This is a genomic window from Yinghuangia aomiensis (genome assembly GCF_039542225.1).
GTDB classification, from domain to species: domain Bacteria; phylum Actinomycetota; class Actinomycetes; order Streptomycetales; family Streptomycetaceae; genus Yinghuangia; species Yinghuangia aomiensis.
Genome location: NZ_BAABHS010000020.1, coordinates 115344 through 172539, shown reverse-complemented (window position 1 = coordinate 172539; position 57196 = coordinate 115344). Strand labels below are relative to the sequence as shown.

The 57196-nt window shown below is 67.9% G+C and carries 46 protein-coding genes (1 of these 46 running past the window's edge); 17 read left to right on the top strand and 29 right to left on the bottom strand.

The annotated features are described in order from the left end of the window. Window positions 1-114: 114 nt before the first annotated feature. Both ABEA93_RS26570 and ABEA93_RS26565 read left to right on the top strand, forming a co-directional pair. Entirely contained in the window at window positions 115-342 is a 228-nt protein-coding gene (locus ABEA93_RS26570; RefSeq protein ID WP_345678306.1) for an arabinofuranosyltransferase AftB family protein, read from the top strand. A gap of 179 nt (window positions 343-521) precedes the next feature. Next, complete coding sequence (locus tag ABEA93_RS26565; RefSeq protein WP_345678305.1) at window positions 522-1055, top strand: hypothetical protein; 534 nt, start codon at window positions 522-524, stop codon at window positions 1053-1055. 128 nt (window positions 1056-1183) lie between these two features. On the opposite strand, the gene ABEA93_RS26560 is transcribed toward ABEA93_RS26565, so the two are convergent. Continuing rightward, window positions 1184-1642 (bottom strand): hypothetical protein, encoded by a 459-nt coding sequence (locus ABEA93_RS26560; protein WP_345678304.1) that lies wholly within the window; start codon window positions 1640-1642, stop codon window positions 1184-1186. 49 nt (window positions 1643-1691) lie between these two features. Between ABEA93_RS26560 and ABEA93_RS26555 the strand changes: the two genes are divergently transcribed. Continuing rightward, window positions 1692-1952, top strand: a complete 261-nt coding sequence (locus ABEA93_RS26555; protein WP_345678303.1) for a hypothetical protein — start codon at window positions 1692-1694, stop codon at window positions 1950-1952. 366 nt (window positions 1953-2318) lie between these two features. Here the strand turns inward: ABEA93_RS26555 and ABEA93_RS26550 are convergent, their stop codons facing one another. Continuing rightward, a complete protein-coding gene (locus ABEA93_RS26550; protein WP_345678302.1) occupies window positions 2319-3131 on the bottom strand; it encodes a glycosyltransferase family 2 protein in 813 nt (270 codons plus the stop codon). 1911 nt (window positions 3132-5042) lie between these two features. Between ABEA93_RS26550 and ABEA93_RS26545 the strand changes: the two genes are divergently transcribed. From ABEA93_RS26545 to ABEA93_RS26535, 3 genes are all read left to right on the top strand, one after another. Further along, on the top strand, window positions 5043-5699 hold the full coding sequence (locus ABEA93_RS26545; protein ID WP_345678301.1) for a DUF8175 domain-containg protein: 657 nt from the start codon (window positions 5043-5045) through the stop codon (window positions 5697-5699). A 552-nt stretch (window positions 5700-6251) separates the two neighbouring features. Continuing rightward, on the top strand, window positions 6252-7580 hold the full coding sequence (locus ABEA93_RS26540; RefSeq protein ID WP_345678300.1) for a hypothetical protein: 1329 nt from the start codon (window positions 6252-6254) through the stop codon (window positions 7578-7580). A 439-nt stretch (window positions 7581-8019) separates the two neighbouring features. Further along, window positions 8020-8955, top strand: a complete 936-nt coding sequence (locus tag ABEA93_RS26535; protein ID WP_345678299.1) for an SCO6880 family protein — start codon at window positions 8020-8022, stop codon at window positions 8953-8955. 182 nt (window positions 8956-9137) lie between these two features. Here ABEA93_RS26535 and cas6e read toward each other — a convergent pair whose 3' ends face one another. From cas6e to casA, 5 genes are all read right to left on the bottom strand, one after another. Further along, window positions 9138-9902, bottom strand: a complete 765-nt coding sequence (gene cas6e, locus ABEA93_RS26530; protein ID WP_345678298.1) for a type I-E CRISPR-associated protein Cas6/Cse3/CasE — start codon at window positions 9900-9902, stop codon at window positions 9138-9140. A 6-nt stretch (window positions 9903-9908) separates the two neighbouring features. After that, window positions 9909-10718: a type I-E CRISPR-associated protein Cas5/CasD gene (gene cas5e / locus ABEA93_RS26525; protein ID WP_345678297.1), complete on the bottom strand. Its 810-nt coding sequence runs from the start codon at window positions 10716-10718 to the stop codon at window positions 9909-9911. Continuing rightward, window positions 10715-11863: a type I-E CRISPR-associated protein Cas7/Cse4/CasC gene (gene cas7e / locus ABEA93_RS26520; protein WP_345678296.1), complete on the bottom strand. Its 1149-nt coding sequence runs from the start codon at window positions 11861-11863 to the stop codon at window positions 10715-10717. The genes cas5e and cas7e overlap by 4 nt, the downstream gene beginning before the upstream one ends. Before the next feature lie 101 nt (window positions 11864-11964). Next, window positions 11965-12561 (bottom strand): type I-E CRISPR-associated protein Cse2/CasB, encoded by a 597-nt coding sequence (gene casB / locus ABEA93_RS26515; RefSeq protein ID WP_345678295.1) that lies wholly within the window; start codon window positions 12559-12561, stop codon window positions 11965-11967. Next, on the bottom strand, window positions 12554-14275 hold the full coding sequence (gene casA / locus ABEA93_RS26510; RefSeq protein ID WP_345678294.1) for a type I-E CRISPR-associated protein Cse1/CasA: 1722 nt from the start codon (window positions 14273-14275) through the stop codon (window positions 12554-12556). Before casA ends, casB begins: the two co-directional genes overlap by 8 nt. 453 nt (window positions 14276-14728) lie before the next feature. Between casA and ABEA93_RS26505 the strand changes: the two genes are divergently transcribed. Further along, a complete protein-coding gene (locus tag ABEA93_RS26505) occupies window positions 14729-16246 on the top strand; it encodes a hypothetical protein (RefSeq protein WP_345678293.1) in 1518 nt (505 codons plus the stop codon). Window positions 16247-16553: 307 nt separating this feature from the next. Here the strand turns inward: ABEA93_RS26505 and ABEA93_RS26500 are convergent, their stop codons facing one another. The 3 genes from ABEA93_RS26500 to ABEA93_RS26490 all read right to left on the bottom strand — a co-directional run bounded on the left by ABEA93_RS26500 (window position 16554) and on the right by ABEA93_RS26490 (window position 21944). Beyond that, the gene (locus tag ABEA93_RS26500; RefSeq protein WP_345678292.1) at window positions 16554-17171 is read right to left on the bottom strand and encodes a hypothetical protein; all 618 of its coding nucleotides are present in this window, start codon (window positions 17169-17171) and stop codon (window positions 16554-16556) included. A gap of 142 nt (window positions 17172-17313) precedes the next feature. Next, a complete protein-coding gene (locus ABEA93_RS26495) occupies window positions 17314-20094 on the bottom strand; it encodes a SpoIIE family protein phosphatase (protein WP_425585103.1) in 2781 nt (926 codons plus the stop codon). A 137-nt stretch (window positions 20095-20231) separates the two neighbouring features. Continuing rightward, on the bottom strand, window positions 20232-21944 hold the full coding sequence (locus tag ABEA93_RS26490) for an ankyrin repeat domain-containing protein (protein ID WP_345678290.1): 1713 nt from the start codon (window positions 21942-21944) through the stop codon (window positions 20232-20234). Between the two features lie 121 nt (window positions 21945-22065). Between ABEA93_RS26490 and ABEA93_RS26485 the strand changes: the two genes are divergently transcribed. Continuing rightward, complete coding sequence (locus tag ABEA93_RS26485; RefSeq protein ID WP_345678289.1) at window positions 22066-22389, top strand: hypothetical protein; 324 nt, start codon at window positions 22066-22068, stop codon at window positions 22387-22389. A gap of 68 nt (window positions 22390-22457) precedes the next feature. On the opposite strand, the gene ABEA93_RS26480 is transcribed toward ABEA93_RS26485, so the two are convergent. The 5 genes from ABEA93_RS26480 to ABEA93_RS26460 form a co-directional block, all read right to left on the bottom strand. Continuing rightward, window positions 22458-24047, bottom strand: coding sequence for a multicopper oxidase family protein (locus ABEA93_RS26480; RefSeq protein ID WP_345678288.1), 1590 nt, complete (start codon window positions 24045-24047; stop codon window positions 22458-22460). Next, window positions 24044-24469, bottom strand: a complete 426-nt coding sequence (locus ABEA93_RS26475; RefSeq protein WP_345678287.1) for a hypothetical protein — start codon at window positions 24467-24469, stop codon at window positions 24044-24046. Before ABEA93_RS26475 ends, ABEA93_RS26480 begins: the two co-directional genes overlap by 4 nt. A gap of 185 nt (window positions 24470-24654) precedes the next feature. After that, a complete protein-coding gene (locus ABEA93_RS26470) occupies window positions 24655-26904 on the bottom strand; it encodes an MMPL family transporter (RefSeq protein ID WP_345678286.1) in 2250 nt (749 codons plus the stop codon). Between the two features lie 313 nt (window positions 26905-27217). Next, complete coding sequence (locus tag ABEA93_RS26465) at window positions 27218-28528, bottom strand: sugar ABC transporter substrate-binding protein (protein ID WP_345678285.1); 1311 nt, start codon at window positions 28526-28528, stop codon at window positions 27218-27220. Beyond that, entirely contained in the window at window positions 28486-30006 is a 1521-nt protein-coding gene (locus ABEA93_RS26460) for a GMC family oxidoreductase (RefSeq protein WP_345678284.1), read from the bottom strand. Before ABEA93_RS26460 ends, ABEA93_RS26465 begins: the two co-directional genes overlap by 43 nt. A 114-nt stretch (window positions 30007-30120) precedes the next feature. Here ABEA93_RS26460 and ABEA93_RS26455 point away from each other — a divergent pair, with 114 nt between their 5' ends. Further along, complete coding sequence (locus ABEA93_RS26455; protein ID WP_345678283.1) at window positions 30121-30570, top strand: nitroreductase family deazaflavin-dependent oxidoreductase; 450 nt, start codon at window positions 30121-30123, stop codon at window positions 30568-30570. Window positions 30571-30624: 54 nt separating this feature from the next. On the opposite strand, the gene ABEA93_RS26450 is transcribed toward ABEA93_RS26455, so the two are convergent. The 10 genes from ABEA93_RS26450 to ABEA93_RS26405 all read right to left on the bottom strand — a co-directional run bounded on the left by ABEA93_RS26450 (window position 30625) and on the right by ABEA93_RS26405 (window position 42392). Then, window positions 30625-31812: a lipid-transfer protein gene (locus ABEA93_RS26450; protein ID WP_345678282.1), complete on the bottom strand. Its 1188-nt coding sequence runs from the start codon at window positions 31810-31812 to the stop codon at window positions 30625-30627. Between the two features lie 25 nt (window positions 31813-31837). Continuing rightward, window positions 31838-32965: a CaiB/BaiF CoA transferase family protein gene (locus tag ABEA93_RS26445; protein ID WP_345678281.1), complete on the bottom strand. Its 1128-nt coding sequence runs from the start codon at window positions 32963-32965 to the stop codon at window positions 31838-31840. Window positions 32966-33018: 53 nt separating this feature from the next. Then, window positions 33019-34569: an AMP-binding protein gene (locus tag ABEA93_RS26440; protein ID WP_345678280.1), complete on the bottom strand. Its 1551-nt coding sequence runs from the start codon at window positions 34567-34569 to the stop codon at window positions 33019-33021. Window positions 34570-34572: 3 nt separating this feature from the next. Continuing rightward, window positions 34573-35421, bottom strand: a complete 849-nt coding sequence (locus ABEA93_RS26435; RefSeq protein WP_345678279.1) for a fumarylacetoacetate hydrolase family protein — start codon at window positions 35419-35421, stop codon at window positions 34573-34575. A gap of 99 nt (window positions 35422-35520) precedes the next feature. Further along, complete coding sequence (locus tag ABEA93_RS26430; protein ID WP_345678278.1) at window positions 35521-36558, bottom strand: ABC transporter permease; 1038 nt, start codon at window positions 36556-36558, stop codon at window positions 35521-35523. After that, window positions 36555-38288, bottom strand: coding sequence for a sugar ABC transporter ATP-binding protein (locus ABEA93_RS26425; RefSeq protein ID WP_345678277.1), 1734 nt, complete (start codon window positions 38286-38288; stop codon window positions 36555-36557). The genes ABEA93_RS26430 and ABEA93_RS26425 overlap by 4 nt, the downstream gene beginning before the upstream one ends. Before the next feature lie 88 nt (window positions 38289-38376). Continuing rightward, window positions 38377-39204 carry an alpha/beta fold hydrolase gene (locus tag ABEA93_RS26420; RefSeq protein ID WP_345678276.1) on the bottom strand — a complete coding sequence of 276 codons (828 nt, stop codon included), beginning with the start codon at window positions 39202-39204 and terminating at the stop codon, window positions 38377-38379. Window positions 39205-39291: 87 nt separating this feature from the next. Then, window positions 39292-39846 (bottom strand): peroxiredoxin-like family protein, encoded by a 555-nt coding sequence (locus tag ABEA93_RS26415; RefSeq protein ID WP_345678275.1) that lies wholly within the window; start codon window positions 39844-39846, stop codon window positions 39292-39294. 99 nt (window positions 39847-39945) lie between these two features. Next, the gene (locus ABEA93_RS26410) at window positions 39946-41091 is read right to left on the bottom strand and encodes an acyl-CoA dehydrogenase family protein (protein ID WP_345678274.1); all 1146 of its coding nucleotides are present in this window, start codon (window positions 41089-41091) and stop codon (window positions 39946-39948) included. A gap of 317 nt (window positions 41092-41408) precedes the next feature. After that, a complete protein-coding gene (locus ABEA93_RS26405) occupies window positions 41409-42392 on the bottom strand; it encodes an NADP-dependent oxidoreductase (RefSeq protein ID WP_345678273.1) in 984 nt (327 codons plus the stop codon). A gap of 147 nt (window positions 42393-42539) precedes the next feature. Here ABEA93_RS26405 and ABEA93_RS26400 point away from each other — a divergent pair, with 147 nt between their 5' ends. Next, window positions 42540-43169, top strand: a complete 630-nt coding sequence (locus tag ABEA93_RS26400) for a TetR/AcrR family transcriptional regulator (RefSeq protein WP_345678272.1) — start codon at window positions 42540-42542, stop codon at window positions 43167-43169. On the opposite strand, the gene ABEA93_RS26395 is transcribed toward ABEA93_RS26400, so the two are convergent. Continuing rightward, window positions 43166-43942, bottom strand: a complete 777-nt coding sequence (locus ABEA93_RS26395; RefSeq protein ID WP_345678271.1) for a GntR family transcriptional regulator — start codon at window positions 43940-43942, stop codon at window positions 43166-43168. The two genes, ABEA93_RS26400 and ABEA93_RS26395, sit on opposite strands and share 4 nt — an antisense overlap. 254 nt (window positions 43943-44196) lie before the next feature. Between ABEA93_RS26395 and ABEA93_RS26390 the strand changes: the two genes are divergently transcribed. The 5 genes from ABEA93_RS26390 (at window position 44197) to ABEA93_RS26370 (ending at window position 49778) form a co-directional block, all read left to right on the top strand. After that, complete coding sequence (locus ABEA93_RS26390; RefSeq protein WP_345678270.1) at window positions 44197-44538, top strand: hypothetical protein; 342 nt, start codon at window positions 44197-44199, stop codon at window positions 44536-44538. Between the two features lie 37 nt (window positions 44539-44575). After that, a complete protein-coding gene (locus ABEA93_RS26385) occupies window positions 44576-46639 on the top strand; it encodes a hydantoinase/oxoprolinase family protein (protein ID WP_345678269.1) in 2064 nt (687 codons plus the stop codon). Next, a complete protein-coding gene (locus ABEA93_RS26380; protein ID WP_345678268.1) occupies window positions 46636-48423 on the top strand; it encodes a hydantoinase B/oxoprolinase family protein in 1788 nt (595 codons plus the stop codon). Before ABEA93_RS26385 ends, ABEA93_RS26380 begins: the two co-directional genes overlap by 4 nt. Window positions 48424-48625: 202 nt before the next feature. Then, window positions 48626-49183, top strand: a complete 558-nt coding sequence (locus tag ABEA93_RS26375) for a TetR/AcrR family transcriptional regulator C-terminal domain-containing protein (protein ID WP_345678308.1) — start codon at window positions 48626-48628, stop codon at window positions 49181-49183. Then, a complete protein-coding gene (locus tag ABEA93_RS26370) occupies window positions 49074-49778 on the top strand; it encodes an ATP-binding protein (protein WP_345678267.1) in 705 nt (234 codons plus the stop codon). Before ABEA93_RS26375 ends, ABEA93_RS26370 begins: the two co-directional genes overlap by 110 nt. Window positions 49779-49801: 23 nt before the next feature. On the opposite strand, the gene ABEA93_RS26365 is transcribed toward ABEA93_RS26370, so the two are convergent. From ABEA93_RS26365 to ABEA93_RS26355, 3 genes are all read right to left on the bottom strand, one after another. Beyond that, window positions 49802-52633, bottom strand: a complete 2832-nt coding sequence (locus tag ABEA93_RS26365) for a helix-turn-helix transcriptional regulator (RefSeq protein WP_345678266.1) — start codon at window positions 52631-52633, stop codon at window positions 49802-49804. A 189-nt stretch (window positions 52634-52822) separates the two neighbouring features. Then, complete coding sequence (locus tag ABEA93_RS26360) at window positions 52823-54313, bottom strand: aldehyde dehydrogenase family protein (protein ID WP_345678265.1); 1491 nt, start codon at window positions 54311-54313, stop codon at window positions 52823-52825. 53 nt (window positions 54314-54366) lie between these two features. After that, on the bottom strand, window positions 54367-54771 hold the full coding sequence (locus ABEA93_RS26355) for a nuclear transport factor 2 family protein (RefSeq protein WP_345678264.1): 405 nt from the start codon (window positions 54769-54771) through the stop codon (window positions 54367-54369). 381 nt (window positions 54772-55152) lie between these two features. Between ABEA93_RS26355 and ABEA93_RS26350 the strand changes: the two genes are divergently transcribed. Together ABEA93_RS26350 and ABEA93_RS26345 are read left to right on the top strand one after the other, a co-directional pair. After that, complete coding sequence (locus ABEA93_RS26350; RefSeq protein WP_345678263.1) at window positions 55153-56691, top strand: ABC transporter substrate-binding protein; 1539 nt, start codon at window positions 55153-55155, stop codon at window positions 56689-56691. 89 nt (window positions 56692-56780) lie between these two features. Then, window positions 56781-57196, top strand: the 5' portion of a protein-coding gene (locus ABEA93_RS26345) for a TetR/AcrR family transcriptional regulator (RefSeq protein ID WP_345678262.1). It continues 220 nt past the right edge of the window; only the first 416 of its 636 coding nucleotides appear in the window; it begins with the start codon at window positions 56781-56783; its stop codon lies beyond the right edge, outside the window.

Below are 57196 nucleotides of genomic sequence, written 5' to 3'. Positions count from 1 at the left end.
GGTTCCTAGCGACCCGCACGACATCTTCGCGGAACTCATCCGGATAGGGCTTCGGCACAACGACATCCTTCCCACCTACCCCACAGGGCAAGCCAGTTCAGATGTCACCCGATCGTGCATCAGACCCCCCGGATCACCAATGATCCACAGGTAAACCAGGAGGCCGTCGTCGCTGCCCGCAACGCGCTGTCCTGCGGACGGCTCAAGGAACTCCAGGACTCGGTCGAGAAGCCCGTGACGCTGCGACGCTTCTGGAAAAACTTGACCGGGGCGGTCAGCCGCACGAATCTACGCATCCCGGACGACCCGTTCGAGGCCGAGCGGGAGTTCTGCGGGAGCTAGCCACGGCCGCACCAATATCGAGTGGCGAGATCCGCCATCCTCCGCGCCCATCAGCACCCCGCCGACGCCACGAAAGGACCGCCGAGCCGGGCGACCTTGCCTTCGCCGGTCTCGCGGCGGGCTGATGACCAAGGCAGCGATCCGTATGCACCGTGCAGTCAAGAAGCCTGTTCAGCGACGTGGTGGACCAGGAACTCAACGCTCAAAACCTCGTCCGTGTCGATATCGATCAGGTGATCGAGCACGGTGCCGTCCAGGTCTCGCCCAGGCCGTACGGCGTCGTGTTCCACCTCGGCAACATCGACGACGAACCGGTTCTCACATTCAGCGCCCTGTTCCGCGCTGACGAGGTCGAACACAATGAGCCGAACGCGGCGTACATAGACCACATTAGGGGCGGCCTCGTCAGTGCTGCGGGCGTGGGCGAGCAGCAGGCAAAGGCCTACGTCAATGCAAGGCCTGGCAACAAGCTTGGCCTCACCGTTCCGGCGCACGTCACGACGAACCGTGGGCCCGAGATCGGCCGCCTTGGCGCAAGGGGATCGCCCACGCCCAGACCGTCACGCAGGGCGGGTTCTGACCACGATGCGACCTCGGCCTTGCCGCCCCGACTGGCTCAGATTGCCACCGTGGTTCCCGCGCTGGGGAAATTGGCCCAGAGATGCTCCACCTTCAAACGCGAATGGGGCCCCTCAAGCGGGACTCTCAAGTGAAGTGCCGGATCGTCTGGTGGCTGGCGGTGACGCGGTCGGTCGGCGATGGATTCGGGCATTGAGTTGGGCTTGTGCCAGACGATGTCGGCGCGTTGGACGAGGCCGAGGCGGTCGACGGCGCCGATCGATCACGACGCCAGACGGGTCAGGAGCGAGCGGAGTCCGTCGACGTCGATCTCGCCGTGATTCGCGGCGATGACGAGGGTGGGGAATCCAGGGTCCTTCGGATGCGCGACCGTGATCACGGCGACCGGAACGGTCCAGTGCTTGCATGAGTTTGTGCACTCGTCATACGGGTGTGTGAACACGGTGGCGTCGCCGAGCGCGGTCTGCGCGTGAGTCGCGGACGCCAACTCGTCGGCGGGAATGTCGGCCGTTGTGCGGTATACGCCGTACCGCCCGTTGGCCAGACCGGTGTTCGCGTGCGCGAGAGGCGCGTCCGCCGCGTACGCGGTGACCGACACGACCTGGGTGCCGTTCCGCGTGAGGGTGAGCTGCACGGGTTCGGTCGGTGACGGCTCCGCGGACGCATCGACCGGGGGCGCCGCGAACTCCTCGCCGGGTCCCAGACGGAAGGAGAACTGCACATGCCCGTTGCTGAACGTTTGCAGCTGATACTCGTATGGTGCATTGGCCGTGGCCGTGGCCGTGGCCGTAGCCGTGGCCGTGGCCGTGGCCGTGGCCGTGGCCGTAGCCGTAGCCGTGGCCGTGGCCGTAGCCGTGGCCGTGGCCGTAGCCGTAGCCGTGACGGCCGGGGACCCTCCGCTGCTGCACCCCGCGGCGGCGAGCGCGAGCAGTGCCGCGCCCACCGCCCGCCCGTGGCAACGCCACCTCGTCTTCGACCCGAACATCCCGCTGCTCCTGGTCATGTCGTTTGAACCATTCACACGGATGTGACGCGCGGCCCGCGAAACGGTTCCACGCCACACGCTTCGAACCCACGGTCAGCGAGTAAATCAGGACCCGTGACCGTACGGCCCGAGTTCACCATAGCCATGCACCTCGTCCGCACCATCAAGAAGGCCGCCCCGCGTCGGCCGGCCATCGTCACCATCCACGAGATGACGCGCGGTTAGAGACCTGTTGGGTTGGGCGTTCGTGGTAGTGGTCGCTGATGAGGTTCGCGAGTGCCGCACGATGTCCTGCCCTCGCGGCTGCCTACCGCCGCACCGTCACCAGGGCGTTCAGACCTTCACGAGGTCGGAGGCGCACGCGAGAACCCTGTCGGCCCGGTGACGTTACGCGTGCACCCGACGGCCGGTTTCAGTGCAGTGGCGACTCGGAGCGCTCCAAAGCCGACAACCGCGGGCCTGAGGGAACTTCACTGCGTAAGGCCGCGATCCAGTGACGCATGTGCTCGCGTACCAACCTGCGTCGCGCGGGGTAGGCAGGGGCGGCGGTGGTCTGGTCGTCGTGTCGGCGGTAGCCGTACACCGGACTGCCTCCGTGGTACCAGCCCTCGAATCGCTCACTCGCGGCGAGGACCAGGGCGGTGTCCTCGCTGGTCGGCAATGCCGGCCAGCCGCCCAACCGCCACAGCACCGCGGTGTTCCAAAGAACCGCGCACCCATGGAAGGGCAGGAAGCCCATGTCTTCATACGCCTCGGCCACCGATCCGATCGGCACCGGGCCATCGCGCAAGTAGTCGGGGAAGGGCACACGCGAGCCGTCCGGCAGCAGGTCGACCGTCAGCCCCGCGCACCAGGGCGCCGCACAGAAATCGGCGACCGCCAGCAGCCGGTCCAAGCCGCGCGGTAGCCAGACGTCATCCGCATCCAGCACCGCAGTCCACGGCGTACGCACGTACCCGAGCGCGACCGAGCGTGCCGTCGAAGGCCCCGCGGCACGGCCGCTCGCCACCAGCGTCACGCTCGGGACCAGAGCGCGGCACTCCTCGACCGCCGTTACGACATCGGGCGGAGCCGCGTCGCCGTCGAAGCAGATGATCCAGTCGAGCCGCGTCTCCTGCTGGGCCAGCGAGGCCGCAGCGTCCGGCAGATACCGAACCGCGGGTGCGTGCAATGCGGTGATCACCGACAGGCGGGGCGGCTCCATCGCGCCGGGTGCGTTGGGCATGAAAGTCCGTTCGTCACTTGGCTGTTCGTGTACGTGAGAGCAGACCTCTCCGTTCATGGCTGCGTTGGGAGGCAGAAGGGTGACCGGCGCGAATATGACACCGGTCAACGCAGTCCAATCCCCGCGTATGCAATGCGTGCCGACGAGGACAACGGCAAAGATGAAGAGGTATTCGGCGAGCAATCCCCGAGCGCGGGGCCGATCCCAAACCAAACCAGGCGCGCCGTATCGCGAAGCGAGCGATCCCGACCTTTCGGATGCTCCCTTGACCACTTGAAAAGCTACGCCAAGCCGGCAGTTGAAGAAATCCGGCTGCCGACCGTCCGTCAGTGTAGCCACGCCGCAGCCAAGAGATCGACGGGTGGCCGCGCCTCGGGTGCTGAACTAGCCGCGCAGCGACGACGCTCTGTCGACCCGCGGCCGAAGGGCAAAAAGGGTTTGTCGTCCTGCCTGAACGCTGGGTGGTCGAGCGGACGAGTTCACGGACGTGGCGGGATCACGGCAAGGTGAGGGACAACAAGCCCAGCCGGCTCGCGGCGAGGCACGCGTCAGTTGGGTCGCCGGACAGTCCGGCGACGCACCACAGTGCACGAGCCTCCTCGCCACGATCGACGTGGTGTCAGCGTGGTGTCGCGAGCGTCGGCACAGCGCCGCCGGGCGGTGTAGGCGCCGGACAACTCGGCGCGCGACCGCCCGGGGACCGCGAGAGCCAATCCCCGAGTTTACGGGGCCAACTACGGTGACAGAGAGAAAGAAGAGGTGTTCGGCGGGCAATCCCCGGACGCGGGGCCAACCTCAAACTGAACCGGCCTGGCATGTCGTGGAGCAGGCAGTCCCCACCTATGCGGGCAGTCTCTGGATCGCTGCCACGAGTTGGGACAACCCACCCACCGACGACGCACGATTACCGCGTCAGTGTACGCGGGCCACCCGCCGCCGCGGGGGCCAGGTGTCAAGCGCTGGATCCGCCCTGACGGGGCCGGAACTACATGTGATCTCGCCGAGCCGATGCTACGCACGGACCGCCGGCCCTCCTGACGTCTTGTCCTGGCGGCGGTGCACGCCTCCGCGGGGACGATGGTTCCGGCATCTGCCAAAGCCGAATATCGTTTCTTTCTTCCTTTATCTTCTGCACGCTTCATCCCTTGAGCTAAATCTATTCTCGCGATTGCAACCCGCCAGGATCCCGCTTGAATCGCCCATGCTCGGGTGCCTGCATTCCGCGTGATCCGGCTTTCCGGAAACCGCGGGCCAGGAGATAGCTTCGACAGACTGGCCCGTCGACTCCGGGCCCTGGGACACCGGTGGCGTCCCGTTGATGAGTGAAAATATTCGGAGGATTCCATGGCCGGATCGATGCTGGATCTCAGCATCCGGATCTACCTCGCGATGCCTGGCAAGGACCCGGTTCCGCTGCCTCCCCCGACTGCCACCCCCGACACGAAACAGCCGTTTTCCCCGAGCAACAATGTCGGCATCGACAGCAGCATCCTTAACAAGTTGCACGACATGCTCGGCTGGGTTCAGTTGGGGGCATGGACGGTTGTGATGGTGGGACTCATCGGCTGCGGCGCGATGATGGCTGGTCGTAGATCTCGGGTAAGGGCTTCCAGGCGCTGGGTCGCGTGGGCTGGGTCATCGGCGGCGCCGTGGTCATTGGCAGCGCGTCGTCGATCGTCGACGCCTTCAATTAGCCTCGGACTCCACGGAGTAGCGCATGGCTCTGTTGGCGGCGGACGGCGCGAAGCCGCCGTCCCCAGGCCGAAAATCCTTTCCAGGCACGTGGGTTCTTGACAGCTTCCGGGTTCATCGTCGCCATGCTCGTGTTCGGCGTATCGCCCTCGTCGGCGGTGGCCGCTCTGGTACTCAGGGCGACGGCGGCCGAGCGGCGGAGGGATGACGGCGGGGGCCATGGACGACTGCGGCCCCGGGGACGACTCCGATACCGACGTTGCCGCAGGCCCCTCGTCTGCGTCGCTTCTGCTGTCAGCCGCCCCCGCAACGCCATGTCCGGCGCTCGGCGCCAAGGACCATGGCGTGCCCGCATTGGCGCCAGCCGGTGTGACGTGGTCGCTCTACCATGAGTCGTTGCTGCCGATGTCGGAGTCCGCAGGCTCGGTGCGTGCCGAGGGTGATGTAGTGCGCTGCTTCGCGCGCACGCCTATCGCCGCGCTGCTCGCCACCGCACAGATCAGTGCACGCTATTCGTTCTCCGACAACTGGAAGCTTCTCATGGAGCGTTCGCTGGCCCCAGGTCCGGAACGCGACGCGGCCCGCACGGTACGAGCCTCCGCCGAGGCCGCTGCTGCCACCTCGCAGCCCAGCGGCACTGGCACTGTCATGCAGCTTGTCGCGTTCAAGTTCGTCAGCTACACGGACGATGCCGCCGCCGTCGAGCTGATGCGCGGCACCGACGGCGACCTCCAGTTGGTCAGTGCGCTCTACACCGTCAAATGGGTCAACGGTGGCTGGCGGCTGCAAGTCCAAGCCTCCGGCGCGCAGGCATCCATGGTCCAGAAGGAGTCGAGTTTGAGCGGCTTCACACCGTGGCAGGCCGGTGGTTCCTGATGATCGGACCCCGCCACCGCAGCCGACTCGGCCGCGGTGCCCTCGTCGTCTTGGCCCTGGCAGCCCCACTGTTGGCGCTCACCGGGACCGTCGGCGCGCAGGCGCAGGCCCAGGTATCAACCGGACCACCGGTTCGCCCGGTCGCGCCCCGAGCACCGATGTTGCCTGCTGACGACTGCGCCGCCTTGAAGTACTCGGTCGGGGACTTGCAGGCTCAGTGCAACGCCGATGCCTTCGACGCATATGGCAACACGCCGGAGAACGGCTGCGACGGGTGGGGGGAGCCGACCGGTTTCTGCCGGAGCAAGGCCGCTGAGGTGAAGAGCCCAGATTGGATGCTTGACTTCCCCGGCTGGGTGAAATACCAGGTCTTCGATATGGCTCGCAGCGTCTTCACCTGGTGGGCCACGCTCGGCGACCCGCAGGTGGGGAAGGGCGACGGTTCCGGGAACGGCACCGTCGGCTACATCACGCAGTACACCAACATCGTGGTGTACTTCTTCCTGATCCTGTCGGTGCTGATCGCCGTGATCCGGATGGCGTTCGCGCGCGATGGCAAGCCTGGCCAAGGAACTTTTCAAGTCCCTGGTGACGTTCACGCTCGTCTCGGGACTTCTGGTGCTCTTCGCGGACATGATGCTCAAGACGTCCCGGGCGTTCTTCGACTACATCATCCAAACCGGGATGCAGCAGCCCAACAAACCCGCGGAAAGTGCGCTGACCACCGGGATATGGGAGATGCTCGCCGGGATCAACAGCGGCGACGACTTCCATCTCCTCGACGTCGTCGGCGGGATCATCGTCATCTGCGCGTCGCTGGTGCTCTACGTGCACATGGTGATCCGGTACTTCCTCATCGTCTACTACCTCGGCACCATGCCCCCCAGCGCGGCCGCGGCCGCGCTGGGGGAGAGCGGCAAGCAGGCGCTCAAGGAGCAGTTCATCCGGTTGATGGTGTGGATCTTCATTCTGGACCTGATGGGGCTGATGCTGGTCATCGGCTACCGCGAGATCCTCATCGGTACCAGCAACACCGAGCTGACCGGCGCCGCGGCGACATGGCGCGGCCTGATCATTTTGTGCCTGATCACGATGGTGCTGCCCGCGACGATGCGGGCGGCTGCACCGTTCATGTCGCATGCCGCCGGGTCGACCGAGCAGACCGCAGGCGCCGCCCGGGCCGGTCTCGCGGTCCGGCGCGCTGGCGGTCGGCGGCGTCGGGTGGGGTGCGACGAGCGGCCTCGCGGCCTGGGAGCGCGCGGCGCCGCCGGTCCGGCGGGCGGTGGAGGCGGCGCCGCCGGGAGCGTGCCCGTGGCGCCGGACCGCGGCGGCGGTGGCGGTAGTCATGCGGGATCGGCCTTGGTACGCCGAGGCGGCGGCCGAGCGCTCGCGCACCCGGCCGGTTCGGTCGGCGACGCCGGGAGCCCTACGGACCTCGCCGCCGGAAACCTCGGGCAGAGCGACCCGCGTATCGGTCTACCGGATCCGCTGCCCGGCGGTGCTGTCGACACCGATGCATACCAAGGCCCGGACGGCAGCACCAGCGGTGCCGCGGTCCTCGTCGACGCGGGCGAAAAGAAAATCCAGTGGCTTCACGCGCAAGGAGACACGAACATGAGCAGCGACGAATACGACGCTGTCGAATCGGCGCACAACGCCGCGCAGCAGCGTGCAGCCGACGTGGTCTCCAGCGCCGGTGGGGCGGGCCAGGCGCAGCTCGTGCAGGTCGGCAACTACGTCCAAGAGCGCAGCTGGGGCCGCATCGACAACCCGATCACCCCTGCCGAGGCGGAGAGCGCGTCACGCAACGGCACGCTGCCGTCGCTGCTGAACGCCCGTATGGGCCTGGACAGTTCGGGGGGGTACAGGCGGCAGGGGTAGTTCCGGCGGCACCGGGGGCGGCGGCGAGATGCCGCCAGGTCCTAGCGGCACGGCAGGGCGCGTTCTCCGGCCCATCCGACGGCGTAGGAGACGCACATGTCCGAATCCGACATCCGCACCTACGGGAACTGGCGCAAGCCAACGTCGCCGGGCTTCGGCAAGCTGGGCATGGGCGGATCGCTCGTCGTGCTCGGTGGCCTGGTCGGCATCGTCGTGAGCATGATGATGTCGCTCACGATCGCGCTGATGGTCGCAATCGTGGTGGCGCCGCTGATGATCCGTGATCCGCACCGACGCAACGGATTCCAGTGGGTAGGCTCCCGCACGGCGTGGTTCCGCGGCTTGACATTGGGCCAGCACCTGTACAGGTCCGGACCTGTCGGGCGGGCGGGCGCCGGAGCGTACATGCTGGCTTCCGGGCGTCCTGGCGGGTTTGGCCGTGCGCGACTTCTCCGACGCGTACGGCGCCCCCTTCGCGCTCATCAGCAACCCCACCACGGCCCAGCACTCCGTGGTCCTGTCCTGCTCGGCCGACGCGTCTCTGGTGGACCCGGTCCAGGTGGACACCTGGGTCGCCTACTGGGGCCAGTGGCTGGCCGGTCTCGCCTACGAACCCGGCCTGGTCTCGGCGTCGGTGAGCATCGAGTCGGCACCGGACACCGGCGAGCGGCTCCGCAAGGAAGTCCTCGGCAACATCGACCCGTCCGCGCCCGACCTGGCCCGGGCCGTCCTCAACCAGGTGATGTACGACTACCCGCTGGGCTCCGCGGAGATCACCTCCCGCGTGGTGCTGACGTACGCCGAGCGGGAGTACGGCGCGCGCGGCGGAGTCGCCGACATGGCGGCGGAGATCGGCACCCGCCTCCCCGGACTGGCTGGCGGGCTCGGCATGACCGGGGCCGGTCCCGCGGAGCCCATGACCGCCGGGGAACTCGCCGAGATGGTCCGGGTGGTCTACGACCCGGAGGTCGGCGTCCTCGTCGACCAGGCGCACGATGGCGCCGACTTCGCGCTGCGCTGGGACGAAGCCGGTGCGATCGCCGCACAGGAGGGCTGGGACCACTACCGGCACGACGGCGCGTTCTCCATTACCTGGTCGATGACCGACGCCCCGCGCGGCAAGGTGTTCTCCACCGTGCTGTCGCGTATGGTCGCGCTGCAGCCGGACATCGTTCGCAAGCGCGTGACGCTGCTGTACCGCCCACACAGTCCGTCGGAGTCGGCGCGGCTGGTCGAACGCGACCACAAGGATGCGCTGTTCCGAGCCCGGCAAGCCCGTATCGCCCAGGCCCGTGACTCGGTGGACCTGCGCGCGGCGGACCAGTCCGCGCGCGAGGAGGCGACCGGTGCCGGGCTGGTGCGGTTCTGCTGCTGACGGCGACCGTGCTGGACGAAGACGCCGTGCCGTTGGCCAGCGCCGCGGTGGACAACCTCGCCGCTACCGCGCGGATCCGACTGCGGCGCATGTACGGGGCCCAGTCCGCGGCGTTCGCCGCGGCGCTGCCGCTGGGCGTCAACCTCGGCGACCACCTGCGGGTACCGCACATGCAGGTCTCGCTAGGTGCTGGCGGTCAACGGAGCCAACGTGAGCAGTCCGCAGCCGTATGCCTTGGCCGGTCCTATGCCTTCGAGCAGGTGGGTCGTGAATGTTGCGGCATCGGTGATCTCGAGTGCGCCCTCGAAGGTGACGGTATGCAGAACCACGGGTTTGCCGGCCCCCTTGCTGAAGCTGGTGCGCTGTCGAGCCACGAAGCGGACCTCGCGAGGTGAGGCTGCGTTCGCGTCGGAGGCGTTGTCCTGCGGCTTCGCTGCGGCCAGGTCGGTGCGGGCTTCGGGGACGGTGAAACCCCACCGTTCGGTGCGTTCGAGGAACCAGTGCAGTTGGGCTGCGGCAGTCCGGTGACCGATGCGGAAAGCCCGTGCCGGTCGGCCGGCCTCGAGGAGTAGTTGCTGACCCGCAGAGGGTTTCTGCGGGGCGAAGGTGTTCTGGACCGGGTTGGCAGTGAGCCGGAACGCGAACCGGCGTCCGACCTCGATGCGTGCCAAGAGCGGCGTGTAGTCGGTGACCAGTGCGTGGTCGCCGCCGGCGTCCGGCCAGCCGGCGGACTCGACGGCGTGCGTCCAGTCGGGCTTCGATCGGCTGAGGACGTACAGCTGCGGCCGTCGGGGGTTGTCGGTGTCGAGCCGCCACAGGACGCGCTCGTCGAGCGGGTTGCCCGGGATCCCGCCCATGACCAGACCGCGCATGGCACGGGGACTGGCGAGGATCTTGCTGCTCGCGGCGCGCAGCGGGTTGATGCGTATCCGGGAAAGGTAAGGCATGCTGTGTCACCACCCCAGGAGGGCGAACGGGTCGTGACCGGACGCTGATTGGTCCGGGTCGTCGGGGTTCCGGATGCCGGTGGGGGCGGACAGCCACAAGTGCCGGACGCGGCGGCTTGTGAACCCGCGGCGGAAGGGGTCGAAGGAGACCGGCACGTCGGCGAGGACGTCGTCTCCGGATGTGTCGTCCACGGTCGCGTTCAGATCGACCCGGGCGGGGCGGCTACCGACGCGGCGGCAGTGCGCGTTGCGGGCGTGTCTCGACACCTGCCAGGGTTCCTCGCGCAGCACCGCGTCGACTCCGCCGTGGCGCAGTCCCAAGCTGATCGGCTGGGTCGGCACGCAGGACCTTCGGCCGAGCGAGAGCGGGAACGCCGGATTGCGGACGGCGTCGTCCAGTGCCTCGACAAGCGGCTCCGGCCCTTCGACGGCGGCCAGGAAGACGGCGTCCTGGAGGTAGTACCGCTGGGTGACGTGCGTGTACTTGGCTGGCGAGGTCGGTTTTTGGATCCCTTTCGCGTTCACGCCCGACTGCAGGAGGGGGCGGCCCCGGTAGTCGGACACGGTGTGGAAGTCGCGAAGCAACGTGCCGGGCTGGTCGACGCGTACGCCGAGACGTACCGCTGCCAAGTCGGTGATGTCGTCTTCCCTGGCCCGCCCTTGCGCGGCCGCGAGCAGGCCGATGATGCCGGACTTCGTCGGTTCGGCACGGGTCTCGCGGCGGTTGAACACGCTGCTGTATCCCCACGACTGGAGCGGCGCGGCCAGCCGCAACAGCAGCACGGCCGACCCGCCGGAATCTTCGGGCGCCGTCATGCGCCGAGGTCCCATCCCATCGCGTCCGCCAGCGGCCGTGCCAGAGCACCGGTCAGTTGCGGAAACGGTACGGGCGCACCGAGAAGTTCACGAATCCGGATCGCCGTCGGTGACTTCTCGTCGAAAGTGTGGCAGACCGCCAAGTGCTTGGGAGCGCTCCCCCATGCATCAGTGACGCGGCGGTACTCGTCGGCAAGTCGTACAGCGGAGGCCGCCGCGATCCCGTCTGTTGAGGTGACCGGGTCCTCGAACGCGGACACCAGGTTGACGGGCTGATCGGTCCGGACCATCACCACGATGGCGCTCGGGAGCGTGCGGTGCGCAAACGCGTTCTGGTATCCGGCGGGGATGGTGCGGGCGAAGCCCTTCACGAAGGACTCCGCGGCGGTGAGTGCGGCTCCGGAGTCGGCGAGGTTGTGATGCAGCTGGTGAAGCGCGACTGTGGCATAGCGGTACAGCGTCGCCGAGTTGAAGCCGACGTCCCCGATCATCGCGGCGCCGGTCTCCCCCACCTGGTTCTGGTCGTCGACGGCGGTGTAGTAGTCGAATTCCAGCTCCACCGGGTGCGTGGAGAGGGCATGTGCGACCTGTACGGAAGCGTCCACATTGAGGGACGCGATGTCCGCGACCATGCGCCCGAACAGCGCTACTTCCGCCGGATGACCAGTGCCGAGCTTGTCCACGACCGGCAGGCCCTTGACCTCCGCAGTCAACACGTCGTCGTCCATCGCCGCCAGTGCCATCGCGCGGTCGGCGACGAGATCGACGATGTCCTCCAGCTGACGATGCCCGTAGAACAGCAGGTAGGCGGTGTCCCCCGCCTTCTTCCCCGCTTTGATCCCCAACGGCGCCAGCAGGAAGGACGCGAGGCGTTGCGCTTGTTCGTCGTCCAGCCCGGTTCGGCGCAGTCGGCCGGCCAGTTCGACGACGATCCTCTTGGTGCGGGTGCTCCGTTCCAACTCCGGCAGCCCTGCGGCCAGCTCCATCCGTGTGGCGCGTTTCCATGCTTGTGAAGACACCCGCGCACGGCGGACTCCGCCGAAGTAGGCCTCCTTGGGGTTGCCCTGGTCGTCGCGGTTCAGGTTGGCGGGCGGCACGGTCTGGATGATGTGGACGTCCAGGTAGGCGTGAGGCGCTTTACTCATGGCAGGGCTCCGGAGTCGGTGGTGCGGTAGGCATGTGTTCGAAGGACGTCGTCCCGGCGGCCGACCACCGGGAGCACGGCCGCGGGGCACGCGAGCAGCGACTACGCGGTGGTCTTCGCGGGTACCCGCCAGCCGTAGTAAGCGGCGCCCCACCGCTCGCGCACCGTGGCTCGGCCGGCCGCTCGCTCAAAGGCCATCAGGTCGCGAAGCAGCAGGTCGTAGTCGAGCGGCAGCCTTTGCCCCCGGAGTTGCGTCACCAAGCCGCGCAGTCGCGTCACCAGCACCGACGTGGTGGTGGCGGTCGCGGCGGCGTTCACGCGACGGTCGACGGCGTCCTCGCTGTACGTTCCACAGTTGCGCAGGTTCCGCAAAGCGACACCGACCGAGACGCCGCGCTTGTGCATGGGACTGCGTTGTGACTGCTGGTGCAGGCCGTAGAGCCCCAGCGCGGCGTGCTCCGCCCTCTGCTCCCGCGTCACCTGCCCGATACGCGCGAGCCGGTCGTCGGTGGGAGCGGAGCACAGCCGCCAGACGGGCAGCGACGTGCCTGGCGGCACGGACAATGCCCTGCGCAGCACGGCCAGATCCTCACCAGGCGGAGGCTCGGCCAGTCCCGTGACGGGGTTCGTGCGCCAGGTCCCGTTCGGCGCGGTGAAGCGGTTCCAGTAACGCAGCGGCTTGCCCGGGTTGTCAGACATACACCGAGTCCTCGGTCGAAGCTGTCACGGAGTCCACGGTTGGCCCCGCGGAATGGGCCGCGGCCGCGTGCCAGAGGATCTCCCGCATCCGGCGGCGGAAGTTCGCGGCGGCGCTGCCAAGGCGGAAGACGACCTCTCTTCCGTTCTGCTCGACTGTCCGCCCGGTGAAGGCGCTCGGCACCGCTGTGGTGATCACGCGGTCCGCGATCTGCCGGGTGTGGCGCCACGCGAGTTGTTCCCAGGCCAGGCAACCGCGCTGGATCAGGTCTTCGTCGTCGCCGGCATCGCGCAAACCGGTGAGCATGCGCCGGACAAGCGGGTCCAGCCTGTGCAGGACCAGCTCACCGGGCCTCTGCCCCTTGTCCCAAGGGATCGGCTCGGCGCCGGCCGCGCGCCGCAGATCTGCGGACAACGTATTGACGGCGCGGGCGAGTTGCTCGGCCTGCTCGGTGGCCATGAGGATCGTGGCACGGATCAGGGAATCCTGAGGAAGAGCCTGCAGCGGCAGCGGCGTTGCGTCGTGGAAGATGTCGTCGACAACTGCCGACTGATTGCCGTAGAACACGCCGGTCAGGTCGATCTGGAGCGGATAGTCCGGCGGGAGATGGTCGAGTACACCCCGCAGCTGGTCCAGAAGGACGCTGGTCGCGAACCCGTCTTTATGCGTGGTGGCGGGTGCCTCGTGGCGCCTGACGGCGAGCAACGCGTCGAGCCCTCGCCATGTGGCCCTCCCCGGCTGGTGACGCCGCGGACGGAGCAGCACCGGTGCCGCTCCGGGCTTTGCTTTGCCGGTGGCCGGCAGTGTCCACGCGGTGTGCGGCTCCGTATCCGGCAGCTCGCGCAACCTGTCGCCGGCGGCCACGATGACCCGGGTGACCCGCGGCCCATCGGGAGTATCCTCCGGAAACAGCCGGATCCGGCGGGACTGCCACGTCCAAAGGTCCAGTACGCCGTCCGCGCCTCGGATCGTCCACGTGGGGCCTTGTGGCTGACGCCGCCAATGCGGCATGCCCGCGTCTGCTCGTCCGTCCGGATTGACGGGGATGTTCAGGCAGATCGTCTCGTACATGGTCCGCCCCAGGGGCACGACTACACCCAGATGGCCCAGAGGGCCCGTCGGATTCCCGGTCGTCTTCCCCAACTTGGCCTGGGAATCGCCTACTGCCCCGGTCTTGATCGCGGCCGTGTCCCAGCACTGGGTGTGCAGGAGCCACCTCGCCGCCTCGGCCGGGGTCAACGCCAAGGTGTCGCCCTCGGTGCGCGACGAGAACAGAGGCACGTTGTTCCCGGTGGCTGCGGTCGCGACGATCAGCGCCGCCCCTTTGGTGTCGCCCTTGGCGGTGCGAAGACCACCCGCCTGTCCGAACGGCGCCACCGGGTCGAAGAGTTCGAACCGCTCCCGCCATTCCTCGAGGTAGCTGCTCAAGCGCTGACACTCGGCCGGGCTGAACGCGCCCCGCCGGAAGCGGTCGAGCCAGTCTGCGGTCGACTTCGGTTGCCCCAGTGCGTCCACGACCACCGGGAGCACGACCTGCCGCAGCAACGCGGGCAACATCGTCGCAATCTCTACGGTCAAGCCGGTGAATCGGTGGGATTCGAGGAGCATCTCCCGGAGGCCGTACTCATGTCCGTCGAGACCGGCCGAGTGTCCATCCGTCGCAACCGCCGGCTCTCCGTGCAACCACGGATCGTCCACCAGATTGAAAACGGGCATGCGCTTATCCAATCGGTTGCGTACAAGCCTCCGCGTGTGCGCCCCGACCTGGACCGTGAAGTCGGAACTGCGCGGACGGAGTTCCAAGTCCCGCAAGGGCGGGGCCGATCTCGACTGTCCGAGGTTGTTCGATACGCCCATGCCGACAGGCGGCAAATAGACGACCTACCTGATAAGACGATTTCGGCCACACGCCTGTGACTCGACTGAAATGTGATGTGCAACACAGTGCCTCAATCGACCGACCCGACCACATGCGACCGTAGGGCGGGCGGCAAATTTTAGTAACTACGACGCAAAATCTTCGGATGCCTCGCACCCCCCAGCGCGCCGTTCTGGCCAGAACACGCCTGACGCCATCGGACTCGGCGTACCGCTGCAATCGTTCCGTGTGATTGCCGTGTTCTGCCGCTCCTGGGCAGAGCACACAACACCTCGTGAAGGGGACCGAGCATGCGAGCACGCGCGCGCAAACACGCAGCGATACGTGCGGCAGGGGCGGTGGCACTCAGCGGCTTCTTGCTGGTCGGTTCGGCAGGCATGGCAACGACTGCCGAGGCGGACACTGGTACACGCGACGAAGTTCCGGCCGCTCTGGATCTCTTGCAGCTTCCGCAAAGACCGGACGATCCCATGACAGCGGACCTGCAATTGACGTCCTCATGGTTGAACAAGGAGGAGACCAAGTCGGGAGTTCGGGTCGGTTGGATCACGTTCACGATCAAAAACAACGGTCCGTACACCGTATCCGCTAGCACCCTGGAGGCGACGGCTCAGGGGGACGGAGTCAAATTCCTCGGGTTGGACCAGCTGCAGATGGCCACTCAACGGGACGGAGTCAAGACCCTCGGGGCGGACAAGTGCAAGAAGGCCGAAATTCGCGAAGCGGGCAGGACATTCGGGTGCGAACCGCCTGCCCTGAATTGGGGCGACTCCCTGCAAGTGACGGCCAAAGTGGCACTGACCGGCACCTCACACACGGTTGGTTCAAGGGTCGAACTCAAAGGCTTCTCCCTCATCGAAGGGAACCCGAAGAACAACAGCGCCACGGCCGCCATGCCCGACCAGGTCGAAAGCGGTTCCCGGCCGCCGGCTCCCGCCCCCAAGGCCCCGAAACAACCCGCGGCCCCCAAGCCCGCCAAGCCTCCGAAAAAGCCCACGCCCAAGCCCAGTTGCGGCCGTGCCGCAATTGAGTACTCGAAAGACAACGGCAAGACATGGACCCGCTCAGCCCTACTCGGGGGATTCCCCGGCAAACTCAAGGTCCGTGTGCCCGGGAACGTCACGAAGGGCTGCCAGTACAAGGTCTCACTCGCCTCATACAGCACCCAGGGCCCGACCTGGAAGACGTCCGGCACACAGGCTTTCCTCGGCATGGACACAGTGACGCTCACATCCGCCAAGCCCACTGGTGTGCTGGACATCTCGAAGCACCTGCCCAAGTGCTACGGGCAAGTTGACCTGTACGGCAATGACACGAAGTTCGACGGCAAGAAGAATCCTTTGCCGAAGTACCCCAGCATCAAGTATCCGACGAACCTGATCGCAGGCTGGAACGGTGGCACGGCCTGCGCACCGAAGACGCCGAAGCCTCCGGCAACCCCGTCGGTCTCCCCCTCCGTAACAAGCCCGACACCGACGCCGCCCGCGAGCGTCACGCCGCCCCCGACGACGCCGACGCCGACGCCGACCAAGACTCCGAGTACACCCCCCGCGAGCCCAAGCCCGAGCGCGTCCAGTCCGGCGCCGCCGACGGCGGAACAAACAGCCCCGCAGGCACCCGCGGCGCAGGACGACGGTCAGCAGACGGTCACCGACCAGGACGCCAACGCACCCGGCAGCCTTGCCCACACAGGTGCGAGCAGCCGTCTGCCATATCTCGTCGCGTTGGCGGTGTTCTCGCTCCTGCTGGGCGCGCTCGCCCTGTGGTGGACGCGTGGCCACCGCGATCACTCGCAGACCGCTTCCTGACCCCCATCCACGATCAGCCGCCCGGCAGTCACAACGGGGCCCCTTCCTGCCTGGAAGGGGCCCCGTCATCGCTGGTGATCCGGGCGGCCTTGGAGCCGGTGCCGGTGGCTTGCGGGTCCTGCGTCCGGCGCCGGGGCGGCCCGGGAGGACCGCGCCATGACCGGTCCTCCCGATCGTCAACCTGCCGCGGAACGGACAAGCCAGGCTGGGGCCGGTCAGCCCAGAGAGGTCGGCATAGCGCCTGGCGTGCTGCGTTCTCGCCGTCAGCCTCACGTCGTGCACGAGTGCGACTTCCCCGAGCGATGGTTCAGGTGCTGGTGGCGTCCGGTGCGGGCTCGGGCTGGTTGCCGTCGAGGGCGGCGCGTGGAGTGCTTGTCGAATAGAAGACAGAACTGCCCTGTTTGGTGCGTTCCGCCAGGCTCTTGGCGACAAGGTTTTCCACGGCGGCCCGGACCACGGTTGCCTTGACGGTGCGCTCCGGGTGAGCGTCGGCGAGTGCCTCGGTGATTTCGGCGGCGGACCGCGGCTCCGGCTGTGCGACGAGGTAGGCGCGAATGAGGTCGCCGACGGTCAGTCCACCCGCCGCCGCGGCCTTCCCGCGCGGGCTCTTGACCGCGGACGGCTTGCGCTTCGCCGATGTACCACCGACGGCCGGCTTCACGGTGCCGGGGCCGACCGCTGCCTGCCGTGGCACGGATGCCGCCGGCCGTCTGGGCGCCGGGTCCGCGCTGGTGGCCCGGTCCAGGGCCTGCTGCACCCCTTCCAGCAACGCCTGATCGTGCTGCAGGGTCTGCAAGTGTTCCTGCAGCACGGCAATTTCGGCGTTGATGCGCCGTTGCTCACTGGCATTGCGTTCCAGGTCGGCCGCTACCTGGGTGGCGTACTGGTCTTTGAGACCGATGGCTTCGGGCCGGACGTCCGTCACAGGGGTGGTCCTCCTTGAAAGTCGCGCTGATGCTGAACGGCGAATGGTACTGAGCCCACGAGCCTCGCGGAGCCGAACAGCGCGGCATTCCCTGGAGAGACAACCGACAAATGAGTCTGGCCGCTGCGTCGCCAGGCAACGCTCAGAAGTCCTCCCAGCGGTCGAGCAGCGCTTCGGCATCCGGGTCGGCGGCCGAGTCGTGAAGGGCTTGTTCGGCCCAGATGACTTTGCCGCGGTCGGTGTATCGGGTACCCCAACGCTCGGTGTAGCGGGCGACGAGGAAGAGTCCGCGGCCGCCTTCGTCGGTGGCGGCGGCACGGCGCAGGTGCGGTGACGTGCTGCTGGCGTCGGACACTTCGCAGATGAGGCTCTTGTCGCGCACCAGGCGAACCCGGATGGGGCCGCTGCCGTAGCGAACGGCGTTGGTGACGAGTTCGCTGAGAATCAGCTCGGTGGTGAAGCTGCGCTCGTCCAGTCCCCATTCCTGCAATTGGCGCCTGCACGCGGCGCGGACCGGGGCTACCGCGGCCGGGTCGCGCGGGACTTCCCAAGTGGCGACCTGGTCCGAACGCAGGCGGCGGGTCCGGACGACAACGAGGGCGATGTCGTCCCTGGGCTGTTGCGCCACGAGGGCCGCGACGGTGCGGGAGCACATCTCCTCGGGCTGGGCCGCCGACCCGATGTTCTCCACAGTGCGCCGCAGGGTCTCCAAGCCGACGTCGATATCGTGGACGCGATCCTCGATGAGCCCGTCGGTGTACAGAATCAGGTTGGTGTCCTCGGGTAGCGGGATGTCGACGGTGTCGACGGGGAGTCCGGCGCACAGTCCGAGCGGCGGGGCGACAGGGATGTCGGGGAGGACGGCGCGGCCGTCCGGGAACAGCAGCATGGGTCCGGGGTGACCGGCACGAGCAGCGGTGAGGATGCCGGTGGCAGGGTCGTACACGGCGTACAGGCAAGTCGCACCGGTCAACGTCCCGGTCTCGTCGGGACCGGTCTCCTCTTCCCCGTTGGGCGCCTGATCGATGCGGACGACCAAGTCATCGAGGTAGCTGAGGAGTTCATCCGGGGCGAGTTCGAGCGCCGAGAAGTTGTGCACCGCGGTGCGCAGCCGGCCCATCGCCGCTGCCGCGTGCAGGCCGTGGCCGACGACATCGCCGACGACCAGCGCGACGCGGGCGCCGGACAGCGGGATGACGTCGAACCAGTCACCGCCGACGCCGGATTCGGCGGGCAGGTAGCGGTACGCGACGTCGAGGGCGCCCTGTTCGGGCAGTCCGCGCGGCAGCAGACTGCGCTGGAGGGCGACGGCCATGGCGTGTTCGCGGGTGTAGCGCCGGGCATTGTCGACGCTGACACCGGCGCGGGCCCCGAGCTCCTCGGCGAACGCCGCGTCGTCCTCGTCGAACGGGTCTGGTGTGCGGCCGCGCCAGAATCCGGCGACGCCCAGGAAGACGCCGCGGGCCCGCAGCGGGACGACGATCAAGGAGTGGATTCCTTCTGCTGCGGCGCGTTCGGCGGCCTGAGGGTCGCGCGAGAGCCAATGCTCGTCCGCACCCGGGTCCGGCAGCACGAGGGCTCGTCCTGCGACGATCGGTTGGGCCAGGGGCCCCGTCGGGTCGAGCACGAACTGTTTGTCCAGTGGGTGGAAGGCTTCGCCGTGCAGGCCATACGAGACGACGCGGCGCGCGCGGGTGTCAGCGGCGGGTGGTTCGTCGCCATCCAGGACCTTGTCCAGGAGATCGACGGTGACGTGGTCCGCGAAAGCGGGCGCGGTCACTTCGGCAAGTTCGCGGGCGGTACGAACGACGTCCAGAGTGGTTCCGATGTGCACGCCCGCGTCGTACAGCAGGCGCAGTCGCTGCCGGATGCTCTCCGCGTGTCCGGCCTGCCGTTCGAGTTCGGTGGAGTCGCGCAGGGTCAGCACGGTCGCGGACCTGCCGTCACGCGGGTTGGCCAGCCGCTTGTTGACGGCGACCAGGCGCTCGCCGCTCAGGAGCACTTCGTCGGTCGCGTTCTGCGGCGACGTCAGCAAGTCGGTCCAGGTCTCGTCGAGCCCCAATTCCCCGACGGTGCGTGAATCGGCGTCTTCGGGGAGATCCAGCAGGCGCCGCGCCTCGTCGTTGACCAGCACCACGCGGGCGTTGTTGTCCACAATGAGCACGCCCTCGCGGACCGCGTGCAGGACCGCGTCGTGGTGCTCGTACATGCGGGTCATTTCGGCTGGTTCCAGGCCGCGGGTCTGGCGGGCGAGCCTGCGGGTCACCCAGAATGTGCCGCTGCCCGCAAGCAGCAAAGCCACGGCTCCACTCCCCAGCACGAGCGGAAGCTGGCGGTTCGCGGTGTCCTGGGCATTCGCGACGGTGACCGCCGCAGCCACCAGCCCGACCCCCCGGCCGGCGGCGTCACGGACCGGTGCCGCCGTCAGCACCGTATGCCCGTCGGGGGCGGAATAGGACATCGTCCGCACGGTGCCGGTGCGTGCGAACTCCTCAACCCCGGGGACGATCGGCGTCAAATCCGGCAGGCGGCCCACCTCACCCGCCTTGTAGAACCTTCCGTCCGCCGTGAGCACCGCGATGGCGTCGACGCCTGTGTCCGCGTGCGCGGCGGTGAGGCGTGGCCGGACGAGCGCCTCGGCATCAGGGCTCTCCATCGCGCCGGGCAGGCCCGGTGCGTCAGCGAACGTCCGCGCGGCGACGGCGGTGCGGTTGCGAGCGTCGCGCAAGCTGTCGTTGCGCGCCTGGAGCACCAGTGACATCACGGCAGCCACGACAAGCAACACCACGATGACCGATTCGAGCAACAGAACCTGCCCCGCCACGCTGCGCACGCCCAGGCGTCCGACCACGGCGGGCGATGCGCCGGAGGGACCCCCGGGAGGCGGTACCGCCCGCCCGTGTGTCGGGGTGGCATCCGACATGGGCGCAGGGTTCCGGCGACCACGCCCGAGCCAGGACGGCGGCCAACCGCTGGATCCTTTCATTCCGTCTTTGTATCATTTTGACATGCTATGACTGATGGTGTATCGGCTCATTTCTTGGCGGCCGTGCGCTGCGGTTACGCCGACTGCCACACGAACGCGACCTGGTCGCGGTGTGTCGGGCACTGCACGATGTAGCCCGCGCCGTTGTCGCCCCAGACATGGGGCACCCCGTGTCCGGAGTCGATCTGCAGGACCGGTTGCGTCATGCGGTGGTCACCTTGGGGGCAGTTCGGGTACTGAGGGTCCTGGACCCAGTTGGGCCATCCGCCCAGCTTGTCGCCTTGGCGGTTGAGGCCGAACACGACAGCACGTTCCTCGGGGAGCAGCTCCGACGCGTCCGCCTCGCAGTACGGGTAGTCCTTGACCGCGCGCGCCCACCCGGCGATCGGGCGCTCGGGGAACAGCCGGACGCCATCGGGCGGCGTCGGCGACGACGTCCGGTCGGCCGCGTCCACGATCCGAACCACGTTGCCACTCGAGAAGGCCCGATAGGGGTTGCACGAAGTGCAGTGGAACAACTGCAACAACCCCGCGCCGAGACCCCGTGCCTGCTTGGGCACGGCCCCAAGGTCGAGTTGCACGAAGAACGTCAACGGGGCGGCACAGCCGCCGCAGCCAGGCCACGGCTCATCCGAGCCCAGCCAGGGCAGGCCGCCGAAGCGCGCGATGCCGGATCCCCCGTCCTCGTCTGCGGTTCCGACGATCGGGCTCCATGCGGGGCGGGCGACAGGGGCGAGCTTGGCCTTTGCGGCCTGTGTGATCTCCTGACGCGTCCGCGCGCTCCCGCCGGCATCGCGCAGCAGCCGCACGATCTCGCTCTGTCCCCTCTGCCTGGCTGCCGCAAGCGCGTTACGGCCGTCGTCGGCACGGGCTTGGACGTCGACCCCGGCGTCGAGGAGGTCGCGCACCGTCTCGACACGCCCGCGGTCGGCGGCCAAGACGATCGGCGGCGTGTTGTAGTAGTTGTCGGGTGATTCCGCGTCGACTCCGGCAGCAATCAAGTAGGGCACGACTTGTGGCACGTCGAAGGCGATCGCCTGGCCCAGGGCTGTGACGAGGTTGTTCGGTTCGATCTCGCCGTACTCCAGGACCGCCTCCACACCCTCCGTATGCCGCTGCTCCACGGCCGCGATCAACGCGTGGCCCCGCGCCGACGGATCCTGGGTGGGAAGCAACTCCCTTATCCGGGGCAGAAAGCCGCGCCCTATCGCCTGCAGGAGGTCGGCCTCCTCGGGCAGGAAGACCGTGGCCCCCCGTGCGCGCAGCAGCTCCGCTATCGCCGTGCTGCCGATCTCCAAAGCGACGTCGAGCGGGCGACGCAGCGCACCGGTCAGCACGTTCGGGTCGGCACCGGCGTCCAGCAGAGCGGCTACCGCGTCGTCCGCACCGGCGCGCACGGCGCCGACCAGCGGGATTCGGCAGCGATCCGGGTTGTCCCGATCCGTGAGGCCCGGTTCTGTGCGTGCGTTCGGGTCCGCGCCCGCTGCCAGGAGCTGCCGTACGGTCTCGGGATCTCCGAGGGCCGCCGCGGCCCACAGCGACTTCGCCAGCGGCCGGGCTCCTGCGGCCAGGAGCGCGGGCACGAAGGCCACGCTCCCCCGACGCCCTGCTGCGTAGGACAACGCGACGTCCAGATCCCACTGGGGCGGCTTGTGCAGCAGGATGAACTCGAGCACGTCCAGACGATCACCTTGTGCCGCATCCTGCAGCTGGGACCCGACGGTGTCCGGCTCCTCCCGCAAAATCGTTTCCAATTCACCACTGTCGAAGAGTTCTGCCATACGCATGCCATCACCCTAGCCACCGGCCCGGACAGCGCCCGAGCAGAAATGCCAGTTGACATTGGATCGGCAGCGAGCCAATCCGCGGCAGGGCAAAGAAATTTGCGACAAAGGGGAGCGGTGGGCCATGGGATCCTCGACCGGTCGAGAAGTGCTCGGCGATGCCGACGAGGCCGTCCGTTGCGTTCGGGTTGCCGATCTGCCGCGGCATGACAGGCGGAACCTCGCTCGATGCATCGAGCGATTCCCGTCACTCACTTACACGAGGGATGGTGTGGTGCTGCCGCGGCATATTCGGCGCGCCGGATTTGCGCTTTCCTTTGTCCATCCGCCGCTGCTGGCAATGTTCGACGGATTCGACTACGAGTGCAATGCGTCCGACGCGGGGGTTGATATGTGGTACAGCATCGGCCTCGGCAATGCGGGGGATGAGACGCCGGCAGCCGCCTGAAAGTCCACGTCGGCCGGCCACAACGCCCCGAACCGCCCAGGGGGGCTGGGCGGTTCAAAGACGCTCCCCTATTCGGTTACGAAATCGCCCATCATGGCCATGTCCTCGTGCTCGAGGTTGTGGCAGTGGAGCATGAACGACCCGGCGTAGTCCGTGAATCGTGTCACGACTTCGACCGATTCACTGGGCCGCAGGTCAACGGTGTCCTTCCAGCCGCCGTCATACGATCCCGGCGCGGCGTTGTTGCGCGCCACCACCTGGAAGGGATTGAGGTGTACGTGCACGGGGTGGTGGAAGTCCGTGATGAAGCGCCAGACTTCTGTGGTGCCCAAGCGCACGTGCGCGAGAGGGCGGCCCGGCTGGTACTCGCGGCCGTTGATGGTCCAAGCATCTCCTTTGCGCTGGAAAAGGAACGTGCGAGTGGCCACGGCACGTGTGGTCTCGAGTGCCGGGATATCCGCCAGGCGTGACGGCACCTGCGCAGGATCCGGCGCTGTCCGGACGGATGTGGACAGGTCGAAGCGCATGACCGAAGTCGTGCTGCCGTGTCCCAGCCGGTTCACGAGCTGGACTCGGGTTCCCGCCGCGTAGCGGGCGAAGTCCACGACGACGTCGAACCGTTCGCCTGGGGCCACGTCCAAGGCGTCGTGTGCGATCGGACGTCCGAGGAGTCCGCCGTCCGACCCGATCTGCACCAGCCCGCCTCCGCCGGGCGGCTGGGGGTGAAGCTCCAGGCGGTATCGCCGCGCGTTGGACGCGTTCAAGAGACGCAGTCGGTAGCGTGCGCGATCGGCCGACAACACCGGCCACGGTGCGCCGTTGACGAGGATGACGTCACCCAGAACACCGTTCATGTATGGCGCCGTTGTTCCGGAACGTTCCGGGTTGCCGCCCGGACTCGGGTAGCGAAAGCTGCCGTCTTCGGCGAAGGATCGGTCGGTCAGCATGAGAGGGATGTCACGGTCGCCACGTGGCAGCGGCAGTGCACCCTCCTCTGCGTCGTGCACCAGGTGAAAGCCCGCGAGTCCGTGCCACACATTGGGCCCCGTGGAGCCCATGTGGTGGTCGTGGTACCACAGCGTGGCGGCACGCTGTTGCATGGGATAGGTGTAGGTGTATGTCCCAACGGCCGTCGATGGCGCCGGGTTTGGGGCGCCCATTCCGCCCATGCCCGCCATGCCTGGCGTGTCACGCGCCGCAGGTTCACGCCCTGCGGGCAGAATCGCCGCGGTTGGGTAGCCGTCACTCTCGTATGGCGCATGACCGCCGTGCAGATGAACCACGACTGGACGATCCAGTTCATTGCGGTGAGTGACTACGGCACGCCGGCCCGAAGTGGAGATCAAGGTGGGTCCGGGGAATGTGCCGCCATAAGTCCAGGCCGGGGTGTCGAGGCCGGGCAGGATGCGGAGCGATGCCGATTTCTGGGTGATCTCGTAGTAGTCGGTGTTCGCGTCCGAATGTGTCGGTGTGAGCACTGGTGGGATGGGCAGTCGTACCTCATACGGGCGCGGTAGAGGTACAGCGCTGGGGAGCACGCGGCCCGGCTGGCCGGGAGTCAGCAGTCCGTCGGCCCATGACCATCCGCCGACCGCTGCCGCGCCCACGCCGAGCGCGGTCGCGCCGAGGAATCGACGACGACTCATGCGGCCGGTCACGCGTCGGCCCCCGCAGTGACGGCCGTGTGCCGGCCGATCGGTTTCCAGCTCCAGACCATCAGCATGAGAACGGCAGCAACGATAGTTGTTCCCAGGGGAATGTGGATTGCCAGGGCCCGGGCGTAGCCGAGTCGCATCTCGCCGACCTCGGCCGCGACCAGGGCCAAGCTCGCCGTCATCGGCCACCACGGCCCCCGGCCTGGCCGCCACAGCAGGATGGCGGTGACAAGTTGGACCAAACCGGTGCCCGCGATCGCCATCGCGTTGGCGGCGTGCAGGTCGAGCGCGTCGTAGTTGCCGGACAGGAACCTTCCGGCCAGCACCGTTTGCCACAGGGCAAGCGCTGCGTGAACGGTGACCGCCGCCCTGAGCGTCAGCCGACACCATCGTTGGCGCGACGATGGCGCGCGGTGTTCTTCCAAGAGAGTCGCTCCTTACGGGCATGCCGAACCGACGCCGTCTTGGGTGTCGTTGGCGCATCGTTGCGTTGACCGGTGACCGGACTGCAGGCATGGAGCCGGGGCGGACGCTGCCTTCTGTTCGGCTTCGCCGACCCGCGCCTGTGGGCGGAAGCCGTCGAGGCCGAGCCCCGTGCCCGGCTCCCCGACTATGGCTGCGGGATCGGATCCAAGGGCGCGGTTGCCGGCGTCGGTGCGTCGACGTCGCGTTCGATGCCCAGCGTCGGCATCACGCGGTCAAGCCAACGTGGCATGTACCAGTTCGCGTCCCCGAACAGTTCCATGAGGGACGGCACCAGCACCATGCGCACGAGTGTGGCGTCGATGAGAATCGCCGAGGCGAGGCCGAGCCCGAACACCTTGAGTACGCGCGACGGGTCGTTCACGACGAAAGACCCGAACACACACACCATGATCGCGGCTGCGGCTGTGATGACCCGCGCGGTGCCCGCGAGGCCGTCGGCGACTGCGGTCGCGTTGTCACCTGTCCGCCGCCACTCCTCCCGGATGCGCGAGAGCAGGAACACCTCGTAGTCCATCGAAAGCCCGAAGAGAATCGTGAACATCATCAGGGGAATCCACGGGTCGATGGGCCCGGACGCGTGGACACCGATGAGCGAAGCGCCCCATCCCCATTGGAACACCGCCACGATGACGCCGTACGCGGCGCCGACCGACAGCAGGTTCATGACGGCTGCCTTCAGCGGCAGAACCACCGATCGGAACACCGACATGAGCAGCAGGATCGCCAGCAGGATGACGCCGGCGACCACCCACGGCAGCCGTCCCGAAAGATAGCTCGAAACGTCGATGCCTGCGGCCGTCTCACCCCCGACCAGGGCACGCAGACCAGTGCCACGCACCTGGGCCGGGATCACGTCGTCGCGCAGGGTGGTCACAAGGTGGGCCGTGGAAGCGGCCTGCGGCGACGCGTTCGGGAACACGGTGATGATCGCCGTATCGCCCGCCGGATTGATGCGTGCAGGGGTGGCCGAGGCTACCCCGGGCGTGCGCGCGAGTGCGCTGTCAAGCTTGTCGAGCACGGCCGGGTCGGCCCCATGCGGGAGTTCGACCGCGACGATCAGAGGCCCGTTCGCTCCCGGCCCGAAGCCGTCGGTGAGCATGTCGTACGCCTGGCGCGTCGTGAACGTAGTGGGGACACTGCCGTCGTCACTGAACGCCATGCGCATCGAGAACAGCGGCACGATCAGGACGCCCAGCACCAGCAGCGAGAGCACGGCAGCACTCAGTGGGCGTCGCTGTACGGCCCGGCTCCACCGGTACCACGCGCCCGAACGCCCGGCCGCGGTCTCTTCCGATCCACCCAGCCCCGGGATACGCAGCCGGTCGACGGCTCGGCCCGCGAACCCCAGCATTGCGGGCAGCAGAGTGAGCGTCGCGCCCATGACAAGGGCGACGGCCGCAATGGTGCCGACCGCGAGACCGTGCATGAACGGCAGGCCGACAGCGAACAAGCCGAGCAGGGAGACGATGACCGTGCAGCCCGCGAACAGGACCGCACGCCCTGCCGTGGTCTGGGCCGTGACGACGGCATCGCGGGGTTCACGTCCCTCGCGCAGGCCCTGCCGGTAGCGCGTGACGATGAACAGCGCGTAGTCGATGCCGACACCAAGGCCGACCATGGCAAGCATCGCGCTTCCGAAATCGGGGACCGTCAGCGAGTGGCTGATGAAGGCCTCTGCCGCAAATCCGATGACGATGCCGATCAGCGCGGTGAGAATCGGCAGCCCCATTGCCACCAACGACCCGAACGCGATCAGCATCACGATCATCGCCGCGACGATGCCGACCAGCTCGCTCGGACCCGGCTGCGGGCTTTCCACTCGGTCGATCACCGGGCCGCCCACGGCTACGTGATACCCAGGCGTGTTGAAGCTCTTTGCGGTGTCGACGACCCGCCGGATCGCGCCTGTCGGAACGCTTGCGTCGACAGTGTCGAAGCGGACGGCCAGGTAAGCGGTGCGGCCGTCGTCCGACATCTGGTGCCCGGCGCCCGCCTCCGCAGGGCCGACGACGCCGACGACGTGGGGCAGCGAACTCAGCGCCGCCTCCATGCGCGTGGTGGTGGCGGCAGCCTCCGTGAACGAACCGGGGGTCTGAACGACGACCCGCGCCTCCGCGCCGGAAGCGTCCGGAAAGCGTGTGTCGAGAATGTCGTTGACCTGGGCGGACTGCGAGTTCCCCGACTCAAGACTCTCGCTGAACTTGCTGCCCACGGTCTGGGAAAGACCGGTGAGTACGACGGCGGCGGCGATCCACAGGACGAGGACCAGCCGACGACGGTCGTAGCACCACCCGGCGAGGCGGCCCAAGGCGCCGGTGTCGCGGGACGAATCGGGATCGTTTCGGGACCCCCGAACGGCTTCGGCGTTCGGCATGACAGCAACCTCCATACTGAGTTGCGACTCAGCATATGCCTTTTATTGAGTGCGGACTCACCCCGGGGCCGGGCGTCGACCCGCCGGCCCACGCCCGTGCCACACCTGCGTCCTGCCGCCCCGGCGCCGAGCCCCGGCGTGCCGCCGGCCGGAGCGACCAGATGGCTGGCGATTGCCCACGGGGGCGCCCAACGGCGTCGGACCCGTATCCGTCAGCCTCCGTTCCCGGCTCCCTGCTCCGGCCGGTGCGGCGACCCGTCGGCACTCGATCCGCGGCGCGGCCATCCGGCGCGCCGCGGTCGACGGCAAATGGTCAGGACACGCCCCACGAGGCGCGGTACACCGTGCGGAAGTCCGCGGTCTGGACGGTTCCGGTGGACGGAACATTGTCCCGGTCGACGAGCATCCACTGGAGGCCCGAGTCGTTCGGCGGGGTCTTGCGGAACAAGCTGTTGACGGTGTCCACGGCCGCCCAGCCGAACCAGCTCCCCGGCGTCGCGTCGGTGCTCAGCATCTGTCCCTTGCGCAGCAGGTCGAATTCGGACTGAAGCCCCTCACCACCGAGGATCTTGATCTTGCTGTGCGAAGCACGGACGGCCGGAACGACGTTCGCGATGGTCGAGGCGGAGAACGCGGACTTGATGTACGTGGCTTCCGGATGCCGCGTCAGCGCGGCCTCGATCATGGTGGTCAGCCGGCCGGACACGAAGTCCGCGGTGGTGAACTCGACGCGCTGGACCACCCGGGAGCCGCCCGAAGCAGCGACAGCCTCGTTGAATCCCTTGGCCTGCCAGTATTCGACTGCGAGCTCGGTCGACTCCACCGAGATGATCTTGGCGGTGTCCTCACTGTCGGCGATCGCGTTGTGCGCCTGGTCGCTGCCGTCCTGCGCCCAGAACTGGGATTGGTTCAGACCGCCGCCGGGCCGGATCTCTCCGCTGAACCCGCGGGCGGAAGGCCCGCCGGGGGACCCTTCGTTGTCACAGTCGAAACCGTTGACGGGCACGATCACCACGCCTGCCGCCGTCGCCTCACGGAAAGCCTGCGCGGCCGCGGCGCAGTCGATGTTCACCACGATCAGCGCATTCGCCCCGGCCGCGGTCGCCTGCCTGACCAGTCCGGTGACGGCCCCCATGTTGGAATTGGCGTCGTAGATGGTGGCCTTCCACCCGATGATCTCGGCTGCCTCCTTGGCAGCCGCGGCGGGGACGGCGCCGGACTCGTTCGCCTGGCTCAAGCTCAGGATCGCTACGTTCTTCCCGGCCACCGCCGGGTTCGCGGCCAGGACGGGGGGTGTCCTGTCTCTTTGTTTCGCTTCCTGCACGACGGAAGCCGACGCGACGAACCCGACACCGCCGCTGGCCGACGGCGCCGAGCCGCCGTCGGAACTGGAGCAGCCCGTCAGCACCAACGTGCCCGTGGCGAGGAGTCCCACGAGGAGACGGGAACGGCGAGCGGACGTACACCGACGAAGAACCATGGTGATTTCCTCTTCTCTCGGCCGCGCCCCCGCCGCGGCTGTCGACGATGCGAAGATTTCTGTGCGGGGGTTCCCGGCAACGGGATTGGACGTTCGCCTTCTCATGCGTTCGCGCCTTCCGCGATCAGTTCCGCGGCTTTCCACGCGATCATCAGAGTCGGGGCGTTGGTGTTGCCCGAGGGGATCTCGGGCATGACCGACGCATCAGCGACGCGGACGTTGTCCAGTCCGCGGACACGCAGCTGCGGGTCCACGACCGCGTCCGACGCCTGCCCCATGCGGCATGTGCCCACCGGATGGAACCAGGTGTTGACCGAGCGTTCGACGTACGCGTCGAGCTCCGCTTGTGTCCGCACCTCAGGGCCCGGATGGATTTCGTCGCCGGACCAGGCAGCCATGGCAGGCGCCCGTGCGAGATCCCGGGCGACTTCCAATCCGCCGACGAGCGTCCGGACATCGTCGCTGTCGGTCAGGTAGCCCGGGTCGATCAGCGGAGGGTCGCTCGGATCGGCCGATCGCAGTCGCAGGGTGCCCCGGCTTCCCGGCTTCAGGAGGCAGGGATAGAACGAGAAGGACGAGCCGGCCGTGATGAGGCCGTCCGGCGACAGCGCGACGGTGAGAACCCCGAACTGGATGTCCGGTCCGCCGTCGCCGCTCCCGATCCGGCAGAACAATCCGACCTCGCTTCCCTGGTTGGGGCCTGCCGGAATCGGCCGACGGGCCCCGAACGTGACGGGCACACCGGGATGGTCCTGGAGGTTGGCGCCCACGGCAGGCACGTCGACACACACGTCGATGCCGTGGGAACGCAGTTCGTCGGCCGGGCCGACACCGGACAGCATGAGGATTTTGGGCGACTCGATCGCACCGGCGGCGACGACCACCTCGCCTGCCACTGCCACCGCGTGGACCTTGTCTTCCCACATGTACTCGACGGCCGACGCACGACCGCCTTCGATACGGAGCCGCTGGACGTGGGCGTACGTGCGCACGGTCAGGTTCGAGCGGCCCAGCACGGGCCGCAGACACGCCTCGGCAGCGCTCTGCCGCCGCCCGTCGGCGACGGTGAGCTGATTCCATCCCACACCCTCCGCGGAGGCCGCGTTCGGGTCCGCATTGAAGGGGTAGCCGAGTTCGAGTGCGGCGCTCATCACGGCTTCGGAGAGCGGGTTGTGCCGTTCGGGTACCGCCGGGGCGAACGGTCCCCCCCGGCCGTGATAGCGCGGGTCGCCCTCGGGAACGTCCTCAAGCGCCCGGAAGACCGGCAAAACGTCGGCGAACCCCCAACCGGGGCAGCCCATTTCCTCCCACCTGTCGTAGTCCGACGGAGCACCCCGCACATAGACCATCGCGTTGATCGCACCGGAGCCGCCCAACGCCTTGCCCCTCGGCCAGTAGATACGTCGGCCCGCCGCGGCAGCCTGGGGCTCGGTCAGATAGCCCCAGTCAAGATCCGTCCCCAGCGTCTCGCTCCAACGCCCGGGGTCGTCGACCTCAGGACGCCGGCCCCCGCCGCCGGCCTCCAGAAGGAGGACCGAGGCCGCCGGGTCCGCCGAGAGCCGTGCCGCCAGTACGCATCCGGCGGACCCGCCGCCGATGACCACGTAGTCGAACATTTCCATGGAGAACCCGGTTCCCTTCGCATCGTCGTGACTTGGTGGCGGCCGACTCGACCACCCGGCCATCTATACTGATTCATAACTCAAATATTCGGAGTGCCCGGGAGGGACACGCTCATGCACAGCACGCTCTCGCCGCGGCAGCGCATCAGGAATCGGCTGATCACAACCCTGCACAGGTGCGGCCTTGCGGTAGGTCCGACCCAATTGCTCACGGTCGCGGGCCGCCGGAGCGGCGTGCCGCGCACCACCCCTGTGGCACCGGTTGCCATGGACGGGTCGCTGTACATCGTCCAGGCGTACCCCGGGTCCGCCTGGGTCAGGAACGCCCGAGCCGCGGGCACCGGGTCGCTGGCCCGGGGGCGGCATACCCGGCAGGTCACCCTCGTCGAGCTGCCGGTATCCGAACGTGCCCGCGTGTTGCGGCAGTTCCCGGTGCAGAATCCCCGCGGCGTCGGCGCGTTCGTGCGCAATGGGCTGGTGGCAACCGGAACCCCGGACGAGTTCGCCGAAGCCGCCCACCGGTGCCCCGTCTTCCTCGCTGCCCCAAGCGGCGATCGCCCCTGACCACGCGTAGCGGGCCCTGGGACGGCACCGTCCGCGGCGCACATCGCCGCCATGTCAGTTGACCCTTTCGTACAGGGTCACCACGCACGCGCCCCCGAGACCGATGTTGTGCTGGAGCGCCACATTGGCGTTCTCGACTTGCCGTCCGCCGGCGTGTCCACGTAGCTGCCACACGAGTTCCGCGCATTGGGCGACACCGGTTGCGCCCAACGGGTGTCCCTTCGACAGAAGGCCGCCGGACGGATTCGTGACCACACGGCCGCCGTAGGTGTTGTCGCCGTCCGCAATGAACTTCTCGGCGCTGCCCTCCGGCGTCAGCCCCAGCGCCTCGTAGGTCAGGAGTTCGTTGGTCGTGAAGCAGTCGTGCAGCTCGACCACGGGGATGTCCTCGGGCGCGACACCGGCCTGCTCGTACACCTGCCGCGCGGCAGCCCGGGTCATGTCGTAGCCGACCACCTTGCGCATGTCCCCGCTGTCGAAAGTGGAGGCGGAGTCGGTGGTCAGGGACTGGGCGGAGACAACTACGGAGCTGCGGGCCGTGCCGTGCCTGCGAGCGAAGTCCGCGGAGGCCACGACCACAGCCGCGGCACCGCAGGTCGGCGGGCAGCACTGCAGCCTCGTCAGTGGGCCGAACACCTGCGGCGACGCCAGGACTTCGTCGACGGTTACGGGCTCGCGGAAGACCGCGTAGGGATTGTGCGCGGCATGCCGTCTTGCTTTCACGGCGATCCGGGCGAACATATCCGGCGCCAGACCGTACTCGGCCGCATATGCCGCGCCGGCGCCGCCGAAATACTGAGCCGCGAACGGTGCATCCGACGTGCCTTGCACCGCGCGTGTGGCTTCCTCAAGCCCGGTCAGCGGACTGGGCCGGTCGGCAAAGTGCATCGTCAGCGCACCCAGTTGCATCTGCTCGAATCCCAACGCCAGGACGCAGTCGGCGGCCCCGCTTGCCACCGCTTGGCGGGCCAGGAACAGCGCGCTGGACCCGGTGGAGCAGTTGTTGTTGACGTTGACGATCGGAACGCCGGTCCGGCCCACGCGGTACAGGGCGGCTTGCCCGGACGTGGAATCCCCGTAGACGTAGCCGACATAGGCCTGCTGGACCTGCGCGAAATCGACACCGGCGTCGAGCAGTGCCTCGCGCACCGCGCGTTCGCCCATGACGTCGTACGTCTCGCTCTTCCGCGGCGTGGTGAACGGAATCATCCCCACACCCATGATGTGAGCGCGTCGAGCCATCATTTTCCTCCTCGGAAGGGCAGGTTCACATGGACGCGCCCAGGGTGTCCGGGGCGCCGCCGTCCCATAGCCGTCGGATAGTCGCGATGTCCTCACCCCTGTGCGGCGGAGCGGGGAAGGGGCTCGTGGTCGCCGAGAAACGTGGTGCCGGTGCGGCTTGGACGACTCCGTCGAGCGTGATGTGGACCTCACGTGCGGCGAGATGCGGGTGTGCCGCTGCTTCGCCGAAGGTCAGCACCGGTGTGACGCATGCGTCGCTCCCGTCGAAGACCGCCGCCCACGCGTCGCGGGTTCTGCCCGCGAACGTCCGGGCCAGCGCGGTTCGCAAGACCGGCCATCCGGTGCGGTCGTCCTGCCGCGGCAGTGTGCCTGCGTCCAGGCCGAGTCGATCGAGGAGGAGAGCGAAGAACTGCGGCTCCAACGCGCCTACTGCCACGTACTTGCCGTCCGCACACACGTACGTGTCGTAAAACGGCGCGGCACCGTCCAGCAGATTCGCCGCGCGGTCGTCCGTCCATTCCCCGTGTGCGCGCATGGTCCAGACCAGTTGGGCGAGCGACGTCGCACCGTCCACGATGGCGGCATCGACCACCTGGCCGGCGCAGGTCCGTTCGCGTTCCCGCAGCGCGCAGAGCACGCCGAACGCCAGGTAGAGCGATCCCCCGCCGAAGTCGCCGAGAAGGTTGAGCGGGACCACCGGCTTCCCCTTGCCGGAACCGATGGCGTGCAGGATTCCGGTGACGGCCAGGTAGTTGATGTCATGCCCTGCTGTGCGCGCCCAGGGGCCGTGCTGCCCCCATCCCGTCATCCGGGCATAGATCAGACGTCTATTGCGGGCAAGGCAGGTGTCCGGCCCGATCCCGAGCCTTTCGGCCACCCCGGGGCGGAACCCTTCGACGAGGACGTCCGCTCTCTCGGTCAGGTCCAGCACGGCGTCGAGGTCGGATGCCTGCTTGAGGTCCGCGTACACCACGCGTCTGTTGCGCAGTGACCAGTCCGTGGCTCCCTCGGGCAGCACCCGGAGCCCGGTGTCCTGGGGTCGTTCGACACGCACGACGTCGGCGCCCAGGTCCGCAAGCAGCATGGCCGCGTGGGGACCGGGCCCGATACCGGCCAGTTCGATGATCTTGAGTCCGTCGAGTGGTCCTGCCATGCCTGCCTCCGAAGCCACGGTCTGTTCCGATCTGCGGTGCGGGACGGACGCGCTCAGACGCGCCGCTCGCGCCCCTGCCAGAACTCGTCGCGGAGAGTCCGTTTGAGCACCTTGCCCGCGGGCGAGCGAGGCAGCGTCCGGAAAACGACAGCCTTGGGCGCTTTGACGCTCCCCAAGCGCTCGCGGCACAGGTCGATCAGCGCCGCGGCGTCCGCCTCGGCGCCTTCCTTGAGTTCGACGAATGCGGTCACGCGTTCGCCCCACTTCTTGTCGGGCAGCCCCACGACAGCGCAGTCGGCCACCGTGTGGTGGCCCCAGAGGACTTGCTCCACCTCACCCGGGAACACGTTGAATCCGCCGGAGATGATGAGGTCGCGCTTGCGGTCCACGATGAACAGGTATCCGTCGTCGTCGAGATAGCCGATATCGCCCGTCGCGTGCCAACCGCCCGGCAGCAAGGTGGCGGCCGTGCGGACGGGGTCGCGGTGGTAGCCGCGCATCCGGAGCGAGCTGCGGACGACGATCTCGCCCCGTTCACCGCGGTCGACCGGCTTCCCGTCCACCATGACCGCGACGGTGGCAACCATGGAGGGGCGGCCGCAGCTCGCCAGGCGCCTCGCCAAGGTCGGCTCTTCCATCGCCTCGACGTGCTCGGCCGGGCTGAAGAAGGTGCAGAACATGGGCACCTCCACTTGCCCGTAGAACTGCGCCATGACGGGTCCGAACGTGCGCAGCGCCTGTTTGAGCCGGCTCACCGACATGGGCGCGGCACCGTAGAGGAAGTACCTCAGTGTCGAGGTGTCGCGGCGGAAGACCTCGGGGTGGTCGAGCAGTGCGTAGATGGCGGTGGGCGGCAGAAACAGCCGGGTCACGCGGTTGCGTTCGATGGAGCGGAGGATCTCCCCCGCATCGACTCCGGGATGGATGACGTTGCGGCCGCCCACGCTGAGGACGGGGAACACCGCGGTGCCGGCCGCATGGGTCAGCGGCGCAGCGACCAGATGCACGGGGTCCGTTTCGGGCATGTGGCAGTTGAACGCGTGGATCATGGTCTCCAGCGATCGGTGCGTGACTTCGACCGCCTTGGGTTCGCCCGTCGTGCCGCCGGTTCCGAAGTACGCTGCGACCGCTTCCGGGTCGTGCGGAGGGAGCGGCACCCGGCTGTCTTCGGGGGCCAGCCAGCCACCCGCGGCCGGCCCGCCGTCGGGCCCGTCCATGGTGACGAGCCGCTGCAGGCCGGGTACTTCGGAGCACAGCCGTTCGGCGACGTCCGCCAGCTCCGCGGAGTGCAGAAGAATCGGCGCGCCGACGGTGTCGAGGAGGCCGCCCAGTTCCCCGGTTGCGGACCGGGCGTTGAGGGAGACCCAGGTGCATCCGGCACGGAGGACGCCGAGGATGCAGGGCATGACCAGCGGGCTGTTGGCGCTCAGAACGCCGACGGGAGTCCCCGGCGCGACGCCGTCCCGCTGCAGCGCAGCGGCCACCCGGTGGGTGATTGCCTCTGCCTCGCGGTAGGTCAACGCGCCGGTGCCGTCATGCGCGACGAACGCGACCCCGTTCGGGTTGACGTTCACTCCGCGGTCGAAGAACTCGATGGCGTGCACCGGTCACGCCTCCTCGGGTGTCGGCAAGCACCGGTTGACCTGCTCTCCCAGTCCGTCGACCCAGGTGCGCAGGACCTGCCCGGCACCGAGGTAGACCGGGGGACGACGGGCGCCGCCCACGCCGGCCGGAGTCCCCGTGGCAATGAGGTCTCCCGGCACCAGAGTCACAAAGCGGCTGATGTACGCGATGATGTGTGCGACGGAGAAGACCAGGTCGCTCGTCACCGCCTCCTGCATGACTATCCCGTCCACGGAACAGCCCAGCTTCAGGCCGCTCTGGTGGTCGAGTTCGTCGGGTGTCACCAGGAACGGCCCCACCGGCGTGCTCGCCTCGAACGTTTTGCCTTGCAGGAACTGCGAGGTGCGCAGCTGCCAGTCGCGCATCGACACGTCGTTGACGATCGTGTAGCCGGCGATCGCCTCGGCCGCTTGTGCCTCGTCGACGCGTCGGGTGGTTTGGCCGATCACGACGCCGAGTTCGGCCTCCCAGTCGACGGCGTTCGATTCCGGTGGGAGCACCAGGTCGTCGCGGGCACCGATGAGGCTGCGGCTGAACTTGGCGAAGAGCGCTGGGTATTTCGGTAGGGGGAGCCCTACTTCGAGAGCGTGGTCCGCGTAGTTGGCCCCCACGCAGAAGATCTTCTCGGGCCGCGGGACCAGCGGGGCGAAGTCGGCCTCCACGAGCGCCGTGCGGGCGGCCGAGCCGTCGTCCGCGACGTCCGTCAGCGCGCGCCAATCGGGTCCGGACGCGAGCATGTCCCCGACATCGGCGAACGGCAGGTGCACCACGTGCTCCCCGTCGACGCGTCCAGCCGTTGTTCCCCAATCCGTCCGAATGGTCGTGTACCGCATGCACGCCTCCCAGTGTGTATCCCATCAAGGCCATTTTGGATACATTCAAAACGAACAATTGTCCCTTGAATCGTGTGTCGACCTCGTCCGCGCGGTGCGCTACGCCTGCATGCGACGCCGCGCGAAGTATGTGGAGACGGCCACTGCCACGATCAGCGCGGTTCCGTTGAAGACATCGCTCACCCAGCCCTTCGCGCCCGCCAACGAGAGCCCCGACACGCTGAAGGCGATGAAGAACACTGCCACGACGGCCCCGACGACGTTGAAGCGGCCCGGGCGAATCGCCGTCGCGCCGAGGAACGCGGCGGACAGCGCCTCCAAGGTCAGGGAGGTGCCGCCGATCTGCGGATCCCCCACACCGTTGCGGGCGACCAGAAGCACGCCGGCGACACCGGCCAACGTCCCGGAGAGCATGAATGATCCGCCGATGAGGCGTTCGACCTTCAGCCCCACCAGACGCGCGGCTTTGCGATTCGACCCCACGGCGTACAAGTAGCGCCCGGAAGGCGTGAAGGTCAGAGCGTAGAGAACCAGCATCCCGAACCCGACAGTGCAGATGGTGATCGCCGGAACACCGAGGACATCGTTCGCACCGAAGTCGGTGATGCTGGTGGGTATCCCGCCGACAATCGCCCTTCCGTCGGTGTACAGCATGACGAGTCCGGCGAGGAGCGTGCCGACGCCGAGTGTCGCGATGATGCCGCTTATTCCGACCCTCGTCACCAGGATGGTGTTGACGGCTCCCACGGCCACCCCGACGCCCACGCCGATCACCACCGACAAGGGGACCCCGAGGCTGTGCTCGGCCGACGCCGAGGCGACGGCGATCTGCGAGGCGGTCGCGGTGGCACCGACGGAGAAGTCGAACTCTCCGCAGATGAGCGGAAACAGCACGGCCAGCGTCACGACGATCAGGACGGACTCGTCGCCCAGAACGTTCTTGATGTTGCGCGCCGCGGGGAACGTCGACGAGGTCGCCGGGTCGAGGCAGAAGAACACAATGATGGCGGCCGTCAGCAGAAGGAGAGAGTAGCGCTCCAGGAAGAGGGACACGCGGCGCCGTGACGGGACTCCGGCGTCCGGCGGCTGCACGTCCGCGGTGCGTCCCTCGTCGACCAGGGTGACTTCGGTGGTCATACCTTCTCCTCCTTGACCGATCGGAAGGCGAGTTGGTGAAGTCTGGCCGCAGCGATGTCGCCGGGGCCGAGTTCGCCCGTCACCCGGCCCTTGTTCAGGGCCAGCACCCGATCGCTGATCGCGGACAGTTCTTCGAAGTCGGAGCTGACGACGATCGCCGCGGCACCGGCATCCACAGCGGTGCGGACGATCCGGTGGATCTCGGCACGGGCGGAGACGTCCACGCCCTGACTGGGCTCGTCGAGCAGGAGTACCCGCGGCGCGCCCTCCAAGGCATGTGCCATCACGGCCTTCTGCTGGTTGCCTCCGGACAGGGTGCCCATCGGCTGCGCCCCGCTCCGCGCCCGGATCACATAGCGCGAGATCATGCGGGCGACATCCCGCGCTTCCGCACGGCCTTTCACCGCCGGCCAGGCCCAGTAACGGTTGAGCCGGTTGGCCGTGAGGTTGTCGCCGAGCGGCATGTCGGCGAACACGCCCTCACCCGCCCGGTCCTCGGGGACATAGGCGAAGCCCGCCCTGATCGCCGCGGGGACCCCGTCGATGCGGACCGGTCGCCCGTCCACGTGAATCTCTCCAGCGGTGAGAGGGGCAAGGCCGTACAGCGATCGCAGCAGGCGTGAACGACCGCTTCCGAGCAGCCCGGCGATGCCCAGGACCTCGCCGGGCATGACGTCGAAGGAGACGTCCGAGAGCTGTCCGCCGCACAGTCCGTCGACCCGGAGCACCGGGGTGTCCGCACGATCGGCTGCCGAGTACGGTTCCGGGGACGAGGCTTCGCCCGACGCACCTGCGAGGAGTCCGACCATCGCCGGCTCGGTGATCTCGCCGCCTCCGAGCGTGCGGACCAGGGCACCGTCCCGGAGAACGGAGACCGTGTCGGCGGTTCGGGCAACCTCGTCCAGTCGATGGGAGATCAGCACAATCGCGTAGCCGTCGTCGTCGGCGAGGCGCCGCACCGTGGCAAGAAGGCGGTCGGCCTCGGCCGCGGGCAGGCACGCGGTCGGCTCGTCCAGGACCAGGACCTTGCCCGACTGTTCCTCCTCCTGCAAGGCGCGGGCGATCGCCACCAGGGTGCGGTCCGGTGCACTGAGATCTCCGAGCGACCGATCCGGATGCGCGGTGACTCCGAACCGCTCGAGTACCGGCACGACGCGCGATCGGATATCCCGCCACCGGATGGGACGCACCCCCGGGTGGTCGTAACCGCGGGCGATCGCCAGGTTTTCGGCCAGCGTCATGTCGTCGAAAACGCCCAGGTCCTGATGGACGAAGCGCAGGCCCGCGGCAGCGGACCACCCGCTGCTGATCCGATCGGCGTCGACGCGTCGGCCGTCGACCTCGATCGAGCCGCCGGAGTCCGCCTGCGAAACCCCCGCCAGGATCTTGACCAGACTGGACTTGCCCGCACCGTTCCCGCCGATGAGGCCGTGCACGCTGCCCCGCCGCACGGTCAGCGACACGTCGCGCAAGGCAGCCGTCGGCCCGTGGTGTTTGGAGACCCCCGAAATGGTCAGCACGGCTTCGCGCTCCCGCGGCGAATCGCCGGCCGTCGTCGCATTGTCGTTCATGACGCGTCCTCGAAGACGCTCGTCTCGGCATGCCGATCGAATTTCACGGAAGTTCCCCTCTGCGGTGGCCAATCCCCCCGCGGGGCCCACTAAACGACTGAGGCTTTCTGTATACCATTCTCTCTTGATTGGATACAAGAGCGAGGAATACTGATCCATTGATGCTACGGAGCCAGGATCACCTGCGGTCACTACGGGGTCGGCGGCGGCACCGCCCGAGGAGGTGCCGCCGCCTCATGGGGACGTCTCAGTCCCGGTCCTCCCGGGCAAGGAACCGCAACAACTCGGGGACGATGCGCTCATGGGCGTCTTCCTGCATGAAGTGCCCTGCGTCCGCGAGCCGGATCACCGTGGCGTCGGGGAAGGTTCCCTGCCACTGGGTCTCGAGCATCTCCGGCGTGAACGACACGTCGTTCATGGGCCAGACGATCCACACCCGGCGTCCGCGGAACTCGCGTCGGAGTCCGGCCTCCAGATCGGTGAGGAACCCGGCTATGGGTCCGACCGGCCCGGTCGGGATTTCCCGTGGGAACGCGAGCACGCCCGCCCTGCTCGACCATGTGGGATGCGGCGCCAAGTACGCACGGCGAACCGCGGGCGTGAACCGTTCCGGGTGCACAGTGCCGACCTTGAACAAGAACATCCGGTGCATGAAAGCCATGCCCTTGACCAGCAGTTCACCGAGCAGGGGGGTGCGGAAGAGCTTCAGGGGCGTCGGAATCCGGAACAGCTCGGGGTTGTGGACCGTCGTATTGAGGATGAACAGCCCCGACACGCGCTCCGGATGCGCGACCGCCCACGCGAGCCCGAGCCCGCCCCAGTCCTGGGGGACGACCGTGACATCGTGCAGATCCAACGAGTCGAGCAACGCGCTCAGGCGGCGAACGTGGTTCTCGGTCCGGTAGAGGGCGGCATCGCCCGGTTTGTCGGATCGCCCGAATCCGAGGAAGTCCGGGACTACGACACGGAATCCGGCTTCCACGAGCGGCGGGATGAACGCACGGTAGACGAACCCCCACGTCGGATTCCCATGGATGAGCACAACAGCGGGTGCTGCGGGGTCACCCTCGTCCACATAGTGAAGTCGGCCGTCAGGGGTGTCGAACCATTGCGGTCGAAACGGCCACAGGCCGTCGGCAGTCCAATTGTCGTCCACGTCGGCCTACTCCGCCGTCGACGGTCGCCGGGCGACGGAGCCCGCGAAACCGAGCAGCTCGTCGACCGACCACTGGTCGCTCGAATGCGTGCCGTAGTAGCACGCGACGATCGTCCCGGTCTGATCGATGAGGAAATCCGCCGGGAGGCCGTAGCGTCCGCCTTCAGGGTTCAGGGAGGGCACGGCGCCACGCCTCCGGAGCAACTTGCCCGCGCTGACCGCGATGCCGTGGACCATGGGCCACCAGGCCCGGGGGTTCAGCAGTGCGCGTGCGCCGGCTTCCACCCCGAATTGCCGGTAGAGCTTCTTGTGCGGATCGCCGATGACAGTGAAGGGCAAGTCCGCAGTGTGTTTGAGGAGTTCCTCCGCAGATGTATGGAAGACCACGACCTCGTGGATGCCGGCAGCCACGACTTCGTCGTGCCGACGTACAAAGGAGCGCAAATGAAGATGACAGATCGGACAGCCGGCGAAACGCCGGAACTGAATGTGCGTCAACCGGTCCGGATCAGGCACCGGTACGGACTTCCCCAGCGCCGAGGTCGACGAGAACTCGCGCACGCGAGCCCCGACCTCAAGTCGACTTCCCCCTGCTTTACTTGACATGAATATGGTCCCCTCGCATGCAATGAGGTGCTTGGACTACGCGATCGAGGGCCGTCAGCGGACCAGAGAACGACCGATGATTTCCTTCATGATCTCGGTGGTTCCGGCGTAGATGCGCGAGACGCGGCCGTCGATCCAGGCCTGGGCCACGGGGTTCTCCAGCATGTATCCCATGCCGCCGTGGAGTTGGACACAGGAATCGACGACACGGCCCTGCAACTCGGTGCACCACCACTTGGCCTTGGCCGCATCGACCGGTGTCAGCCGTCCGGCGTTGAGTTCGTCGACGCAACGGTCGAGGAACGCCTGGGCCACGTCCACTTCGGTGACCAGTTCCGCCAACCGGAATCGAACGGACTGAAGATCGATCAGTGGCCCGCCGAAGGCTTGGCGCTCTCGAACGAAGGCGAGTGTCCGGTCGAGCACCGCGGCGGCCTGGGCTAGTCCGGCCGCCGCTATCGACAGACGTTCCCGCGGCAGGTTGCGCACCAACGCCGCGAAGCCCGCGCCTTCCGCACCCAGGAGGTTCGCGGCTGGAACTCGGGCATCGGTGAAGAACAGCTCGGCGGTGTCCTGAGCGTGCATTCCGACCTTGTGCAGCGGCGTCCCCCTCCGGAAGCCCGGAGTGTCGCGCTCCACAACCAGCAGGCTCAGACCGCGGTGCGGGTGCGGCCCGGTGCGGACCACGGTGATGACAAGATCCGCGTTCACTCCGTTGGTGATGAACGTCTTGGCACCGTCGACGATGTACGTGTCGCCGTCCCGGACCGCCTTGGTCCGGATGCCGGCCAGATCGGAGCCGGCCCCGGGCTCGGTCATCGCAATCGCGGTGACCGCTTCGCCTGAGGCGATCCGCGGAAGCCATCGGGCGCGTTGTTCGGCGTTCGCGCATTCCAGAAAGTACGGCAGGCAGATGTCGGCCTGGAGAGACATCCCCAGCACTGCGGGAGCGACCCACGCCCGGGCGGCTTCCTGCTGCAGCACAACGCTGAACCGGAAGTCGTCGACGCCGTCCCCTCCGTACTCCTCGGGGGCCATCATGGCGAGGAGACCGAGTGCGCCCGCCTCGCGAAAGACACTGCGGTCGACGATGCCGGACCGTACGAAGTCCGAATATCGAGGGACGACCTCCTTTGCGAGGAAGGCACCGACCATGTGACGAAACAACTCGTGCTCGGCTCCGTACTCCGCGCGCTTCACCGGGAACCACCGACCGTGCGGAGGCCATCGGATTGCGAGTGGAGTAGATCCGGTGCGAATCGGCGGGGTTCGGGCCGCGGCGTTCGCAGACGTCCGTTCATAGAAACCCTCGCTCGTGTGCCTGCCGAGGCCGAGGGGCTCACCGGCAGAATCCGTGGAGGCAAGGCTGATCACCCATAGGCGTACAGCGTACCCAAACGATAGGAGTGCCACCCGAGGGCGTCAAGACGAAAGGAGCCGGCCCCGTCGGGCCGGCTCCCGGTCGAGCACCGCGGCGTCGGACGTCCGATCAGCCGCGCAATCCAGCCTGCGGATCATTACTCCTGGTCCGGCGTGACACTCAGGACGATCTTTCCTCGGATGTGGCCCTGCTCCGCTCGCTCGTGCGCCTTGGCCGCATCGGGCAGTGCGAAGACGCTGTCGATGCCCACCCGGACACGGCCCTGATCGATGAGCCGGGCCAGTTCACCCAGCTGGCCCCCGTCGGAGTGGACCTGGCCGGAGGGGAAGGTGATTCCGCGTTTCACGGCGGGACCGCGGTCGTACTCGGCGATGAAGACATGGCTGATCGTGCCGCCGTCCTTGACGACGAGCGGAAAGCGATCGCCGTGCGGACCCCCGACCGTATCGACGAGGTGGTCGACGTCGGCCGTCAGGGTGTCGAACGGCGTGGTGGTGTAGTCGACGAACTCGTCGGCCCCGAGCATGCGGAGGAAGGCCTCATGGCGTCCGGAGGCGACGGCCACGACATGAGCGTCACGGACCTTGGCAAGTTGGACGAGGAAGTGCCCCACTCCCCCGCCGGCGCCGTTGACCAGCACGATCCTGCCGCTCTGCAGCCGGATGTGGTCGAAGAGGAATTGGTAGGCCGTGAGTCCGGCCATGGGCACGGCGGCGGCATGGATGTGGTCGATGGATGCGGGCTTGCGTGCCAGGTCCGCGGCAGGCGCGGTGGTGTATTCCGCGTATCCCATGCCCCCGTGATCGAGCGGTGGGAAGCGGATGAGGCCGAACACCTCGTCGCCGGGCCGCCATTCGGTGACCCCCCGGCCGACCGCGGCAACGACGCCGGAGATGTCGGAGCCCGGGGTGAACGGCAGCGCAACGACGGGGCGGAGGGGTTCGGGAATGTTGGCGAAGCCTCGGCGCGCGTACCAGTCCGGCGGGTTGAGACCGGCGGCGTGGACGCGGACGAGGACTTCGTCGGGGCCGGGCTCGGGGCGCGGGAGATCCTCGTAGGTCAACACGTCGGGGTCGCCGAAGGTGTGGACGCGCACGGCTTTCATCATCGGTGTCGACACAGGTTCTCCTCGTCGTCGCAGATGCTCGCCCCCACGCGGCGCGGGGCACGGGTATCGTCGGAGCACCGCTCCGGATAGCGTGCGGAGCAGTGCTCCGGATGTTATTCGGAGCACTGCTCCGGATGTCAAGCGGCGAGGAGTTTCGCAATGGCCGATTCGCACACGTCCCCGGTGGACCCGCCTCGCGGGCAACGCGCCGACGCGCAACGCAATTACGAACGCATCCTGGCCGTGGCCCGCACCGTCGTGGACGAGCAGGGCACGCAGGCCTCCCTGCGCGACATCGCGCGCCGCGCAGGTGTCGGGCTGGGTACGCTGTACCGGCACTTCCCGACCCGGGACGCACTGCTGGAGGCCCTGCTGAGACAGGGCTTCGACCGCCTTGCCGCGGACGCCGACACGCTGGCCCATCGCCGTGATGCCGGAGAAGCACTGACGGAGTGGCTGCGCGACCTCACCCGCGGCTCGACCGCGTTCCGCGGCCTGCCGGCGTCGATGCTGGCGACTCTCGCGGACGCGGAGTCGCCGTTGCACACATCATGCCTGGCCATGCGCGAAGCCGCGGCCCGCCTGCTCGAACGCGCTCAAGCCGTCGGCGACATCCGGCCGGACATCGACGGAACGGACCTGTTTGCTCTGATCAACGCGGTGGGCTGGGTCTCCGAACAGGCACCGCCCCTGGCCGACCGTCGCGAGCGGCTCTTCGGACTGGTCATGGACGCGCTCAAGCCGAGCGCCCAGGTGAGGTCCGGCCCGGGCGTCGCGCCCTCCGGCTAGGCCGAAGGTACGAATCCGCCGCCGGCCTTCGCCATGGCGACGGCTTCAGGAAGGACGAAGGGCGCATGCCGCTCCGCCGTCATGAGGGCGATCGCCGTGGAGGCGATGTGGTCCACCATCAGCTCGCGGGCGCGCTCCCGGTCGCGTGCCTTGCATGCCTCCACAATCCGACGGTGCTCATCGACTTTGGCCTCCATCGCCTCGTCGTCGATTTCCTGCCGCAGCAGAACCCGCTGGTAGCGCTCGGCATGGTCGAAGAGCTGCGCCATCTGCTCGCGGAGTCGGCCGCTGGCCCCCTGGCGCAGACACGCGTGGAAGCGCTCGTGAGCCTCCGCATCCCGGTTCGCGATCCGCTCGACATCCGCGTCGAGTTGCTCGAAGTCCTCCCGGCGCAGCATGGGGACAGTGAGCCAGGTGGCCAGGCCCTCGCCCATGACCCGCAGGGCGTAGAGGTCGTCGAGATCGCGCATGCTCAGCGAACTGATCCGGACCGACCGATGCGGGCCGGCGCTGACGACGAGCCCTTCGCGCTCAAGCAACCGCAGCGCCTCGCGCAGCGGGGTTCGACTCACCGACAGGCGGCGGCTCAGGTCGAGTTGGGTGATCTCGCTGCCGGGGGCGAGCGTCCCGTCGAGGACGAGCTTGCGCAGGATGTCGTGTACGGTCTTCGTCCCGTTGCCGGAGATCTCGGGGTCGGATGCGCCTTGCGAGGACGGCTTCGAGGCAAGGCTCACGATTACCACCTGTTCTTCTGCCGGATCATGGTCACACATCGTTTCTTCCCAGCGTACACAGGACCGACCACCTTGGATCCAAGATGTCTGGTTTCGGCGCCCCTGCCTCCTTCCGGTCGGCAGCCTCCGGCGTAGCGCCAGATTGGATGCCACTTGTGACATATTGGATACAACTCTAGCCAGGTAAGAAACATCGGTGTAATCATGGGATCCATTCAGGGACTGAGATCGTCGTCGACGAGAGGAGTCCGAGTGATGCCCCACTCCGCGGAGCGTTTCCGGAGACGGACGCAGTGACCGCACCAGCCGACGCCTCGGCGCGCGACCTCCTCGCAGGCGGCCTCCGCGCGGCCCCGGGCAATGTGTTGTCCGTTCCGGAACTCGCGGCTCTCGCCCGCCAGTCCGGTATCGATGCCGGTCGATTCGACGGCGCCCTCGCCGAACTTGCGAGACTCGGCATGGTCGTTGTGCTCGAGCATCGTTCGCCCGATCCGCACTTGGCCTCGATCGACCTCCGGACGGCCGCCGCGGTAAATCCCGACCTGCCCGACGGCCCCGAACACGCCCGCCGGATCGCCCAAGAGCATTGGGAACGCCGGCTGCGTTCCTTCCTTGCCGCACATCGGTGCGGCTGAGTCCTCCCCCCCAACGCCGATTGACAGGAGTGGTTTCATGCCGATCCGAGCCGCCGTTGACATCGGGGGCACTTTCACTGATGTCGTGGCGTACGACGACAGCAGCGGCCGACTCCTGCTGGGAAAGACCCTCAGTACGCCGCAGGACCTGATCGACGGAGTCTTCGGAGGCCTGGCCGCCACGGGGCTCACGCCCGAAGAACTCGCGTTCGTGATCCACGGCAGCACCGTCGTGGTCAATGCCCTGATCGAGCGCAAGGGGGCCCGGACCGCGCTGCTCACCACCTCGGGCTTTCGCGACGTATACGAGATCGGGCGGATCAACCGGCCGGACGCCTTCAACCTCGCATTCACGAAGCACCAGCCGCTGATTCCCCGGGACATGATCTTCGAAGTGCCGGAACGGATGCGCGCCGACGGATCGGTCGCCACGTCGCTGGACGAGGACGCGACGCGCGTGGTCGCCCGGCAGCTGTCCCGGCTCGGTGTCGACGCTGTGGCGGTGGCGTTCCTCCACGCCTACCGCAACCCCGTCCACGAGGCACGGGTCGGCGAGATCCTGCGTTCCGAACTCCCCGGGTGCTACGTCACGCTGTCCCACGAGATCAGCCGCGAGTACCGCGAGTTCGAGAGGACGTCGACCGTCGTCGCGAACGCGTTCGTGGGCCCGCTCGTCAGCGACTACCTGAGCCGGCTCGATCGGCGGCTTTCGAACGCCGGCGCCGAGGGGACGCTCGCGGTGATGCAGTCCAACGGCGGCGTCTCAGACGTCGTGACGGCCTCGACCCAGTGCGTGCAGATGCTGGAGTCCGGGCCCGCGGGGGGCGTCGTGGGCACCATCGCGCTCTGCGAGGCCTTGGGGATGCGCGAAGCCATCGCCTTCGACATGGGCGGGACGACCGCCAAGTCCGCGGTCATTCGCGATCTGACGTTCCCCGTGGCCAGCGACTACTTCCTGGGCGGATATCGCACCGGTCTCCCGCTGCGAATCCCCTGCCTGGACATCGTCGAGGTCGGGACCGGCGGCGGAAGCATCGCATGGCTCGACGCCGCGGACGGCATCCATGTCGGGCCGGAGAGCGCTGGCGCGGATCCGGGTCCCGCGTGTTACGGCCGCGGGGGCTCCGCCGCGACGATCACTGACGCCGCCGTCGTCCTCGGCCACATGGCCCCCACGGGCCGCCTGGCCGGCGAGCTCCACATCGACGGTGAAGCCGCGTTGTCCGCTGTCGCCGGCCTCGCCGCACGATTGGGCCTCGACGCACGTGCGGCGGCCGCGGGGATCATCGCCATCGGAGCGGCTGCGATGGCCAACTCGGTGCGTGCGGTGACCACCGAACGTGGCCTGGATCCCCGGGACTTCACGTTGTTTGCGTATGGCGGCAACGGACCGCTGCACATCTCGCTGATCGCCCGCGAACTGTCGATCCGCAGGGTGGTGATTCCGCCGGCTCCGGCACTGTTCTCCGCCATGGGCATGCTCATGGCCGACGCCCGCCTCGACGTCGTGCAAAGCGGGGTGATCACCTTGGACGAAACGTCCGCGGACGTCGTCGAAGCCGCCTTCACGAAACTCCAGGCCGAATGCGCGCAACGGCTCGGCGAGGGAGGCGTCCGGTTCTCGGGCGTCGAGTTCGTCCGTGCGGCCGACATGCGCTACATCGGCCAGGAGCACACGGTCACGGTGCCCGCGCCGGCTTTGCTCTGGGATTCCTCGGGCCTCGACGACTTGAAGCGGGCCTTCGACAGCGCGCACGAGCAGCGCTACAGCCACAGCGCGCCCGCGGAGTCGGCGCAGATTGTCAGCCTCAGGGTCTCTGCTGTGGGAAAGCTCGCAAAGCCCGACCTGGCCAAGCTCCCGTCGGGCGCAGTGGCGCCCGTGCCCAGGGCACGCGTCGGCTCACGACCGATGGTGTTCTCCCCCGGCGGAGAAGCCTTCGACGTCCCCGTGTACGCACGGGCCGAACTGTTGGCGGGCAACCGGATCACCGGACCCGCGGCGATCGAGGAACCCACGTCGACGACGCTCCTTCGGCCCGGGGACGCGCTCGAAGTGGACGCATTCGGCAATCTGCTGCTGGAGATCGGAGCACGTCCGTGAGCAACCCGCCGATTCCCTCGACCGCCGCCCAGGGCACCGCCGAAACAGCATCCGAGATCGACCCCATCACTGCGGAGATCATTCGCGCGGCCTTCGTCTCCATCACCGGTGAGATGAAGACCAACCTGATGCGTACCGCGTACAACCTGATCATCTACGAGGCCCAGGACTTCACCGTCGGGCTGTTCGACGCCAACGGGGACACCATCTCGGTCGGGTTGGGCCTGCCCATGTTCGTCGGAGGCCTTTCCGACGCGATCAAGGCGAAGCTGGCTTTCTATGGACGCGACGGGATCGAGCCGGGGGACATCCTGCTCACGAACGACGCGTACATCATGGGCAGTCATCTCAACCACATGATCTTCACGCTGCCGATCTTCCACGACGGCGAACTGGTCGCGTTCGCCGCCTCAATGGCGCATTGGATCGACGTCGGCGGCGTTCTCGGCGGGACGACGACGGACATCTACTCGGAAGGGCTCCAGGTCCCGATCGTCAAGATCTTCAAACGGGGGGTCCAGGACGACGAACTGACCCGCCTCATCGCCACCAACGTCCGGTTCGAAGATCTGGCGATGGGCGATTTCCGCGCGCAGATCGCCGCCATCCGCACGGGCGAAGCACGCATGCTCGAACTGCTCGGCCGCTACGGGCGAGACGTCGTCGGCGCGAGCATCCGAGATCTCTTCCGGCGCAGTGAGGCATTGGCGCGGCAAGCCGTCCGCCGGATCCCCGACGGGGACTACCACGCGGAAGCGTTCATGGACGACGACGGCGTGCGCATCGGGGAACGGGTCCCGGTCCGCGTGCGGGTCTCGGTCCGCGACGACGTCATGACGATCGACCTCAGCGCCATGAGTCCGCAGGTCGCCGGCTACTACAACTCGGGTGAGACCGCCGGACGTTCGGCCGCCCAGGTTGCTTTCAAGTGCCTCACATCGCCCGGTGGCTACCCCATCAACGATGGTGAACTGCGCCCGCTGCAGATCGTGCTGCCTCCCGGAACCGTGGTCAGCGCGCGGAAGCCGGCCGCGATGCGATGGTGGATGACCTATCCCATGACCGTGGTGGACTGTGTGTTCCGCGCCTTGTCCGAGGCGCTGCCGGACCACACCATCGCCGGCCACTACGCGGACCTCGGACTTACCTACACTTACGGAATCGACGAACGCACCGGCCGCTTCTTCCAGTACCTCGGGGGGCCTCAGGGCGGTGGCTGGGGAGCGACGTCCGGGGCCGACGGCCAAAGCGCCACCATCTGCATCAACGACGGGGACACCCACAACGCCCCGGTGGAGGTCACGGAGGCGAAGTACCCCATGATCACGGTGGAGGAATACGCCTTGCGCCGGGATTCCGGTGGTGCGGGCACCTTCCGCGGCGGACTGGGCACCCGGATGAAGGTCCGCGTACACACCGCCGCTCGGCTGGATTCGTGGATCGAACGGACCGTCGGACGACCGTGGGGGCTCTCGGACGGCCTCGACGCGGCCCCCAACGCCATCCGCGTCGAACGCGCCGACGGCCGTGAAGTCCACTTCGGCAACGGCAAGGTGCAGACCTTGGACCTTGCGGCCGGCGACTGCCACGTGGTGGAACTCGGCGGCGGCGGGGGGTTCGGACCTCCGCACGAGCGGCCCGCCGAGCGGGTCTTGGCCGACGTGCGCGCCGATTACGTGTCGGCCGAGGCCGCACTGGAGTTGTACGCCGTCGCCGTGGTGAAGGACCACGAGGGCGTGTGGCGCATCGACGAAGAGGCCACCGCGGCTCTGCGCAGCGGCTGATCGGCCCAGCCTCTTCACCACCGGGTCCGCCGACCCCGCCGAGCCCGCCGCCGTCCGTCAGGACGGCGGCGGGCTCGGCCCATGCAGCGTCCGGCCCGCCCGGTACCGTGTGGACGTGCCCCGCCCACGTTCCCTCACCTTGCCGGCCATCGCGTCCGCAGCCCTCCGTGTCACGGACCGGGAGGGCCTGACCGGGTTGTCCATGCGGTCTGTGGCAGTGGAGCTGGGAGTGGGCACCATGTCGCTGTACCGGTACATCGAAACCCGTGACCAGCTCGAGATCATGATCGTCGACCTGGTGCTGGCGAAGGTGGCACTCAAACCGCCCGCCGCCGAGTGGTCCGACGCGGTGAGCATCCTCGCAGAGGAGATGCGCCGGGCACTCACGGCGCACCCCGCCACCGCCACTCTCGTGGTGACCCACCGCTTCACCAGCGCAAACGGCCTCCGCTGGGCCGAGGCGCTGCTCACTGCGCTCACGGCGGCCGGGCTCACCGGCAAACAGCGCTACTTCGCCTTCCGCACACTGGTGGGATACGTCGTCGGAGCATTTCAGACGGAGTACACGGTCCCGTTCCCCCGGGAGACCGCGGCACTGCCCGCAGAACTGCGCGCGGACGAGTTCCCCCTTCTCGCGGAGAACGCGCGCGATGCGCGGCGCGTCGGATTCGACGACGAATTCCGATACGGATTGGGGGTCGTGCTCGACGGACTCGCACACAGCGTCCGTCGTTCGAGCAAACCTAGGGGCCGCCTTTAGGGGGATCCCCGATGCCCACGCCGGACCGGTGGGCTGGGATGGGTGTACGCACATCGAACGATTCCTGCGAAGTGACAGTGCCATGACTCCTTCCCACGAAACCGAGTTCTTCCCCACTACTGGTTACCTGCGCGACGTACGGCTGCCGAATTTTCGTGCGGCGCCGACCACGGTCCCCACCGGCGACGCGACTCCATGGCAGCCGGCCAGAGTCGTCCACTCCCTGGCGCACAGCCCTGCGTCGGCCGCGGCCGCGCGGCGTCTGGCCAGGACCGCACTTACGCGGTGGCGTGTGGATGACGACTCGGCGAACGACATCCTGACCATTGCGTCCGAACTGATCACGAACGCAATCCAGCATGCGCTTCCGGGTGCGGTCACGCTCCGCCTGTTCATTTTCCCGATGGACCGTCGGCAATGCGTGCGCATCGAAGTCGGCGACGGTGGACCGAATACGGACGCATCGGCCGAACTCGTCGGTGAGCACGACGAGCACGGCCGCGGCAACGTGATCGTCACGTGCCTCTCGGCCAGGACCGGCTCCTATCGGAGTGACGACGGCATGACCTACTGGGCGGAAGTCCCTGTTGCCTGAGAGCGGTGGGTCGGCTGCGAAAGCTACCGATGGGGCGGTGTATCCGCGGTGTTCTGCTCGAGAGCTGCCATGAGCTGGTGGCGGGAGCCGATTCCCAACTTGCGGTACGCATTGCCGAGGTGGACCTCGACGGTCTTGGGCGTGACGAACAGCGTCTGTGCAATGTCCCGATTGGACGCGCCTGCGATGGCCAAGTCCGCAACCCGGCGCTCGCTGGGAGTCAGGGATGCCGGTCCCTCGACGGCGGAGCGCCTCGGCCTCGCGCCACTGGCCCGCAGTTCCGCCACCGCCGCCTCGACCACGGGCGCGGCTCCGCAGCCTTCCGCCAGGGAGACCGCCTCCTGCAGCGGACGACGCGATTCCGCGCGGTGTCCTTGCCGCCGGAGTTCGGAACCCAACTCGGCGAGGGCCTTGGCAAGCTCGAGCTTGGCCGGAGAACCGGTCAGGACATCCACTGCCTCGCGCAACAACCTCATCCTGACGTCGCCATCGTGCACCATGCCGGCCACCCGCAAGGCCCGTCCGAGTGCGCGCGGCGCGCCCCACATGCGCGCGCGGGCGAGCTCGTGCTCGGCGCACGTCCGGGCCTCGTCGACCTTGCCGAGAGCCTGCAAGGACAATGCGCATTCCGAGCGCCAGGGCAGGAGGGCGGGGTTGTCCATTCCGTGCCCGCTGCCGACCCGGCCGGCAAACCGCGCCGTCTCCGCGGCATGTTCGTGGTCCCCGTGAAGCCGGTCCACTTGGGCACGGCAATCCAGCATCAGGTACGTGGTCTGCTGCTCGTGCGGCACCTCGTCCAAGACCCGGACGGCCTCGTCAAGTCGCCCCTGCTCGATCAGGGCACCCGCCAGAAAGCTCGCCAGGAAGGGCGGCCCGAGGCTGACCCCCGCGAACTGCCAGGTATCCCCCGCTTCCCTGAACGCCCCTTCGGCCTCTGCCAGTTCGCCGCGCCACAGCCAGGCGACCCCTCGGCACCAGTGCGCAGTCCCCAAAGCCATGGGCGATCCGTGCAGGTTGGCCTGGGCAATGGAGTCGTCGACCATGTCCAGGACCGCGTCGTCGTCGGCCGCAAGCAGCGTCACCCAAGAAGTGATCAGAGGGCTCTGCCCGTTCATCATCTGGACCAGTTGTCCTCCGGCCAGCGCCCGATGTGCGCGGCCGACACCGTCCGGATTGCACACGAACGCCTCGTGCAGCGCCAGCAAGCAGTCGAACGCACGGCCGCCGAGGCTCTCGTCCGGTGGGAGTTCGAGCAGGTCGGGGACCTGAGCGAGGATCGTGTCCCAGCCGAGAGCAAGCACCGGCAAGTCGAGCAGGCCGGCACGAAGCCTGCGGTGAAGGTCCACTTCGTCGACGGGGAGACCGGCAAGGCCGACGTGGAACGCCCGATACGCGTCGTCGAACCGGTTGAGGTAGAGCAGAACCTGACCGAGCCGGTCGGCGATGGCGCCCCGCTCCGTCGGCGTCTCCGCCAAGGCCATCGCCTGTCCGAGGTACTCGGCGGCACCCGCGACATCGAACCGGGTACATGCCGCCCCCAGGTCGGCGAGGACTTCGCGCCTGGCTTCGCGGCCGTCCGCACCCGCCATGTCCTCGAGGCAGCGGCGCAGATAGATGACCGCGGCCTGGGGTGCTCCTCGTCGCATCGCGTCGGCAGCAGCACGCCGGAGGATGTCGGCTGCGTGCGGCTCGATTCCGGTGGGCAGGCGCAGGAGATGTGCGGTGATCTGCTCCGGCGGGGCACCACGCTCGGCGAGCAGACGGGCGGCGGCGTGATGACCGCGAATGCGTTCGCTGACGGTGAGTCGCTCGTAGAAGGCGGATGACACGAGCGAGTGTGTGTACCGGATCCGCCCCGGTGCATCGCGCTCGGTCAGCAGGAGTCCGCTGCCGCGCAGTCGGTCGACGGCGTTCCAGGCCTCCGATGGGTCCAGCCCTGCGATGTCCGCCGCCAGCGTCAAGTCGGCGTCGCCGCCGAGAATGGCCACCGCACGGGCCAGCACCCCTTCCCGAAAGGAGAGCTGACCCAACAAGACGCCGACCCGGAGTCCGATGGCGTCCGCACCCAGTTCGGAAAGCCGTCCGGCGTTGGCAGCGGTTGGCGCGAGACTGCGGTCGCGGACGACCCGCGCCAGCTCGCGGAGCAGGAGCGGGTTCCCGCCGGTTGCCGCGTGCGCGGCAACCGCGAAGTCGGTTTCCGGAGCCGTGGGCAGGATCTGGCTCAGCAGGCGTGCTGCCCCGTCCGGGCTCAGCGGCGCCAGCCGCACGCGCTCGCACGATGGATCGGTGGCGATCTGGGCGGTGAGCGGTCCCGGGTCCTCGGGGCGCATCCCCACGGCCAGCAGCACGCGAAGACCGCTCAAGCGGGGCAGCAGATACGCGATGAAACGCAGCGACGCCTCGTCGGCCCATTGGAGATCGTCCACGACCAGGACCAAGGGGCGCTCGGATCCCAGGTTCGCGGTGAACCAGTACAGGCCGTGCAAGCTGGCGAAGTCTCCCGCGGGCGGCTGGTCGGACCGCGGAGGCTCGAGGACCGCCGATGCCGATGCCGCACCGGTCAGCAACGACGCTTTCTCCTCGGGCGTCAACGTGTTGAGAATGGGCTCGAAAAGCTGCCTGGCCACACCGAAAGCGAACTCACGTTCGAGAACCGAGCCCCGCGCCGTCGCGACACGGAGACCTGCCGACGAGGCCGCCTCACGAAGTTCGTCCAAGAGGCAGGTTTTGCCGAGGCCGGGCTCCCCTTCCACCAGGATGCACGACGACCCGCCGTCGGAAACGAGCTCGACGGCGTTCAGCAGGGCGCGGAGTTCGCCCTCCCGTTCCAGCAGCGTCGCGCGACGGCCCACCATGTCCCGATTCTGGTCCACCAGGTGCCTCGGGGCGAATGGCGTGGGCGTGAGCACGCCGTCCGTCGACCGAGAGTCAGCCACTAGAGTGAATCACCCGCGGCTGTGGAGATCAACGGAGCGGCCGACATCGGGAACCGGCCAATCGGGATGGGCCGACGAACAGTGCGCCCGCCGGCCGAGGTCAGGCCCTCATGCAGCCCCGAATGCCGCGTCCACCACCGCCTGCCCCAACCCTGCGTAGGGTGGGAAGAAGGCCGGAATCAGGTCACCTTCGCCACGCTCGACGATGCCCCGGGCGATCGAGAACTCGCGGAACCCTTCGACACCCCTGTGCCGTCCGTAACCGCTGTGCCCGGCGCCACCGAAGCCGAGCGACGGGAGCACGCCCTGGATCGCACAGGTGTTGACACAGGCTCCTCCCGAACGCGTCCGAGCGAGAGTCTCCGCGACCAACTCCGGATCCGCGCTGAAGACGTAGAGTCCGAGGGGCGGCTCCCCGCTGTTGACGTAGGCCACGGCGTCGTCGAACGAGTCATAGGGCTTGACCGGGAGCAGAGGCCCGAACAGCTCCTCACGCATGATGCCCAGGTCGTCTCCCGGGTCGAGGATCAGGGTGACGGGCAGCTGCCGACTCCCCGGAACCGCCGCATCGCCGCCCGGCGGGAGGTCGACGACCTCGCATCCGGCCCGCTCGGCTTCCGCGCGCAAGCGCAGGAGTCGTTCCGTGTGGCGTTCGCTGACGATCCCCACGCAGTCGTCCGACGCCGCATAGCTCGGCACGGTGTCCTGCATAAACGTGCGGGCGAGCGCGACGAACTCGGGCATGGCATCCCGCGGGACCAGGCAGTAGTCGGGCGCGATGCACACCTGGCCGCTCTTGACCAGTTTGCTTCCCAGGATCTGCGCCACCGTCTCGGCGTCGACGCGGTCCGGTGCCACGACCGCGGGGTTCTTGCCACCCAGTTCGAGAGTCACCGGGACCAGGTTCCCGGCGGCTGCGACGGCGACCTCGCGGCCGACGCCGGCATTGCCGGTGTAGAGCAGATGGTCCCAGCGAAGCGTCGGGAATTCCTTGGCGAGCCCCAGACCGCCCGTCACCACGGCTACCTGTTCCGGGTCGAAGGTGCGCGCAACCATGTCCGACAGGAGGTCCGCACAGGCCGGGGCCACTTCGGAGGGTTTGATGACAACCCGATTGCCGGCGCCCAGCATGTCCGCCAGTGGACCCAGCGACAGGAGGAAGGGGAAGTTCCACGGCGCGAGGATCCCGAGGACACCCTTGGGTTCGTACTGGATCCGGGCGGTGGCCGTCCCGAACAGCGCGGGGTCGACGTCCCGGGCCTGTGCCGCCGCCCATTCGGGCAGCCGTTCCCGGATGTACGTTGCTTGCCCGGCCACACCGAGCACCTCGGTCATGTCGGTGACCGGCCGGGGGTGCACACCGAAGTCGGCGATCATCGCATCTTGGATCTCCCGCCGGTGTGCCACCACCATGCCAGCCAGCGCGGCGAGTCGGTCCTGCCGCTCGGGCACGGACGGCACCCGGTGCGTCCTCGCCGCCTGCTTCTGCGCGCCGAACACGGCTTTCAGCCGGGCGATTGCATCCGCATCGGAAGATGCAGTCTCCCCGGGTGCGGCGGGCGATGGGCTCACCGTGTCCAGACCTTCAAATCCCGCCATGCGGAGACTCCGTGAGTCGGGCCGAACCCAGGGGTCCGGGCACATCCTGGTGGTCACCGACCGGTCGGGCCGGCGAGTGTACGAGCGATCTTGTGGGTGTCCACGAAGTGGTCGAACCGAATGACCTGTCCTTCGCACAGCCGGAGCACGTGCGCGAAACGAAAGGTCTCCTCGGGGTGTTGGGATCCCTTGGCGAAGGCCTGACCCATCACGGTGACAACGTCACCGGATTCGATCACCTCTTCCGGGTGGAACTCGAGCTTCTCGTACGTTTCGCCGATCTTGGGGAAGACCTCGGTGGCGACGGCGTCGCGCCCGCGGGTGAGCCCCGTGTAGGGGAGCACCTCCAGTTCCGGCTCCGCCCACTCGACGTCCGGGTGGAGGGACTCGTACAACGTCGTGAAGTCTCCCCGGAGGAAGGCTGCGTACATCTCCCTCACCATGTCCGCTTGTGACACCGCACGGCTCCTTTCGTGAAGGGCGCTCCCCGACGGATCGCGCGTCCAACGCCTATTCCAGATCGCCGGGCAGCCCTGGGCATCAGGGAATCCCTTAGGCGCAACCCCAAGCCGCCGCCCGGATGCACCGAAGCCATATGCATACATGCATAGCATGAATGGATCCTTGTCTGAAAATCTTGTATCCATTAGGGTCTCGGCTGTGGCCCACATGCCCGGAGGCGAGCGGTGACCCGAGGCTCGGACGGCATCGACGCAAGCCGCGCTCTCCTCACACCCCCAATGGGAAAGGTCGCCGATCCCGTGACGCGTGCGCAGACAGCGCCCCACGCACCGATCCCTCGACGCCGACGACTGGCCGCTGCCGCTGTCGTCCTGGCGATGGCAGCCTCGGCCGGCTGCGCCGGCGAATCCACGGACAAGCCGCAGCCCTATGGAACCCCCGCGCACGGTGGAACCCTCACCTTCGCCTTGCCCAGCGACGCGACATCCCTGTCACCATTCGGCGCGTCCTACCAGAATGTCGGTGACGGCAGCCGTCTCACGGCCCTGTACGACACGCTGGTCGGGACGGACCCGGCAACGGGCAGCGTCCAGCCACACCTCGCCGAAGCACTGACACCGTCGGGGACGCCGGCCGCCGACTTCACCAGGGTCTGGACGCTCACCCTGCGGGCCGGCGTCAAATTCAGTGACGGCACACCGCTCGACGCGGCTGCGGTGAAGTTCAACTGGGAACGCCACAAGGACCCGCGAACGGGTTCGTACCAGCGCGCGGCAGCGAACAACATCGCCGCACTCACCGTGGCGGATCCGCTGCATCTGAAGATCACCTTGCCCAACCCGAACGCCAACTTCGATCGCCTGGTCGCACACAGCCTGAGCTTCATTGCCTCGCCCCTGTCACTGAACACCAAGCCCGCCGACGAGCTTTCCGGGGCCGGGCCGTTCCTGCTCAAGAGCTGGCACCCCGGCCACGACATGGTTCTCACCAGGAACCCGGGCTACTGGCAGAGCCCGCAAGGGCTTCCCTACCTCGACCAGATCCGGTATGTGGTCGACCGCGACGCCGACAACGCCACCCTCGCCGTCGGCAAAGACATCGACATGACCCTCACGATCGACGGCCAGACCGCCGCTGCGGCCGACCGGGCCGGCAAAGGTGTCGAGCGCGTCGGGCTGAGCGCAGGCGGCCCGGCAATCATCTTCAATCTCAACCGACCTCCCTTCGACGACCCGAAGGCACGCCAGGCCATCGCCTATGCACTGGACCAGCGTGAGATCGACACCCGCCTGTATCGGGGGGAGGGGGTGCCCGCCAAGGGCATCTTCACGTCGTCATCGCCACTCGGCAGCTCGCAGCTCACCGAACCGGCCGGCGATCCCACACAGGCTGCCCGCCTGTTCGCCGAACTCACGGGCAACGGGACCCGGAAGTTCTCCTTCACCTACATCGGACTCGAAAACCCGCAGACGGCCGCCTTCGCGCAGTTCATGCAGGAGAAGCTGAACCGGTACCCCGGCGTCGCGATGACCGTGCAGCTTCTGGACATCCCCACATATGTCCGGACCGTGCGTCCCGACAGCGACGGATGGTCAATCGCCATTGGCGCGGAATGGATCGACGACCCCGAGCCGGGGTTGTTCGACCTCGTCCACACCGGCGGTTCCGCCAACCTGGGCGGTTACCACAGCAGCACCGCCGACCAGGCTTTGGAGCGGGCGCGCCTCACCATCGACCCGGAGCAGCGCCACGACGCCTATGTCGCGGTCCAGCAGGAACTGAACAAGGACCTGCCGTTCTGGGTCTACCAAGAGGCGTTTTGCGCGGTGATCTTCGGGCCCCATGTGACAGGCGTGCAGACGATCAACGACGGCCTCGTCCAATGGGACCGCATCGGCTTGCGGGACTCCCGGTAGGGGTATTTCCGGGCAGGAAGACACCCTGGCCACACGAGGCGTTGCCGCACCGAGCCGGCCCCGCGCTGCGCGGCTAAGATGGCCTCGCCATGGCAACCGAGACCCCCAATTCCGACAAGGCGCCGAAGCCCCGCGGGCGACCATCGGGGCGGGTTCGCGACGCCATCCTCGCGGCGACGGCCGAACTGCTGCGGGAACAGGGCGTTGCCCGCTTCACCACTCCGGAGGTCGCCAAGCGGGCCGGCGTGGCGGAAGGCAGCATCTTCTACCACTTCACCGATCGCATCGGACTCCTGCAAGCGACGTTCATGGCGGGCCTGGAGCCGTTGCGTTCCATGGACAGGCCGGAAGTGGACAACACCGACCATGCCCGGGCGTTGGAGCAGATCGCCAAGGGCATCGAGCAGTTCCTCGATCAGGCGATGCCGGTGCTCTTCGCCGCGCAGTCGGATGTGCGGCTGCACGATGCACTTGCCGCCTACTTGAACGAGGAGAACCTCGGCCC

Coding starts and splice junctions, on each gene's coding strand:
- ABEA93_RS26550 (WP_345678302.1), bottom strand. CDS start 3,131: ATGCCCAACGCACCCGGCGCGATGGAGCCGCCCCGCCTGTCGGTGATC.
- ABEA93_RS26545 (WP_345678301.1), top strand. CDS start 5,043: ATGGACGACTGCGGCCCCGGGGACGACTCCGATACCGACGTTGCCGCA.
- ABEA93_RS26540 (WP_345678300.1), top strand. CDS start 6,252: ATGGCAAGCCTGGCCAAGGAACTTTTCAAGTCCCTGGTGACGTTCACG.
- cas6e (WP_345678298.1), bottom strand. CDS start 9,902: ATGCCTTACCTTTCCCGGATACGCATCAACCCGCTGCGCGCCGCGAGC.
- cas5e (WP_345678297.1), bottom strand. CDS start 10,718: ATGACGGCGCCCGAAGATTCCGGCGGGTCGGCCGTGCTGCTGTTGCGG.
- cas7e (WP_345678296.1), bottom strand. CDS start 11,863: ATGAGTAAAGCGCCTCACGCCTACCTGGACGTCCACATCATCCAGACC.
- casB (WP_345678295.1), bottom strand. CDS start 12,561: ATGTCTGACAACCCGGGCAAGCCGCTGCGTTACTGGAACCGCTTCACC.
- casA (WP_345678294.1), bottom strand. CDS start 14,275: ATGCCCGTTTTCAATCTGGTGGACGATCCGTGGTTGCACGGAGAGCCG.
- ABEA93_RS26505 (WP_345678293.1), top strand. CDS start 14,729: ATGCGAGCACGCGCGCGCAAACACGCAGCGATACGTGCGGCAGGGGCG.
- ABEA93_RS26495 (WP_425585103.1), bottom strand. CDS start 20,094: ATGTCGGATGCCACCCCGACACACGGGCGGGCGGTACCGCCTCCCGGG.
- ABEA93_RS26490 (WP_345678290.1), bottom strand. CDS start 21,944: ATGCGTATGGCAGAACTCTTCGACAGTGGTGAATTGGAAACGATTTTG.
- ABEA93_RS26485 (WP_345678289.1), top strand. CDS start 22,066: ATGGGATCCTCGACCGGTCGAGAAGTGCTCGGCGATGCCGACGAGGCC.
- ABEA93_RS26470 (WP_345678286.1), bottom strand. CDS start 26,904: ATGCCGAACGCCGAAGCCGTTCGGGGGTCCCGAAACGATCCCGATTCG.
- ABEA93_RS26460 (WP_345678284.1), bottom strand. CDS start 30,006: ATGGAAATGTTCGACTACGTGGTCATCGGCGGCGGGTCCGCCGGATGC.
- ABEA93_RS26455 (WP_345678283.1), top strand. CDS start 30,121: ATGCACAGCACGCTCTCGCCGCGGCAGCGCATCAGGAATCGGCTGATC.
- ABEA93_RS26450 (WP_345678282.1), bottom strand. CDS start 31,812: ATGGCTCGACGCGCTCACATCATGGGTGTGGGGATGATTCCGTTCACC.
- ABEA93_RS26445 (WP_345678281.1), bottom strand. CDS start 32,965: ATGGCAGGACCACTCGACGGACTCAAGATCATCGAACTGGCCGGTATC.
- ABEA93_RS26435 (WP_345678279.1), bottom strand. CDS start 35,421: ATGCGGTACACGACCATTCGGACGGATTGGGGAACAACGGCTGGACGC.
- ABEA93_RS26430 (WP_345678278.1), bottom strand. CDS start 36,558: ATGACCACCGAAGTCACCCTGGTCGACGAGGGACGCACCGCGGACGTG.
- ABEA93_RS26425 (WP_345678277.1), bottom strand. CDS start 38,288: ATGGATCAGTATTCCTCGCTCTTGTATCCAATCAAGAGAGAATGGTAT.
- ABEA93_RS26400 (WP_345678272.1), top strand. CDS start 42,540: ATGGCCGATTCGCACACGTCCCCGGTGGACCCGCCTCGCGGGCAACGC.
- ABEA93_RS26395 (WP_345678271.1), bottom strand. CDS start 43,942: ATGTGTGACCATGATCCGGCAGAAGAACAGGTGGTAATCGTGAGCCTT.
- ABEA93_RS26385 (WP_345678269.1), top strand. CDS start 44,576: ATGCCGATCCGAGCCGCCGTTGACATCGGGGGCACTTTCACTGATGTC.
- ABEA93_RS26375 (WP_345678308.1), top strand. CDS start 48,626: ATGCGGTCTGTGGCAGTGGAGCTGGGAGTGGGCACCATGTCGCTGTAC.
- ABEA93_RS26370 (WP_345678267.1), top strand. CDS start 49,074: ATGCGCGGCGCGTCGGATTCGACGACGAATTCCGATACGGATTGGGGG.
- ABEA93_RS26365 (WP_345678266.1), bottom strand. CDS start 52,633: ATGGTGGGCCGTCGCGCGACGCTGCTGGAACGGGAGGGCGAACTCCGC.
- ABEA93_RS26360 (WP_345678265.1), bottom strand. CDS start 54,313: ATGGCGGGATTTGAAGGTCTGGACACGGTGAGCCCATCGCCCGCCGCA.
- ABEA93_RS26350 (WP_345678263.1), top strand. CDS start 55,153: ATGGCAGCCTCGGCCGGCTGCGCCGGCGAATCCACGGACAAGCCGCAG.